The organism is Agrobacterium fabrum str. C58 (assembly GCF_000092025.1).
Classification (GTDB): Bacteria; Pseudomonadota; Alphaproteobacteria; order Rhizobiales; family Rhizobiaceae; genus Agrobacterium; species Agrobacterium fabrum.
The window spans coordinates 2,690,660-2,748,330 of the sequence record NC_003062.2 but is presented as its reverse complement, the minus strand read 5'-3'; the positions used below and the strand labels follow the sequence as shown (position 1 = coordinate 2,748,330).

The window sequence follows — 57,671 nt, the reverse complement described above, 5'->3', positions numbered from 1 at the left end:
TCATAGATGCGGGCGATGGCCTTGTTGAAGGCGAGCTTGTCCAGATCTTCCTGAACAGCCTTCAGCGTCTTGTGGGCTGCCTTGGAGGCCGCCAGCCCTTCGCCTTCGGTCGCCGGCTTCGGTTTCACACCCTTCAACTGTTCGGCGGCTTCACCGATGATGCGCCAGACGCGCTGGACGAATCGGTTTGCACCTTCCACGCCGGCTTCGGACCAGATGACGTCGCGATCGGGTGGAGAATCCGAGAGGACGAAGAAGCGTGCGGTATCGGCGCCATAGGATGCGATGATATCGTCAGGGTCGACCACGTTCTTCTTCGACTTCGACATTTTTTCGATGGAGCCGATCTTAACCTCTTCGCCAGAAGAGAGCAGGAACGCCCGGCGCGTGCCGTCGTTTTCCTCGATCCTCAGTTCCGCAGGCGGCACCCATTCGCGCGTCAGGCCTTCACCGCGGCTATAGGTCTCGTGGACCACCATGCCCTGGGTAAACAGGCCCTTGAAGGGTTCCTTGACGCCGACATGACCTGTCTCGCGCATCGCGCGGGTGAAGAAACGCGAATAGAGCAGGTGCAGGATGGCATGCTCGATGCCGCCGATATACTGGTCAACCGGCAGCCAGTGATTGGCAACTTGCGGGTCAGTCGGCTCGTCTTCCCACGGCGCTGTGAAGCGGGTGTAATACCAGCTGGAATCGACGAAGGTGTCCATCGTGTCTGTTTCGCGACGCGCGTCATGGCCGCATTGCGGGCAGGAAACATGACGCCAGGTAGAATGGCGATCCAGCGGGTTGCCGGGCACATCGAAAGTCACGTCGTCGGGCAGCTTGACGGGCAGGTCCTTTTTCGGAACCGGCACCACGCCGCAGACTTCGCAATGAATGACCGGGATCGGGCAACCCCAGTAACGCTGGCGGGAAATGCCCCAGTCGCGCAGGCGGAAATTGACCTTGCGCTCGGCCTGCGGTGCATTGCCGAGAGACTGCGCCGACAGCTTCTGCACGACGGCTTCGAAGGCGTCCGTCGTCTTCATGCCGTTCAGGAAGCTGGAATTGATCATCACGCCATCATCGGTGAAGGCGGTGTCTTCAACGGTGAAGCTTGCTGCGTCGGGACCTTCGGGTGCGACGACGGCGACGACCGGCAGGCCGTATTTGCGGGCGAAGTCCAGATCACGCTGGTCACCCGAAGGGCAGCCGAAGATTGCGCCGGTGCCGTAATCCATCAATACGAAATTGGCGACATAGACGGGCAGTTCCCAGCTGGGATCCAGCGGGTGCACGACCTTGACGCCGGTATCGATGCCCTTCTTTTCGGCGGTTTCCAGCGCTGCCAATGAGGTGCCATGGCGGCGGCATTCGTCGCAGAATTCGGCAATGGCAGGGTTGGTCGCCGACAGTTCCTTTGCAAGCGGATGGTCGGCGGCGATTGCCAGGAAGGACGCACCGAACAGCGTGTCGGGACGCGTTGTATAGACGGTAATGTCGGAGAAACCTTGCGGCGCCGTGTCAGCGACGGTCTGCCAGCGCAGCGACAGGCCTTCGGAACGGCCGATCCAGTTCTTCTGCATCAGGCGCACTTTTTCAGGCCACTGATCCAGTTCGTCCAGTTCGTCCAGCAGGTCCTGGCTAAAATCGGTGATGCGGAAGAACCATTGCGTCAGTTCGCGCTGTTCGACCAGTGCGCCGGAGCGCCAGCCGCGGCCGTCGATCACCTGCTCATTGGCCAGAACCGTGTGGTCGACCGGGTCCCAGTTGACCTTGGACTGCTTGCGGTAAACCAGACCCTTTTCCATGAAGTCGACGAACAGCGCCTGCTGACGATGGTAATATTCCACATCGCAGGTGGCGAATTCGCGGGTCCAGTCCAGCGACAGGCCCATGGATTTCAGCTGGCCGCGCATGGTGGCGATGTTCTGGTAGGTCCAGTCCTTGGGATGGACCTTGTTCTGCATAGCCGCATTTTCAGCGGGCATGCCAAAGGCGTCCCAGCCCATCGGGTGCAGGACGTTGAAACCACGGGCGCGTTTGTAACGGGCGACGACGTCACCCATGGCGTAGTTGCGGACATGGCCCATATGGATGCGTCCCGAGGGATAGGGAAACATCTCTAGAACGTAATATTTCTCGCGCGGATCGCTGTTATCGGTGACGAAAACCTTGTCTTCGTTCCATTTCTGCTGCCAGCGCGGCTCGGCGTCGCGAGGATTGTAACGTTCGATGGCCATTATCTAAAATTCCGGGTATCGAGGGGAAAAATTTGCGCTGACCTTCACCATGAAACGACCGGGGCGTCAAGTTTGGCGGGGCATTCGGGCGTTCAATCTTGGCCAGCGTGCCTCAAATGGTGCTAAAGGCGCTTGGCATCAAGGCAATCGGCGTCTAGTTAGCGGTTTGAACGGTTTAAAAAAGGTCTTGTGATGGAAATCGAAGCACGTCTTGAGGATGTCAGGCAACGCATTGCGGATGTCGCGGAAAAATCCGGTCGCAAGGCGGCGGATGTTGCCTTGGTTGCGGTCTCCAAGACCTTCGATGCAGAAGCGATCCAGCCCGTCATCGATGCCGGCCAGCGCGTGTTTGGCGAAAACCGCGTGCAGGAAGCGCAGGGCAAGTGGCCTGCGCTCAAAGAAAAGACATCCGATATCGAACTGCATCTGATCGGACCGCTGCAATCCAACAAGGCGGCGGATGCCGTCGCGCTGTTTGACGTCGTCGAGAGTATCGACCGGGAAAAAATAGCTCGCGCGCTTTCCGAAGAATGCGCCAGACAGGGCCGCAGCCTGCGGTTTTATGTGCAGGTCAACACCGGCCTTGAGCCGCAGAAGGCCGGCATCGATCCGCGTGAAACCGTCGCCTTCGTGGCTTTCTGCCGGGACGAATTGAAACTGCCGGTCGAGGGATTGATGTGCATTCCGCCGGCGGAGGAAAATCCGGGGCCGCATTTTGCGCTTCTGGCGAAGCTTGCCGGGCAATGCGGTCTTGAGAAGCTTTCCATGGGCATGTCCGGCGATTTTGAGACGGCCGTCGAATTCGGCGCCACCAGCGTGCGGGTCGGCTCGGCGATTTTCGGCAGCCGGTAGAAGCCTGAAAACAAAAAACCCGGCACGGCGGCCGGGTTTCAAATGTCGGAAAGACTTCGATCAGTATTGATCGTCCTCGTCTTCGTCCTTCGGTGCGGACTTCAGCGAAGAAAGTTTCTTGAAGACGGCGTCGGCGTCGATCTGCTGTTCTTCCTCGCGCTGGTAGTTGTTGTAGTCCAGACCTTCCGTCGCCGTTGCCGGCTGCAGCGTGTTACCGAGTTCTTCGGCGGTCGGGAGCGGGCGGCCACGCGACGCGCGTTCGACTTCGAGGTCAAGATCGATCTGGCTGCAGAGGCCGAGCGTTACCGGGTCCATCGGCGTCAGGTTGGCCGAATTCCAGTGGGTGCGGTCGCGAATCTGCTCGATGGTGGATTTGGTGGTGCCGACGAGGCGCGAAATCTGCGCGTCCTTCAGTTCCGGATGGTTGCGCACCAGCCAGAGAATGGCGTTTGGACGGTCCTGGCGCTTGGAAACCGGCGTATAACGCGGCCCACGGCGTTTGGATTCCGGCACGCGTACCTTCGGCTCGGAAAGCTTGAGCTTGTGGCTGGGATTGCCTTCAGCGCGGGCGATCTCGTCGCGGGAAAGCTGTCCGGTCGCGATCGGATCGAGACCCTTGATGCCCTGCGCGGCTTCGCCGTCGGCAATCGCCTTGACTTCGAGCGGATGCAATTTGCAGAACGTGGCTATCTGGTCGAACGACAGCGCGGTGTTGTCGACCAGCCATACAGCAGTTGCCTTTGGCATGAGCAATTGTTGAGCCATAGATACAGTCCTTCTGTCCGTCCGCGCCGGGGTCGCGGGCGTGGTATTAACCACTGATTTCCGGGATATTGGCGCTCTATAACCGGATTGCATCATAATTGCAATTCTTTGCGAAACAAATGCCTTTGTCTAATTGCCGTCAGTCATTGACCTGCTATGAATTCACCACATGCCTGAGGTGGGAGTCTCAAGGCGCGCAACAAGACATACTTGGTTCAGGAGGAGTTCATGTCTGCCAAAATCTACCCGGTGCTCAAATCGGCGAAAGCCCGCACGCTCATCGACAATGAGCGTTACCAGAAATGGTATCAGGAGAGCGTCGAGGATCCGGAAAAATTCTGGGACAAGCACGGCCGGCGGATCGACTGGTTCAAGCCCTATACCAAGGTCAAGAACACCTCATTCAAGGGGCGTGTGCCGATCAAATGGTTCGAAGACGGCCTGACGAACGTCTCCTATAACTGTATCGACCGGCATTTGAAGACGCATGGCGAGCGCACGGCGATCATCTGGGAAGGCGACAATCCCTATATCGACAAGAAGATCACCTATAACCAGCTCTATGATTATGTCTGCCGTCTGGCCAATGTGCTGAAGAAGCACGGCGTTAAGAAGGGTGACCGCGTCACCATCTACATGCCGATGATTCCCGAGGCGGCCTATGCCATGCTTGCCTGCGCCCGCATCGGTGCCGTGCATTCCGTCGTCTTTGGCGGCTTCTCGCCCGAAGCGCTGGCCGGTCGTATCGTTGACTGCGAATCGACCTTCGTCATCACCTGCGATGAAGGCGTTCGCGGCGGCAAGCCGATCCCGCTCAAGGAAAATACCGACAAGGCGATCGATATCGCCGCCAAGCAATATGTCATCGTCAACAAGGTTCTGGTCGTGCGCCGCACCGGCGGCAAGACCGGCTGGGCGCCGGGCCGCGACATCTGGTATCATCAGGAAATTGCGACCGTGAAGCCGGATTGCCCGCCGGTGAAGATGCGGGCGGAAGATCCGCTGTTCATCCTCTACACTTCAGGCTCCACCGGCAAGCCCAAGGGTGTGTTGCACACCACGGGCGGCTATCTCGTCTATACGTCGATGACGCATGAATATGTGTTCGATTACAAGGATGGTGAAGTCTTCTGGTGTACGGCCGATGTTGGCTGGGTTACCGGCCATTCCTACATCGTCTACGGGCCACTCGCCAATTGTGCGACAACGCTGATGTTCGAGGGTGTTCCCAACTTCCCGGATCAGGGGCGTTTCTGGGAGGTCATCGACAAGCACAAGGTCAATATCTTCTATACCGCGCCGACGGCGCTCCGATCGCTGATGGGGGCGGGCGACCAGTTCGTTCAGCGCTCGTCGCGCGAAAGCCTGCGGCTTCTCGGAACGGTGGGTGAGCCGATCAATCCGGAAGCGTGGGAGTGGTATTACCATGTGGTCGGCGAGGACAAGAGCCCGATCGTAGACACCTGGTGGCAGACGGAAACGGGCGGCATTCTCATCTCGCCGTTGCCGGGTGCGACCGATCTGAAGCCAGGGTCGGCAACAAGGCCGTTCTTCGGCGTGCAGCCGCAGCTTGTCGATGCCGAGGGCAATGTGCTGGAAGGGCCGGCGGACGGCAATCTCTGCATCATCGACAGCTGGCCGGGCCAGTCGCGGTCCGTTTATGGGGATCACCAGCGATTCGTCGACACCTACTTCTCGACCTACAAGGGCAAGTACTTCACCGGTGACGGCTGCCGGCGCGACGAGGACGGTTATTACTGGATCACAGGTCGCGTCGATGACGTGCTCAACGTCTCCGGCCACCGCCTAGGCACGGCCGAGGTAGAATCGGCACTGGTCTCGCATCATCAGGTTTCGGAAGCGGCGGTGGTCGGTTATCCGCACCCCATCAAGGGGCAGGGCATTTATTGTTATGTCACGCTGATGGCGGGGCAGAGTGGCGATTATGCGCTGCGCGAGGAGCTGGTAAAGCATGTGCGCAACGAGATCGGACCGGTTGCGACGCCCGACAAGATCCAGTTTGCGCCCGGCCTGCCGAAGACCCGCTCAGGCAAGATCATGCGGCGCATTCTGCGCAAAATCGCCGAGGACGATTTCGGTGCGCTTGGGGATACGTCGACGCTTGCCGATCCGGCGGTGGTGGAAGATCTCATCGCCAACCGCCAGAACCGCACGGCGTCCTGATCTTCTGGAAAGGCTGCTTCGGCAGCCTTTTCTTTCCGCAAACGAAAACACCCGGAAGCAAACTTCCGGGTGTTTTTTATTCAATACAGATAGGCTTACTGGCCGCGGATTTTCTTCAGGTCGGCCAGAACGGCGTCAACGACATCAGCGCCGATTTCAGCCTTGTGCTTTTCGTAAACGACCATCGACTTTTCGCGGATACGGGTCTGCTCTTCCGGAGACAGCGTGTTGACCTCGAGGCCGGCAGCCTTGATCTTTTCCAGCGACTTCTGGTTCAGTTCGCGGATGACCTTGCGCTCTTCATCGCGACCGACGACTGCGCATTCACGCAGGGCCGTCTGTTCTTCGGGCGTGTAGCTGTCGAAGATCGGCTTGGAGAAGAGGAAGAGGAACGGCGTGTAGGCGTGGTTCGTCTCGGTGACGTATTTCTGCACCTCGTAGAACTTGGAAGTGTCGATCGTCACATAGGGGTTTTCCTGCGCGTCGATCGCATTGGTTTCAAGCGCTGAGAACACTTCACCAAAAGCCATCGGCGTTGCATTGGCGCCGAGGTTCTGGAAGGTGTCGAGGAAGATGTTGTTCTGCATCACGCGGACCTTGAGGCCCGAGAAATCTTCCCACTTGTTCACGGCGTGCTTGGAGTTGGAAAGGTTGCGGAAGCCGTTCTCCCAGTAGGCCAGGTTCACGAGGCCCTGTTCTTCCAGCTTCTTGTTCATCATGTCGCCAAAGGCGCCGTCCATCACGGCATCGGCTTCTTTGTCATTGGCAAAGAGGAACGGCAGGTCGAAGACGCCGAGCGACGGAATGAGACCGACGAGCGGCGAGGACGATGTGACGACGGCTTCCTGAACGCCGGAGCGCAGGGCCTGCGTCGCCTGAAGGTCGCCGCCGAGAGCGCCACCCCAGAATGCTGTCAGCTTCAGCTTGCCGCCCGACTTGTCGTCGAGGCAGGCCTGCATGGCCTTGATGCCGTTGCCGACAGGATGGTCCTGGTTGATGCCGTTCGAAACACGGATGTTGCGGCTGTTGAATTCGGCCATTGCCGGGGCAGCGGCGCCAACGGCGAAGGCGATTGCCGTGGTGGTCAGAAGAAGCTTTCTCATAATATCCTCCCTTGGATTGTGTTCGAGAAATTAACGAAGGTACTGCAACGGAACCATGACGATGTCGGGGAAAATCACCAGCAGCGCCAGAACGATGGTTTCGGCAACGAGGAACGGCCAGACGCCGATCGTGACCTTGCCGAGCGGGATGCGTCCGACGCCCGAGACGACGTTCAGCACGACGCCAACCGGAGGCGTAATCAGGCCGATGGCGTTGTTGATGATGAAGAGGACGCCGAAATAGACCGGGTCGATGCCTGCCTGCTTGACGATGGGCATCAGAACGGGCGTCAGGATCAGGATGGTGGGGGTCAGGTCGAGGGCGGTTCCGACGATGAAGACCAGCACCATCATCGCAACCATCAGAAGCATCGGACGATCGATCAGCGGTTCGATATAACCAGCGACTTCGTTTGGAATGTTCGCGGCCGTGATGAGCCATGCGGAGACAAGTGCTGCGCAGACGAGAAACATGATGATCGAGGTGCTTTTGGCAGCGCGTAGAAGAACGTGGAACAGATCCGCCGGCTTCAGTTCGCGGTAGATCACCATGCCGACGAAAAGAGCGTAGCCGGCAGCGACAACGGCGGCTTCCGTCGGCGTCATGATGCCGGCCTTGATGCCGCCCAGAATGATGACCGGCATGCCAAGCGCCCAGCCGGCGCGGACCGTTGCAACCAGACGTTCTTTGCCCGAAGTCTTGGGCAGAGGCTTGATGTTATCCTTACGGACCACGATCAGCCAGGCGATGATCAGCGAAATGCCCATCAGAATACCGGGTACGATACCGGCAAGGAAAAGCTGGGTGATCGAGACGTTGGCGGCGACGCCGAAGACGATGAAGGCCATGGAGGGCGGAATGACCGGGGCAATGATGCCGCCCGCAGCAATCAGGCCGCCGGAGCGCGGAATGTTGTAACCGGCTTTCGCCATCATCGGGATGAGGATTGCGGCAAGGGCTGCGGTGTCGGCAGCGGCCGAACCGGAGATGCTGGCCATGATGATGGCCGCGACGATCGCCACGATGCCGAGGCCGCCACGGATATGGCCGACGAGCGCAATCGCAAAATCGATGATACGGCGGGAAAGACCACCGGAGTTCATCAGTTCACCGGCCAGAATGAAGAAGGGGATGGCGAGCAGCGTGAAGGTATCCGCGCCCGAAATCATGTTCTGGGCGATGATCGCCGTGTTGAACATGCCCATGTACCACATTAGCACGACGCCGCAGAACATCAGCGAGAAAGCGACGGGAACGCCAATCGCCATGGCTCCGAGAAGAGAGCCGACAAAAACGAAAAGTGTCATGGTATCAGCGCTCCGAAAGCTGTTCGATCGTGAGGTTCTCGCCGGCGAACTGGGCGATTTCGTCCTCTGTCACGCCGCCCGTCACATACCGATAAAGGCGTTCAAGGGCGATGATGAACATCAGGCAGCCGGTGAACATGCCGATGCCGTAGACCCAGATCATCGACAGCTTGGTGACAGGGGCGTGCATGCTGGCATTGATGGCGGACTGTTTCCAAGTTCCCCAGAAGAAGATGGCGGAACAGCCCAGAATGATGATGTTCGACACGATCATGCAGACGATGCGGGCGCGGCGCGACAGGAACATCACGAGCGTTTCGATGCCCATGTGGCTGTTTTCGCGGAAGGTCAGAACGGCGCCGAGGAAGGTCAGCCACACGAAGAAATAACGCGACAGCTCTTCCGAGACGTTGATGCCGGAATTCATCGTGTAACGCATGACGACGTTGACGAAGACCATGATCGACATGCCGGCGAGCAGCAGGACGAGAATGATTTCGAGAATCCGGTAAAAGAGATTGATGGTCTTTTGCATTTTCCCCTCCCGAAGAAATATCTGGAGCATTTTCAGCGAAGGATCGCCTTCAATACTCCACCTATTGGTTTTCGCAATTCTGGGTGCAAAACCGAAATGCGGTTTTGCGGGATTGCCTAGAGCAGTCCGCGTTTCGCCAGGTTGCGCATCAGGGCCACGGTGCCGAATGTCCATTCCGGGCATTCGTCAGTCGTCGTTACCCAGTTGATCAGCTTGCCGAGCTTGGGTGTCGAGATTTCGACGCGGTCGCCCTTGGAGTGGGTGAAGCCGAGACCCGGGCCATGGCGGTCCTTGACCGGCGCGAACATCGTGCCAAGGAAGAAGACGGCGCCATCTGGATATTGATGGTTGCGGTTCAAGAGCTGGGACGCAAGGTTTTCCGGCGTGCGGCTGATTGCCTGCATCGCGCTGACGCCCGTCATGGTGAAACCGTCTTCGCCCTCGACCAGAAGCGAGATCTGCGACTTCTTCACGTCTTCAATGGTGAAATTGCCGTCGAACAGGCGGATGAAAGGACCGATCGCGCAGGATGCGTTGTTGTCCTTCGCCTTGCTGAGCAGAAGGGCGGAGCGGCCTTCGAAATCGCGCAGGTTGACGTCGTTGCCGAGCGTCGCGCCAACGATGCGGCCATCGGAAGCGATGGCAAGCACCACTTCCGGCTCCGGGTTGTTCCACTGCGATTTCGGGTGAACGCCGATCAGCGCGCCGCAGCCGACGGAGGCCATAGCCTGCGCCTTGGAGAAGATTTCCGCATCCGGGCCGATACCAACTTCCAGATATTGCGACCAGAGGCCCATTTCCTGGAGTAGTTTCTTCACTTCAGCGGCTTTTTCCGAACCGGCCTCAAGTCCCTTCAGATTGTCGCCGAGAACCGGAGCGAGCCGTCCACGGATTTCCTGCGCGCGCAGCGGATCACCCTTGGCCTGCTCCTCGATCACTCGTTCCAGCATGCTGTCGGCAAAGGTGACGCCGGCGGCCTTGACGGCTTGAATGTCGTTGGGGGCAAGAAGCTCGCCAGCGGAACCGTCCAGAAACGCGTCAAGCGCGCCGAGCGCGACGAAGGTGCTGGTGACGGCAAGCTGCTCCACCAGATCCGTCTTTTCCAGAAGTTCGGACATGGTGGGGGAAAGCGAGGTGAGGTCATAAAGCACGCCGCCCTTGAGCAGCACGGGGCAGGGCCCGCCTTCGCTTTTCGACCAGACGCGGCCGACGAGCAGCGCGTTTTCGAAATCGTCAGGCAGAATTGCGGTAGCGTCGATGGACCTTGTGCCGGTCATATAGTCCTCCCCTTCAGCATCCCACAGGCCGCCTCCTGCGGTCTTATTGTCTGGATGTCTGACAACCTAATCTCATTCTTCTTAGTATGACTTTTGCGGCGAGTCTAGCGGTGCATCAGACAAAAATTCGCCTTATTCGCCATCGCCATCCAACAAATGCGGCAAAGCTGTCCTATAGCTTCAATACCAACGGCGTCCAAAGATCAGAAGATGTCGAGATCAATGTTCAGCCGTCGGGCAGCGCCTAAAATGTGCTGACGCATGGCATCTCGCGCCAGCGCAACATTTCGCGATGCAATGGCGTCCCGCAGCACGACATGCTCGTTTATGGTAATTTCCAGGATTTCGCCGTAAACGGCCCGCGAAAAAGCGGTATTGATGGCCGAACTAATGCGTTGGGCAATGAAGCCAAGAAAAATCAGGAAATATTCATTACCGGTGGCTTGCGCCATGGTGCGATGGAAATCGAGATCAGCTTCGACCCCGTCCTTGGACCATTCGATAGCATTGCGCATGCCGTAAATGGCCTTGTCGAACTTTTCCAGATGTTCGGGTTTGTGATGTAATGCCGCAAGGCCTGCGGCATCGATCTCCAGCGACATCCGAAGTTGCATCAGGTCTCGGAAGTTTTCGGGATCGTTCAGGGTGGATTGCTCGATCCGGATCGACAATCGTTGCCGCGGATCGGTTACAAAAGCGCCTACCCCTTGCCGGGTTTCAACGAAACCTTCGTTGCGCAGTTGCGCGATCGCCTCGCGAATGACCGAACGGCTGACGCCGAAGGTTTTTGCAAGCACATGTTCCGTCGGCAGCCTGTCACCCGGCCCGAGCTGCGAATCATTGATCTCGCGAGCGATCTCCGCGGCGATACGGCCGGGCAGATGATCGTTGCGATGTATCTGATTGAACTCCAGCGTCATGATTGCTCCCGTTCCACAGAAACGATTGGTTCGTTTTCCCGCGGCAGCGACTTCCTCCTTCGCCGCCAGCGGGTTTTCAAAGGCGGCGTGTTCAAACCGCCTTTGTTATTTCTCGATTAGCTATCCGGTTGCAGGGTTATCTGGCAACCGGGATTCATTCGCAAATCGGGATCGAAGGCATTTTTCAAACCCGTGATCATCCGACGCTGCACATCCGATAGCCGGCTTTCGAAATCGGAGCGTTTCAGGCGGCCAATGCCGTGTTCGGCACTGATGCTGCCGACGTAACGGTCGAGGACTTCGTTCACGAGTGTCTTGGACTTGTAGATAAAGGCCTCACGCTCCTCCAGTGTTGCACCGTTGGGCGGCAGCACGTTGAGGTGGACATTGCCGTCTCCGACGTGACCGTAGGAAACCGCAAGGCATTCGGGGAGTTTTTCCGCCAGTTCGGCTTCCGCCTCGGCCACGAAAGCCGCGAGTTTGGAGAGCGGCACCGAGATATCGGTGCGCATATGGCTGCCGCGCAGCGCCTGGCCTTCGTTCATGCCCTCGCGGAACAGCCAGAGCGACTGCGCCTGCGCGCGGGAGGAAGCGATGACGCCGTCCAGCACCAGGCCATCTTCCATCACGCCCTCGAGGAAACGCCCCATAAGGTCGGCCGTATCCACCAGCCCTGAGCCGGAAATCTCCATCAGCACATAGGCGGGATAATCGCCGGCGATCGGCATCTTCAGATCGGGAATAGCCTCGATCGCCAGCGTGAAGGCGACGGGCGGCATGAATTCGAATGCGGACATGAGGTCGCAGCATTCGCGGCGGGCGCGGCGGTAAAGCTTGATGGCGTCATCAAGCGAATTGAGGCCGAGCAGCGCCGTCTCGACATGTTCGGGATTGGGGTAAAGTTTGACGGCAACCGCGGTGATGATGCCGAGGGTTCCTTCCGCACCGATGAAAAGCTGCTTCAGGTCGATGCCGCGATTGTCTTTGCGCAGGGTCGACAGGCCATTCCAGATGGTGCCATCCGGCAGGACCACTTCAAGACCCAAAACCAGTTCGCGGGTCATGCCATAACGCAGGACATTGATGCCGCCGGCATTGGTGGAGACGTTGCCGCCAATGCGGCAGCTGCCCTGCGCGCCGAGCGACAGCGGGAAAAACATGCCCTTGTCCTGAACTGCATCCTTGAATTCCGAGAGGATGCAGCCGGCTTCGACTACGGCCGAAAAATCATCGCTGTCTATGGTGCGGATCGCGTTCATACGCTCAAGGCTTAGCACCACCTGATGTTTGGGCGCATCGGGAATGCCGCCGAGCACCAGCCCGGTATTTCCGCCCTGGGGAATGATGGCGAGGCCGAGTTCGGCGCAGGCGATCACCGTATCGGACACTTCCTTGGTTGAGCGGGGGCGGATGACGGCCACGGCCGAGCTGGTGACGTCGCCGTGCCAGTCGCGGCAATAACGCAGCATGTCTTCCTGAGAGGTCAACAGTAGAGCCTCACCCAGCCTGTTCTTCAACGAGAACCGCAATTCCCCGATATCGTGTTCGCTCAATTCCACCCTCTCCGTCCAATCCGCCCTAAAATATCCACGCAAGAGTCTTTCGCCCTTGCTTTTACCGGTTTGTGAAAAATACTATTTTCAATCGGATCATATAAGGTTATCAGACAACCTTACAAGCTAATTTATCGGTCACGAGGCCGATGGTGATTTTCGGTCCCGGGAGAATGGCCGGGACATAGAGGAGGAAGACATGCATATCGCAATCATCGGCGCCGCAGGCATGGTTGGCCGCAAGCTGACGCAGCGTCTCGTCAAGGACGGATCGCTCGGCGGCAAGCCGGTCGAGAAGTTCACGCTCATCGACGTGTTCCAGCCTGAAGCTCCCGCCGGTTTTTCCGGTGCAGTCGACGCGCGGGCGGCCGATCTCTCGGCGCCGGGCGAAGCCGAAAAGCTGGTCGAAGCCCGTCCCGATGTCATCTTCCATCTTGCGGCCATCGTCTCCGGTGAGGCCGAGCTTGATTTCGACAAGGGCTACCGCATCAATCTCGATGGCACCCGTTATCTCTTCGACGCCATCCGCATTGCCAATGGCAAGGATGGCTACAAGCCGCGCGTGGTCTTCACCTCGTCGATTGCCGTTTTTGGCGCGCCGCTTCCCTATCCGATCCCGGATGAATTCCACACCACGCCGCTGACAAGCTATGGCACACAGAAGGCAATCTGCGAGCTACTGCTGTCCGACTACAGCCGCCGCGGTTTCTTTGACGGTATCGGCATTCGTCTGCCGACAATCTGCATTCGTCCCGGCAAGCCCAATGCTGCCGCCTCCGGCTTCTTCTCCAATATCCTGCGCGAGCCGCTGGTCGGCCAGGAAGCGGTTCTGCCGGTTCCGGAGAGCATTCGCCACTGGCATGCCTCGCCGCGTTCCGCCGTCGGTTTCCTTATCCATGGTGCGATGATCGACGTGGAAAAGGTCGGCCCGCGCCGCAACCTTTCCATGCCGGGCCTCAGCGCCACCGTTGGCGAACAGATCGAGGCGCTGCGCAAGGTTGCCGGTGAAAAGGCCGTTGCGCTCATCCGCCGTGAACCGAATGAGATGATCATGCGCATGTGCGAAGGCTGGGCACCCGGCTTCGAAGCAAAGCGCGCCCGCGAGCTCGGCTTTACGGCCGAGAGCTCGTTTGAAGAGATCATTCAGGTTCATATTGAGGACGAACTGGGAGGTTCACTGAAATGAGTGTCGGCGGGGAGGAGAAGAAGCGGTCTGTCGCCTTTATCGGCACGGGCCTGATGGGCGGGCCGATGGCCCGGCGTTTGCTGGGTACCGGCTTTTCGGTAAAGGTCTGGAACCGCAGCGTCGATAAGGCGCAGGCGCTCGTTGCCGATGGTGCCGTTCTGGCGGCCTCTCCGGCGGAGGCCGCAAGGGGTGCCGATATCGTCATCACCATGCTGAGCGATGGCAATGCCGTGGGCGAAGTGCTGTTCGAGGCGGGCGTGGCCGAAGCGCTGGCAAAAGGTGCCGTCGTGATCGACAGCAGTTCGATTGCGCCGCCTATTGCGCGCGAACACTCTTCCCGTCTACAGGCAATGGGTATTCATCACGTCGATGCACCGGTTTCCGGTGGTGTGCCCGGTGCAACGGCCGGCACGCTCGCCATCATGGCGGGCGGTGACGAGGCATTGATATCTGGACTTGTGGATGTCTTCGCGCCGATGGGCCGGCTCACCTATGTCGGCCCCTCGGGTGCGGGCCAGCTCTGCAAGCTCGCCAACCAGCAGATCGTCGCCATCACCATCGGCGCTGTTGCCGAAGCGATGATGCTGGTGGAGGCGGGCGGAGCGTCCCGCGAAGGGTTCCGCAATGCCATACGCGGCGGTTTTGCCGAAAGTCGGATTCTGGAACTGCATGGCGAACGCATGGTGAAGCGCAATTTCGTGCCGGGCGGTCCGTCCAAGTTCCAGCTCAAGGATCTGAACGGCGTGCTTGCAACGGCCAAGGATCTCGCTCTTACCCTGCCACTCACCCAGCAGGTGACGCGGGAATTCGATGATTTCGTCGGTGATGGCGGGGCGGATATCGATCATAGCGGCATCCTGCTTTACCTCGAAAAACTCAACAATCGTGAACAGGGCTGAGGCGATCTCATGAGCGACGACAAGATACCCATGCGCCGCCTGCGATCCCAGGACTGGTTCGATAACCCCGATCATCTCGACATGACGGCGCTCTATCTGGAGCGCTTCATGAATTACGGCGTGACGCCGGAAGAGCTGCGCTCCGGCAAGCCTGTCATCGGCATCGCGCAGAGCGGCAGTGACCTCACGCCCTGCAACCGGGTCCATGTGGAACTGGTCAAGCGGGTACGCGATGGCATCCGTGATGCGGGCGGCATACCGATCGAGTTTCCAACCCATCCGATGTTCGAAAACTGCAAGCGCCCAACGGCGGCGCTTGATCGCAATCTCGCTTATCTCAGCCTCGTGGAAGTGCTTTACGGCTACCCGCTCGATGGTGTCGTTCTGACAACCGGCTGCGACAAGACCACGCCTTCGGCGCTGATGGCGGCGAGCACGGTGGATATTCCCGCCATCGTGCTTTCCGGCGGGCCGATGCTCGACGGGTATCATGACGGCGATCTGGTCGGTTCCGGCACCGTCATCTGGCGCATGCGCCGCAAATATGGCGCGGGCGAAATCACTCGCGAGGAGTTTTTGCAGGCGGCGCTGGAATCGGCTCCGTCGGTCGGGCATTGCAACACCATGGGCACCGCATCCACCATGAATGCCATTGCTGAAGCGCTCGGCATGTCACTTACCGGCTGCGGCGCGATCCCGGCCGCTTACCGCGAGCGTGGCCAGATGGCCTATCGCACCGGTCGTCGTGCCGTCGAGCTTGTGATCGAGAATATCAAGCCCTCCGACATCATGACGCGCGAGGCGTTTTTGAACGCGATCCGGGTCAACTCGGCGATCGGCGGTTCCACCAATGCCCAGCCGCATCTTGCGGCGATGGCCAAACATGCGGGCGTCGAGCTTCGCGAAGAGGACTGGCAGGCTCACGGTTACGACATTCCGCTTCTCGCCAATGTCCAGCCTGCCGGCAAATGGCTGGGTGAGAAATACCACCGCGCCGGCGGCACGCCCGCCATCATGTGGGAGCTTCTGAAGGCAGGCAAGCTCGACGGAAGTTGTCCGACCGTGACCGGCAAAACCATGGCGGAAAATCTCGACGGGCGGGAATCGACCGACCGCGACGTGATCCTGCCCTATGACAAGCCGCTCAAGGAGCGCGCCGGTTTCCTCGTTCTCAAGGGCAATCTGTTCGATTTCGCCATCATGAAGACGAGCGTGATCTCGGCGGAGTTCCGCCAGCGTTACCTCAGCGAGCCGGGCCGCGAGGGGATATTCGAAGGCAAGTGCGTCGTATTCGATGGTTCGGAGGATTATCACGCCCGCATCAACGAGCCGTCGCTGGATATTGACGAGCGCACCATTCTTGTCATTCGTGGCGCGGGGCCGCTCGGCTGGCCGGGTTCGGCCGAGGTCGTCAACATGCAGCCACCGGATGCGCTTCTGAAAAAGGGCATTACCAGCCTGCCGACGATCGGCGACGGTCGGCAGTCGGGAACGGCGGACAGCCCGTCGATCCTCAATGCTTCCCCGGAAAGTGCGGCGGGTGGCGGGCTGGCATGGCTGCGCACTGGCGATGTGATCCGCATCGACTTCAACAAGGGTGAGTGCAATGCGCTGGTGCCGCAAGCGGAGCTTGATGCCCGCAAGGCCGACGGCATACCCGCCGTGCCCGCCGATGCAACGCCCTGGCAGCGTATCTATCGTCAATCGGTGACCCAGCTTTCGGACGGTGCGGTGCTGGAAGGGGCGGCGGATTTCCGTCGGATCGCCGAAAAAATGCCCCGGCACAATCACTGACCGAACATGACAAAATCCCCGGCCAGGACCGGGGATTTTTCTTTTGGAGGCGGTTTCGCATTTGATCACGACCTCCTAATGTAGCCTGAGATTCCGCATTAGATCCGCTTACCGGGGGCAGGGCATGACAGATATTTCGATGATCGAGGCGGCGCGTGAGCGCATCGGCAACCATGCGGTGCGAACACCGCTGCTCACCTCGCCTTTTCTGGACGAGATCGCCGGGCGAAAGCTGTTCGTTAAGGCGGAATGCCTGCAAAGGACGGGATCCTTCAAGTTTCGCGGCGGCTGGTCGGCGGTATCCGGCCTGCCGGCGGATGTGCGCGCCAAGGGTGTGATCGCTTTTTCCTCCGGCAACCATGCGCAGGGCGTGGCGCTCGCGGCCCGCCTGCATGGCATTCCCGCCGTCATCATCATGCCTTCGGATGCGCCGAAGATCAAAATCGACAATACCCGCGCCTATGGCGCCGAGGTGGTGCTTTACGACCGGGCGAATGAAGACCGTGACGCCATTGGCAACCGGTTGTCGAGCGAGCGCGGTTTGACCCTGATCAGGCCTTACGATGAACCGCTGGTGATTGCGGGGCAGGGGACCGCTGGGCTGGAAATCGCTGAGCAAGGCGCCGAACTCGGTATCGGTGCTGCCGAGGTTCTGGTGCCTTGCGGTGGCGGCGGCCTCACCTCCGGCATCTCTCTTGCACTCGATGCGAAAGCGCGAAATTATAAGGTCAGGACGGCAGAACCGGAGCGTTTCGATGACGTGGCGCGCTCCCTTGCGGCGGGCAAGATCGAGCGGAATGCGACGACATCGGGTTCGATCTGTGATGCAATCGTCACGCCGCAGCCTGGCAATATCACCTTTCCCATCATGGCAGGGCTTTGCGGGAAAGGTATCGCCGTCAGCGAGGAGGAAGCGCTGCGGGCCATGGTTCTCGCCTTCAACCGGCTGAAGGTCGTTATCGAGCCGGGTGGTGCTGTTGCGCTTGCCGCAGCGCTTTTTCATGGCAAGGAACTGGAAAGCGAAACCGTGATTGCGGTTGCCTCCGGCGGCAATGTCGATCCCGGGATCATGGCCGACGCTCTGTCACGCTTCGGTTGATATCAGGCCTCCAACCGTGCGGCGATCTCGCCGGCAATCGCCAGAGACGCGGTCAGGCCGGGACTTTCTATTCCGAACAGATTGACGAGGCCGGGAAAACCATGGGTTTCCGGCCCATCGATGCGAAAGTCCATGGCTGGTTCGTCCGGCCCGGAAATCTTCGGACGGATACCGGAATAGGCAGGGGCCAGCGTGTGTTCCGGCAGGCCCGGCCAATAACGCCTTATGGCGTCGCCGAAACCCTCCATGCGGCGGGGATCGACGGCATAGTCGATGGTATCAACCCATTCCACATCGGGCCCGAACCGGGCCTGACCGGCGAGATCCAAAGTCAGGTGCACACCAAGGCCGTGGGTGTGCGGTGCAGGATAGATTAACCGCGAAAAAGGCGATTTGCCTGTCAGCGAGAAATAGCTGCCCTTGGCGAAACGTGCCTGCGGGATCGCCACTGACGGCAGTCCCTCGATCATGGCTGCCACCATCGGCGCGACTAGCCCGGCGGAATTGACGAGCAGCCGGCATGTAAGGCTGACAGGTTCTTTTCCGCCGACATGAACCCGGAAACCGTCGCCGATCGCTTCCGCCCGTTCGAACGGTGCGTTGAGCGCAAGGGCTGCGCCATGGTCTTGTGCCTCACCAAGCAGCGCCAGCATATAGCCGTGGCTGTCGATGATGCCCGTCGAGGGTGAGAGCAGGGCTGAGCTGCAGGCAAGGGCAGGCTCGAGCGAAAGCGCGTGTCGTTGGTCGATCAGCTCCAGATCGTCGCAGCCATTGGCTTTGCCTTTTGCGCCGAGGGCAACGAGCAAGGGCGTTTCGTCATCGCTCGTGGCGACGATGAGTTTACCGCAATGGCGGTGCGCAACGCCGTGGCTCTCGCAAAAGTCATAAAGCCGCTGCCTGCCCTCGACACAGAGCCTCGCCTTGAGGCTTCCGGCTGGATAATAAAGCCCCGCATGGATGACTTCGCTATTGCGGGACGAAGTGGCCGAACCGAATTCCGTTTCGCTTTCCAGAATGATAACGGAAAGGCCGTGCATCGACAATTCGCGGGCCGTCGCAAGCCCGATCACGCCCGCTCCGATGATGATAGCGTCGATGTCAGTCATGTCTTCCTGTCCGCGGAAGGGCCGTTTGAACCAACTCCCTCCCGACGCGTTAATAGTCCGCGATGGGTAGATTGATGCTTGTTGGGAGGCAAGTGACGACCCCTATTTTTCCCAATTGGCACTTCTTATGGAATTTTATCTCTACTGAAACAGTGGGGAATAAAGCTATTCTCTACCCCAGATGAGCAATGCCCGTTTCAAGGGCCGAGCAGGAAGGGAGTGTACAATGTCTTATTCCAAGGCAGGAAAAGTAAAAGACTTTGTTTCGCAGCCCCAGTCGCCTCGCAACTGGAGAGATTCCGTTCATGCGGCTCTTGTCGGCGTGTGCATGGCCTTCGTTGCTGCTGTCATATTCGGTCTCGTTCCCTGATCCTCCCTAGTTTTCAGGCAAGTTGAGAATAAAGGCCGGTCGCTCCTCCGACCGGCCTTTTCATGTTTATCGCGCCTTCAGATAGTCCTCCGCCAGATCCACCCAGAAGGTGGTTCCGATCGGTAGAATCTCGTCGTTGAAATCGAATTTCGGATGGTGCAGTGGCGGATCGTTATCGGTGCGCGCGGTGCCGAGGAAGAAATAGCAGCCCGGCCGCTTTTCCAGCATATAGGCGAAGTCTTCCGCGCCCATTGATGGACGCTTCATTTCCAGAACCTTCTCCGGTCCGGCAAAACGACGGGCGAGATCGGCGACATAATCCGTCTCCGCCTTGTGATTGACGGTTGCGTTATAACCGCGCTCGTAATCGATGGTGACGCTCATGCCGTAGCTTGCTGCCTGGCCTTCGGCGATGGCCCGGATACGCTTTTCCAGCTCGTCGCGCACGCCCGGATCGAAGGAGCGGATGGTCAGCAACATCTCTGCCGTTTCGGGAATGACGTTGCTCGCCATGCCAGCATGGAATGCGCCAACGGTCACGACCGCCGACAGTTGCGGGTGGATATTGCGGGACACCACCGTCTGCAACGCCATGATGATGCTCGCGCCGGCAACGATGGGATCGGCCGCATCCTGCGGTTCGGCGCCGTGGCCGCCATAACCTCTGACAGTGATTTTGCATTCGTCGACGGCGGCAAGGATCGGCCCGTCGCGCAGCACGAATTGTCCGAAGGGCAGGCCGGGATCATTATGCAGGGCAAAGACTGCATCGCACGGGAAGCGCTCGAACAGGCCGTCTTCGATCATGATGCGGGCGCCGCCGAAATTTTCCTCGGCCGGCTGGAAAATCAGATGCAGGGTGCCATCGAAATTCCTGCGTTCGGCGATGATCTTCGCCGCTCCGAGCAGCATGGCCGTGTGGCCATCGTGACCGCAGGCGTGCATGACGCCCTGATGGGTGCTGGCATAGTCCGCCCCGGTTTCCTCGTGGATCGGCAGTGCGTCGATGTCGGCGCGAATGCCGAGCGCGCGGGTGCTGTCACCGTTTCGGAGCGTCGCGACGATGCCGGTCCCGGCAAGCCCGCGCGTCACCTCGTAGCCCATTTCCACCAGCTGTTCGGCAATGAAATCCGACGTCTTGAATTCCGAAAGACCGATCTCGGGGTGGCGGTGCAGATGGCGGCGGATCGCCACCACGTCTGGCATATGGTTGGCAAAGGAGGCGATGTTTGCGGTCTGTCTGGTCATTTTCGAAGTCCCCGGCTAGGCCGTTCTGTCTCGGTGTATTTCCCATCGGACATATCAGCATATAAATTTATTCTAAAGTGCTCGTCGCCATGGCGAAAGCCCTTGAAATTCGGCGCTTGCATCGCATCGCCACAGGTGGCATGGAACTATTGACGTCCTGGGGCATTAGCTCCTTTCGGATGTAGCGCAGGCTTTATCGGCCCCGCGTTGCCCTTCAGGTGTCAAAGGGGGACTATCGGACGTTGCGCCAACAATTTTCGCCGTGGGGGAAGGTGAGAAATCCGGTGGGAACGGCTTTGCCGGGCCGGAGGACAAAATTTTCCTGTCGTCGAAACCCCGTTGTTCGCACTAATGCCCGGCTTTGCAGGGAGATGCGACGGACTGCGCCGCCAAATGCCATGCCTGAGGATATTCACCGTTTGACGATCCGCTTCCTGCGGCGGCTCTGCCGGTTCACCGAAGGTTCAGGATAAGTCATAAATATAGCGTGGCCCGATTTCGTGCGCGTTCCCGCCGTGAACGAAATGCCGGTCAAGTCGAACAAGTTTCCATACAGTTCAGAATACGAGCCCGATGTCATTTCATATCACCCCGACCGCCGCCGCCCGTGATTCCGAGACGAAGCAGATCGATCACAACGATTCGATCCGTGCGTCCTATATGACGATCGAGGAACTGCATGATGCCGGTGCCGCGCTTTCCCGCGACGGTGCCGACAGTCTTCCCGGCTTCATGGAATTCGATTTCTTCGAGCGTCACCGCGAGAACGAAAAGGAAATCCTGCGGGTTTACCGCACGACGGCCGTCGACGCCGAAAATGGTGCAACGATCACGCCGGCGGCGGAATGGCTGCTCGACAACCACTACGTCATCGAAGAGGCGATTCAGGAAGTACGGCGCGATTTTCCGCGCAAATTCTATCGCCAGCTGCCGACGATGACAGTGGGCGGCGTGACCATTCCGCGCGTCATGGCGCTCGGCTGGCTGTATGTCGCGCATACCCACAGCACGGTTTCGCGTGAGAACATGACGGCGCTGGTGGATGGATACCAGACTTCGCAAACGCTGCAGATCGGCGAATTGTGGGCACTGCCCTCCATCATCCGCTTCGTCCTCATCGAAAATCTTCGCCGTATCTCCATCCGCGTCGAGCGCTCGCGCCGTATGCGCCAGAAGGCGAATGAGGTCGTCGACGAGATCATCCGGCTGAACGATGCCGAAGCGTCGGCCGCACTTCTGAAACAGGTCGATTCGCTGGTCGATGATCCGACCTTTGCGACGCAGTTCCTTTATCGTCTGCGTAACGGTTCGCAGACATCGGGCTTCGCTGTTGCCTGGCTCGAAGAGCGCCTGCATGCCGCCGGCACCGATGCCGAAAACGTCATGATGTCGGAACATAACCGCCTGGCGTCCGGCAATGTGACGATGGGCAACATCGTCAAGAGCCTGCGTGAAATCGACGATACCGAATGGTCGGTGTGGTTCGAGGAAGTCAGCCATATCGACAAGGTCCTGCGCGAGGAAACCGACTACGAGATTCTCGATTTCGGTTCGCGCAATACCTATCGTAACACGATCGAACTTCTGGCCCGCCGCTCACCCAGGACCGAAGTTGAGGTGGCGCGTGCCGCCGTCGAAATGGCGCGGTCCGATCTGCCGGCAGGCGCTGACGAGAACCATCGCGTCAATGTCGGTTCGGTGCTCGTCGGTCAGCGCCGCTTCGAGCTTGAAAAGGCGCTGGGGTATCGGCCGCTCGCATCGCAGCACATCGTCCGCTCGATGCGCAAGTTCAACTGGCTCGCCATCGCCGCGCCGGTGCTTCTCATCACGGCGGTCGCCATGCTCGCGGTCGGCTGGTTCCTCGCAAAGGCGGGCATGCCCTGGTATGTCGTCACTGCCTTCCTGCTGATGTTCGCATTGCCGGCATCCGAAGGCGCGACCGGCCTCTTCAACACGCTCGTCACCTTCTTCGTGAAGCCGTTCCGGCTCGTCGGATACGAATTCAAGAACGGCATCCCTGAGGACGCCCGCACATTGGTCGCCGTGCCCTGCATGCTGACCAGCCGCGACAGCGTCGACGAGATGATGCGCAATATCGAGGTGCATTATCTCGCTAATCCGCATGGAGAGATCTATTTTTCGCTCGTCAGCGACTGGCGCGATGCGCCATACGAGCAGTCCGATGAGGATCTCGAAATCCTCGACTATGCCAAGCGCGAGCTTGCGGCTCTGAACAGCCGTTATGCCTTTGACGGCAAGACACGTTTTTACCTGCTGCATCGCCGCCGTATCTATAATTCGGCCGAAGAGTGCTGGATGGGCTGGGAGCGCAAGCGCGGCAAGTTGCATGAGCTGAACATGCTGTTGCGCGGCGACAAGGATACGACCTTCCTCGGCGGGGCGAATATCGTGCCGGCCGATGTCAAATATGTCATGACCCTTGATGCCGATACGCGCCTGATGCGCGACGCGGTGACCAAGCTCGTCGGCAAAATGCACCACCCGATTAACCGCCCCAAGATCGACCCGGTTTCCGGTCGTGTCGTGGAAGGTTACGGCCTGTTGCAGCCGCGTGTTACACCTTCGCTGACAACAGGCAAGGACGCTTCCGTCTTCCAACGCGTCTTTTCGATCAATCGCGGTATCGATCCTTATGTCTTCACCGTTTCCGACGTCTACCAGGATTTGACCTCCGAAGGTACCTTCACGGGTAAGGGTCTTTATGACGTGGATGCCTTCGAAGCGGCGCTGAAGGGCCGGATCGAAGAAAACTCCATCCTCAGCCACGATCTGCTCGAAGGCTCCTTCGCGCGTTGCGCGCTGGTGACCGATGTGGAACTGGTCGAGGATTTCCCGACCCGCTACGAGGTGGAAGTCTCGCGCCAGCATCGCTGGGCGCGTGGTGACTGGCAGTTGCTCCCCTTCATCATTGACCGTGCCCGTGGCGTTACCGCCATCGGCCGCTGGAAGATGGTCGACAATCTGCGTCGCTCGCTGACGCCGATCGCCTGGTTCTTCGCCTCGATCCTCGGCTGGTATTTCATGGATCCGCTCGGCGCGCTGATCTGGCAGATCCTGCTGATCTTCTCGCTGTTTGTCGCACCCACGCTCTCGTTGCTCTCCGGCCTTGTGCCGCGCTCCACCGACATCGTACCGCAGGCGCATTTCCACACCATCTGGTCGGAAATCCGCGCCACCAATGCGCAGGTTGCGTTGCGTATCGTCTTCATTGCCGATGCCGCCTGCATGATGACGGATGCGATTGTGCGTTCGCTTTATCGCCTGCTCGTCAGCCACAAGCTGATGCTGGAATGGCGCACGGCCGCCAGCATGCAGTCCAGCGCACAGGGCAGCATCGTCGATTATTATCGCCAGATGTGGCATGCGCCTGTCGTGGCCATGCTCGGCCTGCTGTTTGCAGCGCTGCCGGGCGACAATGCCTTCCTGATTGGCATTCCCTTTACGCTGCTCTGGGTTCTGTCTCCGGCCGTTGCCTGGTATGTCAGCCAGTCGGCGGAAACCGAAGACCGGCTGTTCGTTTCCGAACACGTTTCCTTCGAACTGCGCAAGATCGCCCGCCGCACCTGGCGTTATTACGAGGCTTTCGTCACGCCGCAGGAAAACCACCTGCCGCCGGACAATTTCCAGGAAACGCCGGAGCCGATCGTTGCTTCGCGCACCTCGCCCACCAATATCGGCGTCTATCTGCTCTCCGTCATCTCGGCGCGCCAGTTCGGCTGGATCAGCTTTGCCGATACGCTGGAGCGGATCGAAAACACGATCCAGACCGTCGAAAAGATGGAGAAGCATCGTGGCCATCTCTACAACTGGTATCACACCGACACTTTGCAGACGCTTGGACCGCGTTATGTTTCGGCCGTGGACAGCGGCAACCTCGCCGGCCACCTGATTGCGGTTTCGTCCGCCTGCCGTGACTGGGCGGAAGCGCCGTCAGCCCATCTTCAGGGCAATCTGGATGGTATCGGTGATGTCGCCGGTATTCTGCGCGAAACGCTGAAAGCCCTGCCTGATAACCGCAAGACCCTGCGTCCGCTGCATCGCCGTCTCGAAGAGCGCATCATCGGCTTTTCCAATGCGCTGGCCTCCGTCAAGCGCGAGCATGAATTCGCCTCGATCCGCGTCATCAATCTTGCGGTGCTGGCACGCGATATCCAGAAGCTCGCAACCAATGTCGATCATGAGGTGAAGTCCGCGCAGAGCGCGGAAGTGACCCGCTGGGCGCAATTGCTGGTGGAATCCTGCGAGGCGCATATCTCCGACAGCGCCATCGACCTCACCAATATGGAACCGCTGCGCCAGCGTCTGGCATCGCTGCGTGACCGCAGCCGCAATCTCGCCTTCTCGATGGACTTCACGTTCCTTTACCGCAAGGATCGTCGTCTTCTGTCGATCGGCTATCGCGTCGAAAGCAAGGAGCTGGACGAGGCCTGCTATGACCTTCTGGCCTCCGAATGCCGCCTGACCAGTCTGTTTGCCATCGCCAAGGGCGATCTACCGACCGAGCACTGGTACCGTCTCGGCCGCCAGGTCGTGCCGATCGGTGCGCAGGGTGCCTTGGTCTCCTGGTCGGGCTCGATGTTCGAATATCTGATGCCGCCGCTGGTCATGCAGGAGCGTCAGGGCGGCATCCTCAATCAGACCAACAATTTGATCGTCAAGGAACAGATGAACCACGGCCGCCGTCTCGGCACGCCTTGGGGCATTTCCGAAGCGGCATTCAACGCCCGCGATCACAACATGAACTACCAGTACACCAACTTCGGCGTACCGACGCTTGGCCTCAAGCGCGGCCTCGGCCAGAATGCGGTGATCGCGCCTTACGCCTCGATCCTCGCCAGCCAGTATGACCCTGACGGTGCATTGGAAAACCTCGACAAGCTGCGCAAGCTTGGCGCGCTTGGCCAGTATGGTTTCCACGATGCGGTGGACTTCACGCCGACACGCGTGCCTGACGGCAAGGTCTGCGCGGTGGTTTACAACTATTATGCCCACCACCATGGCATGTCGATTGCGGCCGTCGCCAACGTTGCCTTTGATGGCGTGTTACGCGAACTCTTCCACTCAGATCCGGTGATCGAGGCGGCCGAGCTGCTGCTGCAGGAAAAGGCACCGCGCGAAGTGCCGGTCATGAGCGCCAAATACGAGCCGGAAACCCCCGGCAAGGAACAGGCCGACCTCTTGCGTGCGGAAGTGCGCTCCATTGCCGATCCGGCGGTGCGCGACCGCGAAGTGGTGTTCCTCTCGAACGGACATTATTCGACCATGCTCACCTCGACGGGTGCCGGTTATTCGAAGTGGAACGGACAGGCGATTTCCCGCTGGAAGGCGGATCCGACCGACGATCGGTGGGGTACCTTCATCTTCCTGCGCGACACCACCAATGGACAATGGTGGAGTGCGACGGCGGAGCCGCGTGTCATCGAGGGTGAAAAGACCAAGACGATCTTCACCGACGACAAGGCCGAGTTCCACAAGACTATCGGTGATCTGCAGAGCGTGGTCGAGTGTATCGTCGCCACCGAGCATGACGCCGAAGGCCGCCGTATCACCCTGCTGAACGTCGGTTCCGAGGATCGCTACATCGAAGTGACCTCCTATATGGAGCCGGTCATCGCGTCTGAGGATGATGACAACGCTCATCCCCTCTTCTCACGCATGTTCGTGCAGACGGAAATCGGCCGCCGCGGTGACGTCATCCGCGCCTGGCGCAACCGCCGCAGCCAGAACGAGCCCGGCACCGTCATCGCGCATCTGGCCGCCGACAATGCCGGCCCGTCGCGCCCGACTGAGTTCGAAACGGATCGCGCCAAGTTCATTGGTCGCGGACGCTCGTTGCGCGAAGCGGCGGCATTCGATGCCGGTGCGACGCTCTCCAGCTCCGACGGTTTCACGCTGGATCCGATCCTGTCGCTGCGGCGCACCGTGCGCGTGCCGGCGGGCAAGAAGGTGAGTGTAATCTTCTGGACGATCGCCGCGCCGAGCCGCGAGGAAGTCGACAAGGCGATCGACCGTTACCGTCATCCGGATGCTTTCGCCCATGAACTCGTGCATGCCTGGACGCGCACGCAGGTGCAGATGCGCCATGTGGGCGTCACCTCGCAGCAGGCAGCCGCTTTCCAGCATCTCGGTCGTTATCTGACCTATCCCGACATGCATCTGCGTGCGGATTCGGAAACGCTGAAAACGGGCCTCGCCTCGCAGCGCGCTTTGTGGCCGCTTGCTATTTCGGGCGATTTCCCGATCTTCAGCCTGCGCATCAATGACGACATGGACATGGATATCGCCCGTGAGGCGCTGAGCGCCCACGAATATCTGCGTTCGCGCGGCGTGATCTTCGATCTCGTCATCGTCAACGAACGGGCTGCATCTTATGCACAGGACATGCAGCATGCGCTCGATCATATTTCCGAGACGCAACGTCGCATCAATCCTGCCGATGGCGGTCGCCCACACGTCTTCTCCGTGCGGCGAGATTTGATGGATGAAGAGACATGGAGTGCGCTTCTCGCCGCTTCCCGCGTCGTCCTGCATGTGCGCAACGGCAAGATTGTCGATCAGATCAACCGCGCGGTCTCGCTGTTTGCGGCCAATCGCGGTCCTGACGGCTCCTCTGATGCTGCGCAGGCCCGTCTGCCCGTGCCGGCCTTCCCGGTTGCGGAACCGGTAGAGGATGCGGGCGATCTCGATTTCTGGAACGGTTTCGGCGGCTTCGCCAAGAACGGCCAGGAATATGTGGTGCGCCTGAATGGCGGGCAGTCTACGCCGCATCCATGGATCAACGTTATCTCGAATGAGAATTTCGGCTTCCATATTTCGGCCGAAGGTGCCGGTTTCAGCTGGAGCCGCAATTCACGCGACTACCAGTTGACACCCTGGACCAATGACCCGGTCATCAACCGGCCGGGCGAGGCCTTCTATGTCGCCGATGTGGAAACAGGAAAGCTCTATACGCCCTGTGCCGCGCTGTCGCGCGATCCCGAAGCCATGTTCGAAACCCGTCATGGTCTCGGTTATTCGATCCTGACCGGCGTGGCGGATACGCTCGAAGTCGAGCTGACGCAGACCGTTGACCGTGAAAAACCGGTCAAGTTCTCGCAGGTCATCGTCCGCAACAAGGGTTCGAAAAGTCGCCGTCTGAAGGTCTATGCCTATGTGGAGTGGGTGCTTGGCAATAACGGCCAGAAATCCGCGCCGTTCATCCTGAGCCGGCATGATGCTGGCAGCAACGCGATCTTCGCCTCGAACCCCTACAGCATCGACTATAGCGCCCGCACCTCGTTCCTGACTCTCGATAGCGAGGCAAGCGGCTTTACCACCAGCCGCCGGGAATTCATCGGCCGCTTCGGTTCGGCGCAGGCCCCGCAGGGCATCGTTGCCGGTGCGGCGCTGAGCGGCACCACCGAGGTCGATGGTGATCCCTGTGCCGCACTGATGCAGGAAATCCACCTGAAGCCGGGCGAAGAACGGCACATGACCTTCATTCTCGGCGATGCCGACAATGCGGAAGAGGCTGAGGCGCTGGTGAAAGATGTTCGCCAGGCGGACTTCCTGTCTGTTCTGGAAGAAAGCAAGAAATTCTGGACGGGCTTTACCGGCCAGTTGCAGGTCTCCACGCCCGATGCCGGCTTCAACCACATGGTCAATAACTGGCTGCCCTATCAGGCGCTGGCCTGCCGCATTCTGGCGCGCACCGCCTTTTACCAGTCGAGCGGCGCCTTCGGCTTCCGTGATCAGTTGCAGGACACGCTGGCTTTCCTGCTCTATCAGCCGGATCTCGCCCGCACGCAGATCCTGCGCGCGGCAGGCCGCCAGTTCCCGGAAGGCGATGTGCAGCACTGGTGGTTGCCACTGACGGGTGCCGGTGTCCGCACGACCATCTCCGATGACGTGGTCTGGCTCGCTTATGCGATCAACCAATATGTGTCGGCCACGGGCGATGCCGCCATCCTCGATGAAAGCATTCCTTTCCTCAAAGGGCCGGCATTGATGCCAGGTCAGCACGATGCTTTCTTCCAGCCGGAAACGAGTGAGAGATCTGCCACGCTTTACGAACATGCGGCGCTGGCGCTCGATCTTGCTATCCATCGCACCGGGGAGAACGGTCTGCCGCTGATTCTCGGCGGCGACTGGAACGACGGCATGAACCGTGTCGGCGTTGGCGGCAAGGGCACGAGCGTCTGGCTCGGCTGGTTCCTGGCCGGTGCGCTTCGTGATTTCATCGAGATCGCCGAGAAGCGCGGCGATACCGACCGGGTCGGGAAATGGGCCTCGCACCGGGAAAAGCTGCGCCATGTTCTCGAAACAGCCGGCTGGGATGGCAGCTATTACCGTCGCGGTTATTTCGATGACGGCACGCCGCTTGGTTCGGCCAGCAGCGAGGAATGCCAGATCGATTCGCTCGGCCAGAGCTGGAGCGTTCTCTCCGGCGAGGGCGAGGAAGGCCGGTCACGCCAGGCGATGGATGCCGTCATGGAGCATCTGGTCGATGAAAAGACCGGTATCATCCGGCTGTTCACACCGCCCTTCTCGCGTGCGTCGCACGATCCGGGTTACATCAAGGGATATCCGCCGGGTGTGCGGGAAAACGGCGGACAATATACCCATGCGGCGACCTGGGTGGTTCTTGCGCTTGCCAAGCAGGGCCGCGCGCAGGAGGCGTGGAACTGCTTCAAGCTGCTCAACCCGGTCAACCATGCGCTGGATGCGGCATCGTCGGAAACCTATCGGGTCGAACCCTATGTGGTGACCGCCGATGTTTACGGTGAAGGCGCCTATGCCGGCCGTGGCGGGTGGAGCTGGTACACTGGTTCTGCCGGTTGGCTCTATCGTGCCGCTGTCGAGGGTATTCTCGGCATCACCCGTACCGACGGCAAGCTTCATGTTTCGCCGTCGCTTCCGGAAGACTGGAGCGGTTTCTCGATCAGAATTACGCTCGACGGCAAGGCAAGAGACATCGCCGTCAGCCGGAAGGCTGGCACGGCGGACGTCTCCGTGTCCGTCGATGGTAAGGATCTGGCGGCCGGTGATGGGGTTATACCCTTCGACTGAGACGACATGTCTCTGTCCGCCTTTAGACACAGGCTCCTGCGGTGACGCAGGGGCCTGAATTTTTTGTGGGTGGCCTTTGCCTCTGTTTCGGCATTTTAACCGGACCCATAGGCTCGCTGCAGCCGCTTTCGAAGGCATTGGCTGAAAAGCAGCGGCAATAAGACCGGCGTCCACGAGAGGCATGATCAATGGTGCCGGATTGTCAGGTCACGATCGTCAATCACGTCGGGCAGAGACAGCGGTCGCAAGCATGCCAAGCCCTAAAGATGTTCCACGACAGGAAGCCGGCATGTATGGTCCTTTTTAGAAAACGACCGTAACACTGGAGTCCCCATGGGTCTCTCGATGACATCGGTGGGTCAGGGAGGAGGAGCTTTGCAGTTCAGCGCGTCTTTCACAGAAACCGCCCTGTTGGCGTCGCTCGCCATTCTTTCCCTGGCGTTGTCGTGCTGGTTGGCACGCTATCCTCGCAAAACGAGCGTTGGAATCATGCTCGGCGTGCTTCTCGGAATTTTTGTATTCAACGTCGCAGCAGGTTTTGTTGCCTTCCTGGGAAATGTTCTTCCCTTCGGGCAGATAGATTTTTGGCTATCAAACTTTTTGACCGGAATTTTCCGATAGGCAATTCCTGGCTCACCCGGTCCCCGGAAAGCGGGCAAAGAAAAAGGGCGGACAATGCTGCCCGCCCTTATCTTTGTTGCCTCGGCCAAGGCCTCAGGAGGCTATGGCCTTCGGTCGCGGCTGCTGACCTTCGTCTTCCGTCAGCAGGCCGCTGGTGCGCAGCAGCGAGGTGAAGCGGCCGCCGCGCTGGGTCAGCTCATCGAAAGTGCCCTTCTCGATGATCCGGCCCTGATCGAGGAACAGGACGAGATCGGCATCGCGGACCGTGGAAAGGCGGTGAGCGATGATGAAGGTCGTCCGGTTCTTTCGCAGCGCGTCCACGGCGGCCTTCACGCGGGCCTCGGTTTCCACGTCCAGTGCACTGGTCGCCTCGTCGAGAACCAGAATAGGCGCGTTCTTCAGGATCGCACGGGCAATGGCGATACGCTGGCGCTCGCCGCCGGAAAGGCGGTTACCGCGCTCGCCCACCTGCGTCAGGTAGCCGTTGATGCGGCTGTCGATGAAATCCGTTGCCGCTGCCGCTGCTGCTGCTTCCACCACTTCCGCATCGGTGGCCGTTTCTCGGCCGAGGCGGATGTTTTCGCGGATGGAGCGGTTCAGCAGGCCGGCATCCTGGAACACGGTCGCGATGGAGTTGCGTAGCGAGTTTTTCGTCACCGTCGAAATATCGGTGCCGTCGATCAGAATCTGGCCGGAATCAGGGTCGTAGACACGTTGCAGAAGGTTGATCAGCGTGGTCTTACCGGCACCGGTCGGTCCGACGATCGCAACGGTCTCGCCGGCCTTGGCCGTAAACGAGACGTCGTGAACGCCCTGCTTGGTGTTGGCGAAACCGAAATTGATGTTGCGGAACTCCACGGTGCCCGAGACATTCGAGAGCTCGCGGGCATCGCCGGGCTCTTCCCGTTCCTTGACGGCATCCTCCAGCACGAAGAAGTCCTCGAGCTTGGCGCGGGCTTCGAAAATCTGCGTCACGAATTGGCGCATCTGGTCCAGACGGCCGATCAGGAGATTGGCGAAACCGATGAAGGCGATGACATCTCCTACGCGCAATTCGCCGTTCTTGACGAGCACAGTGCCGATGACGAGGATAATCATCATCGAAACGGTGGAGGCCGTCCGGTTCAGCGCACTGGCGAAGGCCCACCAGTCGAGCACCGGATATTGCGCGCTCAGCAGCTTTTCGGTGAAGGATTTCAGCGCCTTCGTTTCAGCCTCGATGCGGTTGTAGCTGTGCAGCACCGACACGTTGCTGATGGAATCGCTGACATGGGCAAAAACGCTGTGATAATGCTCCTCGACTGAGGCCTGGCCGTCCTTGGTGCGGCCCATCACCCACTTGCCGATGAACCAGTAGACAATGCCGAGGCCGATCAGAACGAAGCTAAGACGGAGGTCCATGGCCATGGCGGTCGGGATGAGCAGCACCAGCGCCACGAAGGTGGCGAGATGCGTGCGCATGAATTCCAGCCACAGGCCGAACAGCGTTTCGCTGGCGCGCAGCAGCGTGTGCAGCGCATTGGACGTGCCGCGCAGATGATGCCAGGAGAGCGGCATCGAAATGATGCGCCCGAAAGCTTCCGTCAGCAGCGTTGCGCGCCGACCATGGGCCAGACGGTCTGCCTCGCGGGCGACCGCGACATAAGCGACGGTATTAAAGACGCCGAAACCCGCCCACAGAATAAGAATGGGCGTAACATTGGTGCCGGAGGAAATGGCGTCAATGATACGGCCGAACAGCACGGGTTCGGCGATGGTGATCGCTGCAAGAATGACGTTGGCGATGACGACAACGGCCACACGCCATTTATGAACGGTCAGATAGCGCAGAGCGCGTGTGTAAACCTGAAACAAGGTCAAATTTTCAATCCAGTCCGAGCGTCTTTTCAAGCGGTTGATTGTTCGGCCTCAACGCAATGCCACTTTAGCAAGGTTGCATGAGACGGCGAAATTTGTGTAATTATCGCTCTTTCTGTCTGAATGGCGGCTTAACAAATTGGCCCCCCGTGCGACCGAAAACTGAACCCGATGTTTCCCGGGTGCCTGCCATCACAAGATTTCGCATCTTCGTTTCAGGGATTGCTAACGACGATATGTTCAATCTGAACCGACCGGCGCCCGAGTAACATGACGTCATCGCGGGACCTTGTCCTCGTGTCATCCCTTCAAGCCAAGCCCGGACCCCGTGTCTTTATGCATGATATTCTTCAATTCATCTCTGCGTGTTCTCAGGCAGGAAGCGCCGACCGCGTTCGCTCCGAATTTGCCAAGCTCATTCGCGAATATGGCTTCGAGTATTTTCTCGTCAGCAGACGCATGACCGGGGAACTTGCCTCTGCCGGCCAGATTCTCGCAGAGCATCTTCCTGACGGCTGGCTGGAGGTATACAGGGCCAAGAAATACAATCTCGTTGATCCCGTCCGCAAGGTGATCGGCATGGTGCACAAGCCGTTTCAGTGGAAAGAAGCGCTTGAGGGCCTGCCGCGTGCGATGCATCGCAAAAGGGCAAGCGTGTTTTTTCACGATGCCGGGCGATACGGCCTGCAGGGCGGTTATGCCTTTCCCGTGCATGGTCGCGCGGGATTTATCGGTGCGGTCTTCATTGGTGGCCCAGATCGGCAATTGCCCTCCCTGCACGTCGAACTCCTCGATGCGGCCACCCGCGCCGTCTTCTGGCGGCTGCTCGATCTTTCCGGGCAGGCCCATGGCTTCAGCAACGCCCCTGACGTTTCCGCCCTCGAACTCACGCGACGCGAAATGGAGGTGCTGGCGCTGATGGCGGATGGCATGACCTCCACCGAAATCGGACGCCAGCTATCGATCTCCAACCACACGGTCGACTGGTACATTAACGGAATCCAGCGACGTTTCAGCGCCAAGAACCGGCAGCACACCGTAGCGCTTGCTTTTCGCCACGGCCTGTTGAGCTAGCGCAAACAGGACAGTTCTCGCCGGAATTGCCCTTTCCAAGACTTGGTTTTGCTGCTTTATTCCGCAGTGCAGCAGAATTCTGTTTTGGCGTGTGGGGAGACCGTCTTGAAGATATCGAAAATACTTGTTGCCAACCGATCCGAAATTGCGATCCGCGTTTTCCGGGCAGCGAACGAGCTTGGGATCAAAACCGTTGCGATTTGGGCGGAAGAGGACAAGCTGTCTTTGCACCGCTTCAAGGCGGATGAATCCTATCAGGTCGGCAGGGGTCCGCATCTCGCCAAGGATATGGGACCGATCGAGAGTTATCTTTCGATCGAGGAGGTTATCCGCGTGGCCAAGCTCTCCGGAGCGGATGCGATCCATCCCGGTTATGGTCTTCTGTCCGAAAGCCCTGAGTTCGTGGAGGCCTGCAACAAGGCCGGCATCACCTTCATCGGGCCGACACCGGACACGATGCGCCAGCTCGGCAACAAGGTCGCCGCCCGCAATCTGGCGATTTCGGTTGATGTCCCCGTTGTTCCCGCCACCAATCCTCTGCCTGACGATATCGCGGAAGTGGAGCGTATGGCCGAGGAAATCGGTTATCCCGTCATGCTCAAGGCCTCCTGGGGCGGCGGTGGCCGCGGCATGCGCGCCATTCGCAAAAAGGAAGATCTCGCCCGTGAGGTGACGGAAGCCAAGCGCGAGGCGAAGGCCGCCTTCGGCAAGGACGAGGTTTATCTGGAAAAGCTCGTCGAGCGCGCCCGCCATGTCGAGAGCCAGATTCTCGGCGATACGCATGGCAATGTCGTGCATCTGTTCGAGCGGGATTGTTCGATCCAGAGACGCAATCAAAAGGTCGTCGAGCGCGCGCCAGCACCGTATCTGTCCGAAGCGCAGCGCCAGGAACTGGCCGCCTATTCCCTGAAGATCGCAGCCGCGACCAACTACATCGGCGCCGGCACTGTCGAATATCTGATGGATGCCGATACCGGCAAATTCTACTTCATCGAGGTCAATCCGCGTATCCAGGTGGAGCATACCGTTACCGAAGTCGTGACCGGCATCGATATCGTCAAGGCGCAGATCCATATTCTCGAAGGAGCGGCCATCGGCACGGCGGAATCCGGCGTGCCCAAGCAGGAAGATATCCGCCTCAACGGCCATGCGCTGCAGTGCCGCATCACGACGGAAGACCCGGAACACAATTTCATTCCGGACTATGGCCGTATTACCGCCTATCGCTCGGCTTCCGGTTTCGGCATCCGTCTGGATGGGGGCACGTCCTATACCGGCGCCGTCATCACCCGTTATTACGATCCGCTGCTCGTCAAGGTCACGGCCTGGGCGCCGGAGCCGGATGAAGCGATCAGCCGCATGGATCGCGCGTTGCGCGAATTTCGTATCCGCGGCGTTGCGACCAACCTGACCTTCCTCGAAGCCATCATCGGTCACGACAGTTTCCGCAACAACACCTATACGACGCGCTTCATCGATTCGACGCCGGAGTTGTTCGCGCAGGTCAAGCGTCAGGACCGCGCCACCAAGCTTCTGACCTATCTGGCCGATGTGACCGTCAATGGTCACCCAGAAACCAAGGGTCGTGCGAAGCCTGCGGACAAGGCGGCAAAGCCCATCGTGCCCTATATCGATGCGCCGACGCCTGACGGCACCAAGCAATTGCTGGACAAGCTTGGCCCTAAGGGCTTTGCGGACTGGATGCGCAACGAAAAGCGCGTGCTGGTCACGGATACGACCATGCGCGACGGACACCAGTCGCTGCTGGCCACCCGCGTCCGTACCCATGATATCGCCCGCGTTGCCAGCGTTTATTCCAAGGCGCTTCCGCAGCTTCTGTCGCTGGAATGCTGGGGCGGTGCGACCTTCGACGTCTCAATGCGCTTCCTGACCGAAGACCCGTGGGAGCGCCTGTCACTCATTCGCGAAGGTGCGCCGAACCTGCTGTTGCAGATGCTTCTGCGTGGTGCCAACGGCGTCGGTTACAAGAACTATCCCGATAATGTCGTGAAGTATTTCGTCCGTCAGGCGGCAAGGGGCGGCGTCGATCTTTTTCGCGTCTTCGACTGCCTGAACTGGGTGGAGAATATGCGGGTGTCGATGGATGCGATTGCCGAGGAGAACAAGCTCTGCGAGGCAACCATCTGCTACACCGGCGATCTCTTGAATTCGGCACGTCCGAAATATGATCTCAAATATTATACCAACCTCGCGGTCGAGCTGGAAAAGGCCGGCGCCCATATCATCGCCGTCAAGGATATGGCGGGCCTGCTGAAACCGGCCGCCGCCAAGGTTCTGTTCAAGGCGTTGCGCGAGGCGACCGGTCTGCCGATCCACTTCCACACCCATGATACGTCGGGCATTTCCGCCGCGACCGTTCTTGCGGCCGTGGATGCCGGCGTCGACGCCGTCGATGCCGCGATGGATGCCTTCTCCGGCAATACGTCGCAGCCCTGCCTCGGCTCGATCGTGGAGGCGCTCTCCGGATCGGAACGCGATACGGGTCTCGATACCGAATGGATTCGCCGCATTTCCTTCTATTGGGAAGCCGTGCGCAATCAATATGCGGCGTTCGAGAGTGACCTCAAAGGGCCTGCCTCGGAAGTCTATCTGCATGAAATGCCGGGTGGCCAGTTCACCAACCTCAAGGAACAGGCACGTTCGCTGGGTCTCGAAAGCCGCTGGCACGAGGTGGCGCAGGCCTATGCCGATGCCAACAGGATGTTCGGCGATATCGTCAAGGTGACGCCGTCCTCCAAGGTAGTCGGCGACATGGCGCTGATGATGGTGAGCCAGGACCTGACGGTGGCCGATGTCGAAAACCCTGACCGTGAAGTGTCCTTCCCGGACTCGGTGGTATCGATGCTGAAGGGCGATCTCGGTCAATCGCCGGGCGGCTGGCCGGAAGCGCTGCAGAAGAAGGCGCTGAAGGGTGAAAAGCCTTACACGGTTCGTCCGGGTTCGCTTCTGGAAGATGCCGATCTCGATGCCGAACGGAAGGTGATCGAGACCAAGCTGGAGCGCAAGGTCGATGACTTCGAGTTTGCCTCCTATCTGATGTATCCGAAGGTGTTCACCGATTTCGCGCTGACCGCCGAGACATACGGCCCGGTCTCCGTGCTGCCCACCCATGCCTATTTCTATGGCATGGAGGATGGCGAAGAGCTGTTTGCGGATATCGAGCGCGGCAAGACGCTTGTCATCGTCAATCAGGCTTCGTCCGGCATTGACGATAAGGGCATGGTGACGGTGTTCTTCGAGATCAACGGCCAGCCGCGCCGCATCAAGGTGCCGGATCGCGCCCATGGCGCTTCCGGCTCTGCGGTGCGCCGCAAGGCAGAACCCGGCAATGCGTCCCATATCGGCGCGCCGATGCCTGGTGTCATCAGCCGCGTCTTCATCAACCAGGGTCAGGAGGTCAAGGCCGGCGACGTGCTGCTCTCGATCGAGGCCATGAAGATGGAAACGGCGCTGCATGCCGAACGCGACGGCAAGATCGCTGAAGTTCTGGTGAAGCCCGGTGACCAGATCGACGCCAAGGATTTGTTGATCTCTTACGCCGAATAACGGCGTAGCTCATCAGCAATAGAGTTACAGATGCCCGCCTTCCCGGCGGGCGTTTTTTATTGCGCTCCGGCGGAAACTTGATTATGCATGTTTGTGCACGTTTATTCTTGTTTACGCATGAGTCCCGATGAGTGATCATTTTGTCAGTGAGCGGCAGGCGCTCATCCTAGCGCAGTTGCGGCAAAGTGGCCGTGTGCTGGCGCAGGATCTGGCCCAGAATTTCGGCGTTTCCGAAGACACGGTGCGCCGCGACCTGCGCGAGATGGCAGCGCGGGGGGAATGCCTTCGCGTTTATGGCGGAGCGCTGCTTTCCGACAGCACGACAGTACCGCTCAAAACCCGGATTACCGAGGATGCTGACCGCAAGGCCACGCTGGCGCGTGCCGTCGTTCCGCTCATTGAACCGGGCATGGTGGTTTTCATCGATGCCGGATCGACCAATCTTGCCATTGCACGAGCGATACCGGCCGGGCTCAATCTGACCGTGGTGACGAATACGCCCGCCATAGCCGCCGATCTGACGGGGCGTGCCGATATCGATCTGGTGCTGATTGGCGGCAAGGTCGATCCTGCCGTGGGTGCGGCGATCGATGCGATGGCGCTTCGGCAGCTTGAACTGATGCGGCCCGATCTGTGCGTGCTCGGTGTTTGCGGCGTTGCGGCCGAGACGGGCCTTTCGGCGGATGTTTTCGAGGATGCGGTGTTCAAGCGGCTTGCCTGCAGTGCCAGCCAGCGGGTCATCGCCGCCATCACCACGGAAAAGCTCGGCCATAAGGCTGCTTTCCACGTCCATGATTTTTCCCCACCGCTTTGCCTCGTGCTGGAACGGGATGCCGACCGTGCATTGGTCGAGTCGCTTTCGGCACAAGGCGTAGACGTTTATTGCGGCGAAGATGACGCTGCCCCGTTTTCTCATGGTCAAGTCTGAAGGATATTGCCGATGAATGGCCCCACGACATTTTCACCGACAGGCACTCGCTCATCCTATCTGACGCGGCACAGGCTTGGCGTTTCGCTGCTGTTTTTGATGAACGGCTTCATGATGGGGTCATGGGCACCGAAGATTCCGGAATTTGCCGCACGCCTGTCCCTCAGCGAAAGTGCGCTCGGCCTGATCATTCTGGTTTTCGGTATCGGTTCGCTGGTTTTCATGCCGATTGCCGGGTCGCAGATCGCCCGTTTCGGCTCGCGCACGGTGAGCCTTGTCACCGCCGCGATCTTCCTGCCGACGCTGCTTTTCATCTCTTGGGCCGGCACCGTCTGGGCAGGGGTGATTGCGGTTTTCCTGTTCGGCGGGCTGACGGGGGCGATGGATGTCGCGATGAACGCCAATGCCGTGGCGGTGGAGCGCGATATGCGTCGGGCGATCATGTCGTCCTGTCATGCCTTCTGGAGCCTCGGCGGCCTCATCGGGGCCGGTCTCGGCGGTTATCTCATCACCGCTATCGGCGTACAGGGTCACGCGATTGCACTCACCATCATCGCGCTCGTGCTTCTGGTCATTGCGTGGCCGCGGGTTCTGGCGGATCGCCCGCACCCCGAGGAGGAGCGCCCGAAAGGTGGCCTGCCACTGACGCCGCTGCCGTGGATCATCGGCCTGATGGCGCTGTTCTCGATGATCCCGGAAGGTGCTATCCTCGACTGGGGTGCGCTTTATCTGCGCAATGAACTCGGCGCTTCCGTATCGCAGTCCGGTTTTGCCTTCGCAGCCTTTTCCATGACCATGGCGGCGATGCGGTTTGCCGGCGATCTGGTGCGTGACAAGTTCGGCGCGGTCAACACTCTGCGGTTCTGCTCGGCCATGTCGATCATCGGCCTCATCATTGCCGGTGTTGCGGGCAATTCCACCATCGCCATCATCGGTTTCGCGATTGCCGGCATCGGCATTTCCAACATGGTGCCCATCGCCTTTTCGGCCGCAGGCAATATGCCGGGGCTGGCACCGGGAATCGGCCTTTCGGTCGTTACCACCATGGGTTACTCCGGTATCTTGGTGGCACCGTCCGCCATCGGCTTCATTGCCGAACATACCGGCCTTGCCAGTGTCTTCATGGCGCTGCCTCTGCTGCATGTGGTGGTTTTGCTGCTTTCGCGGCTCGCTCGCCATGCGGATGGTGCTGGCAAGGAATAGGCGTCTCGAATTTTGCCATGATTGCGGTAAAGTAGAAGCTCCAGCGCGTTGGGTGTTGACAAGCAAGCCCCCTTGTTTCACCTCAATTGCAAGACCTTGCCGCAAGCTCCAGAGACCGCCATGAATTCACCTGCCGATTACGACCCGAAGCCCCGCCGCGCATCCGTCGCTGTCGACGTAGGCGGCGTTATCGTGGGAGGCGGTGCACCCGTCGTGGTGCAGTCGATGACCAATACCGATACGGCTGACATCGACGCCACCGTCCGCCAAGTGGCGGCACTTTTCCAGGCCGGTTCGGAAATGGTGCGCATTACCGTCGACCGAGACGAAAGTGCTGCCGCCGTGCCGAAAATCCGCGAGCGGCTGCTACGACTTGGCATGGATGTGCCGCTGATCGGTGATTTTCACTATATCGGCCATAAGCTTCTGGCCGATCATCCGGCCTGTGCGGAAGCGCTGGCCAAATACCGCATCAATCCCGGCAATGTCGGTTTCAAGGACAAGAAGGACAAGCAGTTCGGCGAGATCGTCGAAATGGCGATCCGTTATGACAAGCCCGTCCGCATCGGCGTCAACTGGGGGTCGCTCGATCAGGAACTGCTGACGACGCTGATGGACAGAAACAAGGAGCAGGGTTTTCCGCTCTCCGCCCGTCAGGTTACGCGGGAAGCCATCGTTCAGTCGGCACTGATTTCCGCCGAGCTTGCCGAAGAGATCGGCCTGCCGCGCAACCGCATCATCCTGTCGGCCAAGGTCAGTCAGGTGCAGGACCTGATCGCCGTTTATTCGATGCTGTCGGAACGATCCAATCACGCCCTGCATTTGGGCTTGACCGAGGCGGGCATGGGTTCGAAGGGCATCGTCGCTTCGTCAGCTGCCATGGGTTACGTGCTGCAGCATGGCATTGGCGATACGATCCGCGTTTCGCTGACGCCTGAGCCGAATGGCGACCGCACCCGTGAGGTGCAGGTGGCGCAGGAACTGCTGCAGGTCATGGGCTTTCGGCAGTTCATCCCGGTCGTTGCGGCATGTCCCGGCTGCGGGCGCACCACGTCCACGGTATTTCAGGAACTGGCGCAGAACATCCAGAACGACATCCGCAAGAACATGCCGATCTGGCGTGAAAAATATCCAGGGGTCGAGGCGCTCAACGTCGCCGTCATGGGCTGCATCGTCAACGGCCCCGGTGAAAGCAAACATGCCGATATCGGCATTTCACTGCCCGGAACCGGCGAAAGCCCGGCTGCACCTGTTTTCATCGATGGCGAAAAGGCTCTCACGCTACGTGGTCCCAATATCGCCGCCGATTTTGAAGCGCTTGTGATCGATTACATCGAAAAGCGTTTTGGCCAGAAAGATGCGGCGGAGTAATGCGTAAGTTGCAACGGCCTGAATTTCACTGTCATACCTCCTGAACCTCTCGGAGCATCCAGAAAAATGATCAAAAAAATCGCGATCGTCGCCCTTTGCGGCACCTATCTTTCCGCCTGCACCACCACTGATCCCTATACGGGCGAGCAGAAGATGTCGAACACGGCCGGCGGTGCCGGCATCGGCGCTGTCGTTGGTGCTCTCGGTGGTTTGGCTGTCGGCGGCTCGCCGGTTGGTCGCCGCAACGCCGCGCTGATCGGTGCGGGCATCGGTGCTCTCGCTGGCGGCGCCATCGGCAACTACATGGACGGGCAGGAAGCCGAGCTTCGCGCCCAGCTTCAGGGAACCGGCGTTTCGGTGACCCGCCGCGGTGACAGCATCGTCCTCAACATGCCATCCAACATCACCTTTGCCACGGATCAGGACCAGGTCATTCCGCCGTTCTACCAGACACTCGATTCTGTCGCCATCGTACTGAACAAGTTCAACCGTACGCTGATCGACATCAACGGCCACACCGATTCCACCGGCAGCCTGCAGCATAACCAGGCGCTCTCCGAGCGTCGTGCTGCCTCTGTCGCCAATTATCTCGGTGCACGCGGCGTCGACCAGCGCCGTATTTCGACGCTCGGCTTCGGCCCGTCTCAGCCGATTGCTTCGAATGCCACGTCGGATGGTCGTGCGCAGAACCGCCGCGTCGAAGTGCTGATTTCGCCGCTCAAGGGCTGATTGGATGATGAAAAGCTGAGAGGTCAGCTTTTCCGTTCGGCGATGAATCTTGCGGCCGCGATGAGAATCGCGGCCTTTTCGCCGTAGGGGGCGAGGAGTTCGCTGGCTTCCGCCACCTGCTCCTGAAGCTTTTCGCGTGCCCATGCTTCGCCGCGTAAGGCCACCAGCGTGCCCTTGCCGCGTGCGGCATCCTTGCCGGTCGCCTTGCCCATGGTGGCGGCATCGGCGGTCAGATCCAGAAGATCGTCGGCAAGCTGGAAGGAAAGGCCAATCTTTTCGCCGAAGAGGCGCAGTCGCTGCCTTTCGGCTTGATTGCTGCCGGCAATGATCGCGCCGGCCTCACAGGCGAAACGCAGCAAGGCACCGGTTTTCATAGCCTGCAATGTAATAATGCCATCCTCGTCGGGCGCTTTCTTTTCGGCAGCGAGATCAAGGGCCTGCCCGCCAGCCATGCCACCAATACCGGCGGCACGCGCGAGCGAGATAACGAGGGCGGCCTTGCGCTCGGCCGCCAGCGGATTGTCATCCGAGGCGATTATGTCGAAAGCAAGCGTCAGCAGGCTGTCACCGGCGAGGATGGCGGTTGCCTCGTCGAATTTGCGGTGCACGGTCGGCTGGCCACGGCGCAGGTCGTCGTCGTCCATGGCTGGCAGATCGTCATGGACAAGCGAATAACAATGGAGGCATTCGAGTGCTGCGCCGACGTGGAGGCCGGCTTCGGCATCTCCGCCCAGAAGGGCGACACTCTCGATGACAAGAAAAGGCCGCAGGCGTTTGCCGCCGTTCAGCACGCCATGGCGCATGGCCTCTAGCAGGTTTTGCGGGCGTGTGATCTCGTCCGCGCGCGCCTCGCCGGAAAGCAGGTGGCCAAGCAGCGCTTCGGTTTTCGCCGCGTTTTCGCGCAGCCGCGTTTCGAAATTCGTCATCTGAGCGTCCATGCGCGCTCTTTGGCATGCCGGACGAATGCAGGCAAACCTTTTCGTGATTCCGAAGGCGCAACAGCGTGACCGGACTCGCCTTGAAGACGGCAATGGACTATGAAAGGCTTCAATTGGCGCGGGCGCGGGGACGGATATTGAGCAGTACGCCTGAAAGCGACGCAGAATACGCCGTGCTGGCGGAAGACCGGAGCAGTCCGAAGGTGGATTTTCGCACGTTGGCAAAGCGCATCATCATGACCTTGCTGGCTTTGCTGATCCTGCCCTATTTGCTGATCCCGGTTTATGCGTTGCCGTTCATCCGACCTGTTTCAACGCTGATGCTTGCCGATCTCGTGACCCTTCAGGGTTATGACAGGCGCTGGGTGCCGCTCGAGGATATTTCGCCGCGCCTCGTGCAATCCGTGATGATGTCCGAGGATGGGCAATTCTGTTTCCACGGCGGCGTGGACTGGAACCAGATGCAGTCCGTGGTCAGCAATGCACTGGATGGGGCCTCCACCCGCGGTGCCAGCACCATTCCGATGCAGACGGCCAAGAACCTGTTTTTATGGAACGGTCGCTCATTCCTGCGGAAAGGGCTGGAACTGCCGCTGGCAATCGCGGCTGATTTCGTCTGGTCGAAAAAGCGGATGATGGAGATTTATCTCAACGTCGCCGAATGGGGCCCGGGCATTTACGGCATCGAGGCGGCCGCCCAGCATCATTTCAAGATACCGGCCGCCAAGCTTAGCTCCCGTCAGGCGGCGTTGCTGGCTGTCTCCCTGCCCAATCCGATTGATCGCGTGGCGAGCAAACCCGGGCGCGGCCTGCAGCGGCTGGCCGGCCTTATCGAGCGTCGGGCCCGCGCCTCGGGCGGCTATGTCGGCTGCGTGCTTGACTGATCCTGCGTGCTTGACTGATCCCGACCCTCTGCCTCAGCCCTTCCTGAAAATATAATCCGTTTCCTGACGCAGCGTTTCGCCCGGCCGCAGGATGGCGTGCGGAAAATCCGGGTGATTGACGGCATCGGGCCAAATCTGCGTTTCAAGGCAGAAACCGGCGAAGGGGCCATAATGGCGGCCATCGAGGCCCGGAACGGGAACGTCGAGCTTGAAGGCTGAATAGAACTGCACACCGGGCTCTGTCGTGTGGACTTCAAGGGCGATATCGGAGGCAGGTGAATAGGCGCGGGCGACCTTGCGCTTGGCGCGACGCTCGGGCGAAAGGCAGAAATTGTGGTCGTAGAGAACCTGTTCGCCATTCTCCTTGCGCCGCATCGGCGTCGGGTGGCGCAGGTCGAAGACGGTGCCTTCGACGGAGCGGATTTCGCCGGTCGGTATCTGCTGTTCGTTGGTCGGCAGGTAAAAGTCAGCGGCGATGCTGATCTCATGGCCAAGTGCGGTATCCGCGCCGTCGAGGTTGAAATAGGAGTGCTGGCACACATTGGCGATGGTCGGCTGGTCGGTCACCGTTTCATAAACAACCGAAAGCACGCCGCCATCGCGGATCGTATAGGTAGCAGTGACCGTGCAATTGCCGGGATAACCGGCGCGTCCATCGGGGTCGATAATCTGCAGGACGGCGTGGCTTTCGCCATGCTCCATCAGCATCCAGTTGCGCTTGCCCATGCCGTCGCTGCCGCCGTGCAGATGGGTCACGCCCTTTTCGTTCAGTTCTAGCTGGTATTCATGGCCGTCGATCGCGAACCTGCCGTTGCCGATACGGTTGGCATTGCGGCCGGGCGTGGCGCCGAAATAGGAGGAGTATTTGTAATCCTCGAATTTGTCGAAGCCAAGCACCAACGGGGCCTGGTGGCCGTCAAGCCGCAGATCCTGGATAACAGCGCCCCAGGTGATGACTTTCGCCGTCAAACCGTCTTTCGAGATGGTGACGCGTTCGACCTTTTCGCCGGTCGCCGTGAAACCAAAATCTTCTCGTGCCGCACCGTCGCTCATCTCGTCATTCTCCCTGGTATCGCAAATTGCCGGGCGGACGTTGCGTCATTTTCCGGCAATTCGCAATCCCGCAGTTTACGCCGCCAGTTTCCCGATGGCTTGGGGGTCATAAGGCGTCGTCTGGTATATCTCGTTGATCCAGTTTCCGAAAAACAGATGGGCGTGGCTGCGCCAGCGGTTCAGCGGGGCAAGCTCCGGATCATTGTGGGGAAAATAATCATGCGGCAGCTTGATGGGGACACCGGAGTTCACATCACGGAAATATTCATCCGCAAGCGAAGTGGAATCATATTCAACGTGGTTAAACATATAGAGCCGATTTCCGGCTTTCTCATGCGCCAGGCACACGCCCATCTCGTCGGACTCCATCAGGATTTCCAGCTCGGGGTGTTTTTCGATATCGGCGCGGCGCACTTCCGTCCAACGCGACACCGGAACCTGAAAATCGTCTGAAAAACCGTTAAGGTAAATCGATGAGGGGCTAAGGTTGCGGTGGCGATAAACCCCGAAAGCCTTTTCCTTCAACTCGTATTTCGGCACCCCGTGGAAATGGTAGATGGCGGCCATTGCGCCCCAGCAGACATTCAGAGTCGAATGGACGTTGGTCTGCGTCCATTCGAAAATCTGCTGCATCTCGTTCCAGTAAGTCACATCTTCATAATCTAGCAGTTCGATCGGTGCGCCGGTGATGATGAAGCCGTCGAACTTGCGGTGACGGACCTCTTCCCAGGTCTGGTAGAAGGAGAGGAGATGTTCTTCCGGCGTATTCTTGGCGCGGTGACCGCCGATGCGGATGAGCGACAATTCCACCTGCAGCGGCGAGGCGCCAACAAGACGCGCCATCTGGATTTCCGTCTTGATCTTGTTCGGCATGAGGTTCAGAAGCCCGATCTGGAGCGGGCGAATATCCTGCCGGATGGCCGCCGTTTCGGTCATGACCCGCACACCCTCATGAACGAGGGTCTCAAAGGCGGGAAGGGTATCGGGAATCTTGATCGGCATGTCGAACTCTCTTTTCCGGATCACGTAAAGAACGTTGCGAAAACAAAAAAACCGGCAGCGAAATCGCGGCCGGTCCCAGGAAATTGCCCTTTTCCTCGACCCTTTAGCGACTTCTTTAAAGTGGCTGCAAGCCGGTCGGCAAATCACCACTGAGGCGTTTCATAATCCCGAAGCCGGCGAAAATCAATATAGGCTGATTTCATCGGGGTTTCGGCTTTCCATTTTCGGCCGAGGTGCGGTAAGGCAGGGCATGAACAAAGAGCGCTTCACCATTCTGCTTGGCGGCGATGTCGCGGTGTCCGATCGTCTGAAACGGGCGGTCGTCAATAGCCGTGTGATTGCGGCCGATGGCGGCATGCGCCACGCCACGCCGCTCGGTCTCACGCCCGAACTGTGGGTCGGGGATTTCGATTCCGCCAACCAAGAGCTCCTCGATGCCTGGCCGGATGTGACGCGGCAACCCTATCCGGCCGCAAAGGCCGTGACGGATGGTGAGATCGCGGTGTCCGAAGCACTTTTGCGCGGCGCGCATTCGTTGCTGCTGGTTGGCGCGCTTGGTGGCGCGCGAAGCGACCATGCGCTTCAGCACCTTCTTTATGCCGTGGCGCTTGCGGAGCGTGGTTTCGAGGTGACGCTGACCTCCGGTGAAGAAGAGGCGAGGCCCCTGCTTGCCGGTTCGCTCGCCATTGATCTGCCGGCTGGATCGTTGTTCTCGGTTGCCGGGTTTACCGCCCTTGAGGGGCTCGATATCGGTAATGTGCGTTATCCGCTCAATGATTTCGCGCTTGCTTTCGGGTCCTCCCGCACTATTTCCAATGTCGCGAATGGCGGCCCTGTGCATTTCTCGCTGAAAAGCGGCAAGGCCATCGTGCTCGCCCGCCCCTATGACCTGACCGGAGCCTGACGCCTTGGCACCCCCAATTCTGAAACTCGACGATATCAAGCTGACCTTCGGCGTGACCCCGCTGCTCGACGGTGCCAACCTCCAGGTAGAGCCCGGTGACCGCATCTGCCTTGTGGGGCGCAATGGCTCGGGCAAATCCACGCTGATGAAGATTGCCGCCGGCCTGGTCGAGGCGCAGTCGGGCGAGGTTTTCCGGCATCCCGCCGCCACCATTCGTTATCTGGAACAGGCGCCGGATTTTGCCGGTTACGCCACCGTTCAGGCTTATGCGGAAGCGGGGCTCGGGCCGGGCGACGATCCCTATCGCGTGACCTATCTTCTTGAGCATCTGGGTCTTACCGGGCAGGAAAATCCGGAAAGCCTTTCAGGCGGCGAAGCGCGCCGTGTAGCGCTTGCCCGCGTCATGGCGCCGGAACCTGATATTCTGATGCTGGATGAGCCGACCAACCATCTGGACCTGCCCACCATCGAATGGCTGGAAGGTGAGTTGCAACAGACGCGCAGTGCGCTGGTGCTGATCTCGCACGACCGGCGTTTTCTCGAAAAGGTCTCGACCTCCACGGTGTGGCTCGATCGCGGCCAGTCGCGCCGTCTCAATCGCGGCTTTGCCCATTTCGAGGAATGGCGCGACAAGGTGCTGGAAGAGGAAGAACTGGAACAGCACAAGCTCGGCAAGGCCATCGAGCGTGAAGAACACTGGATGCGCTATGGCGTGACCGCAAGGCGCAAGCGCAACATGCGCCGCGTCGGCGAGCTTCAGGCCATGCGTGCGGACTATCGCGGCCACAAGGGGCCGCAGGGTTCCGTGCAGGCGACCGTCACGGAAGGGCGGGAATCCGGCAAGCTGGTGATCGAGGCGGATGCCATCAGCAAGGCTTATGGCGAGCGGGTGATCGTGGCGCCGTTCTCGCTCAGGGTTCATCGTGGAGATTGCATCGGCCTCGTCGGGCCGAACGGTGCGGGCAAGACGACGCTTCTGAAGATGCTGACGGGCGAGCTTGAGCCCGATAGCGGCACGGTGAAGCTCGGCACCAATCTGGAGATCGCCACGCTCGACCAGAAGCGCGAGGATCTCAATCCCAACGAAACGCTCGCGCATTATCTGACCGACGGGCGTGGTGACAATCTCCTCGTCAATGGCGAAGTGAAGCATGTCACTGGCTATATGAAGGACTTCCTGTTCCAGCCGGAGCAGGCGCGCACGCCCATCCGCAATCTCTCCGGCGGGGAGCGCGCCCGTCTTATCCTGGCGCGCATTCTGGCCCGGCCGACCAATCTTCTGATCCTCGACGAACCGACAAACGATCTCGATATTGAAACGCTCGATCTGTTGCAGGAGATCGTTGCCGGTTTTTCCGGCACGGTCATTCTCGTCAGCCACGACCGTGATTTTCTCGACCGCACCGTCACCTCCACCATCGCACCCGCCAATCCCGATCAACCGGATGGGCGCTGGATCGAATATGCGGGCGGCTATTCGGACATGATGGCACAGCGCAAGGGTGCGGCGGACGAAAAACGCAAGGCCGAAAGGCAGGAAAAGGCCAAGGCCGTATCCTCAGCCTCGCCGTCGCAGGAGCCAGCGAAGGCCAAGGGCAAACTTTCCTTCAAGCAGAAATTCGCTCTCGAAAACCTCCCGAAGGAAATGGAAAAGACCCAGGAAGAGATCGCAAAACGCGAACAGCGCATGGCTGACCCGCAACTCTTTGCCAAGGATCAGGCGACCTTCAACAAGCTGGCGCAGGAAATGGAAAAGCTGCGCGAAAAGTTGGAAACCATGGAAGAGGAATGGCTGGAACTGGAGATGCTGCGCGAGGAACTTGAGAGCTGAAGCCAGGCACTCTCCGTTCGAGCAGTCCTTCGTCGGCCTTTGACAGGCAAGCGGAATTACCGTTCTATGACCCCGCTCGTTTGGAGGAGATCTGAAAATGCGCATGATTTTTGTCAATCTGCCGGTCAAGAATATCGAGGTGTCGAAAAGCTTCTTCACGGCCCTCGGTTTCAGTTTCAATCCGGAATATTCCGACGACCGCACGCTCTGCATGATCGTGGAGGAGAACATTTTCGTGATGCTTCTTCAGGAGGACCGGTTTCGGGATTTCATTAATGGCGATATCGCCGATGCCAAACAGAGCACCGAGGTTCTGACCTGCCTTTCCGCTGGAAGCCGGGAGGAGATCGACGAGATGATCGCAACCGCGCTTGCCTCCGGCGGTAGCAGCTGGAAACCGGTTCAGGACCATGGCTTTATGTATGCCGGCAGCTTTCAGGATCCCGACGGTCACGTCTGGGAGCTGGTGCATATGACGGGACAGGGTTGATCTCGCCCATCTTGCCAATCACCGACGACGGGACTAAACCATCATCTTGATCTAACGGGGTGTCTTCTGTGCTTTTGTGCAGAAGGCTGAGAGGCTTGCCAACCCGAAGAACCTGATCCGGTTCATACCGGCGGAGGGATTAGACGGCTTAAAGGCAAGCGGCTACTCCTTCTCGTCTTTTGAGGAGATACCCGTGCGCCGTCGTCTTTTCCTGAATTCCGTCATTGCCGCCTCGCTGTTTCTGCCCGGTTTAGCCGCGGCGCAGGACAAGCCGGAACTGACCGTCTACACCTATGAAAGCTTCGTTTCCGAATGGGGCCCCGGCCCCAAGGTGAAGGAAGCCTTCGAGAAGGTTTGCGTCTGCACGGTCAATTTTGTCGGTGTCGCGGATGGCGTGGCGCTGCTCAATCGTCTGAAACTTGAGGGCAGCGGTTCCAAGGCGGACGTCGTGGTCGGGCTCGACACCAATCTTGTCGCGGAAGCCAAACAGACCGGCCTTTTTGACGCCAGTGGCATCGATGCATCGGCGGCCAAGGTGCCGGGCGGTTACAAGGACGATGTTTTCGTACCCTATGATTATGGGCATTTCGCTGTGATCTATGACACGCAGGCGGTGAAAAACCCGCCGGCGAGCCTTAAAGAACTGGTGGAAGGCGACTCCGCGCAGAAGATCGCCATTCAGGACCCGCGTACCTCCACACCTGGGCTTGGCCTGCTTTTGTGGGTAAAGTCAGTTTATGGCGACAAGGCGCCGGAGGCTTGGGCAAAGCTCAGGAAGCGCATTCTCACCGTCACGCCCGGCTGGTCGGAATCCTATGGCCTGTTCACCAAGGGAGAGGTGCCGATGGTGCTCTCCTACACCACCTCGCCGGCCTATCACATGGTCGCCGAAAAGTCGGACCGTTATCAGGCTGCGGCCTTTTCGGAAGGGCATTACATCCAGATCGAAGTGTCCGGCCTTCTCAAAAACGCACCGCACAAGGAGCTGGCAAAGCAGTTTCTCGCTTTCACACTGACATCAGGTTTTCAGGATGCCATTCCCGAAAACAACTGGATGATGCCGGTTGCGGCAACGTCGGCGCCCTTGCCCGAGGCATTTTCCAAACTCGTCGTGCCGCAGAAGACCTTTCTGATGGATCCCGAAGAGGTGGCGAAGAACCGCAAAGCCTGGATCGACGAATGGCTTTCGGCCATGAGCATGAACTGAGGAAGAGGCACGCCCGCGCATGATGCTGCGTCGCGATTATCGGCGGTCGATCATTTTGGGGACGGCGGCTTTTGCCGCCGTTTTCCTGTTCATGGCGCTCGCGGTTTTCGCGCTATTGTCCTTTGATGTCGGCGCATCCGCCGCCGGTGTCATGGATGCCTACACACTGCGCATCCTGCGCTTCACGCTGTACCAGGCGACGTTGTCCACCCTTTTGTCCATTGCTCTTGGCCTGCCCGTCGCTCTGGCGCTCGCCCGGCGGAAAGAGTTTCCCGGAAGGATCTGGATCATCCGGCTGATGGCGGTGCCGATGGGGCTACCGGTGATCGTCGGTGCCTTTGGCATCATCACCATCTGGGGTAGGCAGGGTGTGCTGAACAGTGCCCTTGTTTTTGCCGGGGCGGACGAGCCTTTCAGCATATACGGACTTTCCGGCATTCTCATCGCTCACGTCTTCTTCAATCTGCCGCTTAGTGTTCGGCTGATGCTGGCGGGCTTGGAGCGTATTCCGGGGGAATATTGGCGCATGGCGGCAAGTCTCGGCATGGGGCCGGTTTCGGTTTTCCGTTTCATCGAATGGCCGGCGGTCTCGCGGCTCATTCCCGGCATTGCCGGGCTAGTTTTCATGCTGTGCGCCACCAGTTTCACGCTCGTGCTTCTTCTCGGCGGCGGGCCGGCGGCGACAACGCTGGAGGTGGCGATCTATCAGGCGCTGCGGTTCGATTTCGATCCGCAGCGGGCGATTGCGCTTTCGGTTCTGCAGATCGTCCTCACCGCAGTCCTGCTCGGACTCCTTGCCTTTTTGCCATCGCCGGAAGCGGAAATCTCCTCGCTCGGTCGCAACATCCGCCGTTTCGACGGCAGAACTACAGGCGCGCGGCTGTGGGACGGTGCGGCAATCGTTTTTGCCGTTTTCCTGGTCGGGCTGCCGCTTGTCGCCATAGCTGTTTCGGGGCTGCAGGCCGATCTGTCGCGTCTGCTCATCGCGCCGATCTTCCTGCGTGCCGCGACGACCAGTCTTTTAATCGCCATGCTGTCGGCAATTCTCGTCGTCCTCTGCTGCATGGCGATCATCGGCGCACGCCAGGCCATCGGCTCCAGACGCCAACTGGCGTGGCCTTTCGGCCTGCTTTCCGCCCTGCTTGGGGCGGGGTCGTCGCTGGTGCTGCTTGTTCCGCCCGTCGTGCTGGGAAGCGGATGGTTCCTGCTGTTGCGGGTGTTTGGTGATGTCAGTTTTTATGCACCCGTTCTCGTGGCGCTCATCAATATGCTGATGGCTCTGCCGCTTGCCATGCGGGTGATGGAGCCGGCCTTCACCAGCCATTTCCTGCGCACTGGCCGCCTTTCCGCCAGTCTCGGGCTTCAGGGCTATTCGCGGCTGCGGTTTGCCGATCTGCCGGTTCTCTGGCGGCCCATGCTGATGGCGCTTTCTTTTGCCATGGCGCTATCGCTCGGCGATCTGGGGGCAGTTGCACTGTTCGGATCGAAAAATTTCGTGACCTTGCCCTGGCTGGTCTACAGCAATATGGGCAGCTATCGCACCAACGATGCGGCCGGTTATGCCTTCCTCCTCGGTGTCGTTTGCCTGCTGCTTGCAGCAGGCGGTACTTCACGGCAATCCCCATCAGCAAGGGCTGGCATATGACAGGCGATGATTTTGCCGTTGCGCTGGATAAGATCAGGCTACGGCTCGGAACGCAGAACTTCGATCTCGATTGCACCTTTCCGCAAGGTCAGGTGACTGCGGTTGTGGGTGCCTCCGGTTCGGGAAAATCGACGCTCCTCAATCTCGTTGCCGGTTTCGAGGTGCCAGATTTTGGCCGTGTGGTTATCCACGGACAGGACATGGCGGCATCGGACCCTTCGGAAAGGCCGGTTTCATCGATCTTTCAGGACAATAATCTTTTCGCCCATCTCGATATTTTCACCAATGTCGCTCTCGGAGTCAGTCCCGGCCTGAAATTGCGGGCGGAAGACCGGCAGAGGATCGAGGTGGCGCTGGCGCGCGTCGGTCTTGCGGGTTTCGACAAGCGCCTGCCGGGCACGCTTTCCGGCGGCGAAAGACAAAGGGCGGCGCTGGCGCGTGCGCTGGTGCGGCAAAAACCGGTCATGCTGCTCGATGAGCCCTTCGCCGCGCTTGATCCGGGACTGCGGGCGGGCATGACGGCTCTGCTTCTCGACTTGCACGCCGAAACAAAAAATACGGTGATTATTGTCACGCATCACCCCGACGACATAAAAAAGCTGGCGCAACGGGTGGTTTTTCTTGATCGCGGCCGCGTTGTCTATGCAGGCTCGACCGCAGATTTCTTCGCCACACAAAATGTGAAGGCGGTAGACAGTTTTCTGAATGGCTGATCGCCTTATTTTCGACGCGTGCCGCTGGCAATCGCTTTAGATAACTTCAATGGCGCTAATTTGCACTTGCCAGTTTCAAGTTGTTGCCCGAGAAAAGATGGGAATTATTGCGTTCTTCAGGAATATTCCGGACTTGATGGATCGTTTTTACCGTTTTGGCATTCATCGCCCGTTGGGGCGAATCTGTTATTCTGGTCTGCAATTAACGGATGATCAGGAACGTTAAGGGGCAGGCATAGAGAATGAAAAATAGCATGACTGCACAGCGGAGGCTTTTCTCCGGTTCAGGCCTTCGCCGTTCCGGGCGGCTTGCTGCGGCGTGGTCCACGCTGACGGCGTCTGCCGTGCTGCTGTCATCGTGCCAGTCCCTGTTCAGCCCGGCCTACCAGTCCACATTGCGTCCCTCTGACAATCCGCAGACCGTGGAGCAGGTGCAGAAGAATGATCCGCGTGCCCAGATGGGTGCACGCGAACATCCGCGCATCGTGGCAAGTTATGGCGGCGAATATCGCGATGCCAAGACGGAACGGCTGGTCGCCCGCATTGCCGGCGCGCTGACGGCCGTCTCGGAAAATCCGCAGCAATCCTATCGGATTACCATTCTCAATTCGCCCGCCATCAATGCTTTCGCCTTGCCCGGTGGATATCTTTACGTGACGCGCGGGCTTCTGGCGCTCGCCAATGACGCCTCGGAAGTGGCGGCCGTGCTGTCGCACGAAATGGGCCATGTGACCGCAAACCACGGCATCGAACGCCAGCGCCGCGAAGAGGCGGAGGTGATTGCCAGCCGCGTGGTTGCAGAAGTTCTGTCGAGCGACCTTGCCGGCAAACAGGCACTGGCCCGCGGCAAGCTGCGGCTTGCGGCCTTCTCCCGTCAGCAGGAATTGCAGGCGGACGTCATCGGCGTCCGCATGCTGGGCGAGGCCGGTTATGACCCTTATGCATCGCCGCGTTTTCTGGATTCCATGGCGGCCTATGCCCGGTTCTCTTCGGCCGATCCCGAAAACGACCAGAGCCTCGACTTCCTTTCCAGCCACCCCAACACGCCGCAGCGCATCGAGCTGGCGCGCCGTCATGCCCGCGCCTTCGGACAGGAAGGGCAGGTCGGGGACCGGGGCCGCGACTGGTTTCTGGATGGCATAGACGGCCTGCTTTACGGGGACAGCCCACAAGAGGGTTATGTCCGCGGCCAGACATTCCTGCATGGAACGCTGGGTATCCGTTTCGACGTGCCGGAAGGGTTCGTCATCGACAACAAGGTAGAGGCCGTTCTGGCGACTGGCCCGGGCGACATGGCCATCCGTTTCGATGGCGTGGCCGATCCGAAACAGACGAGCCTTGCCAATTACCTGACCAGCGGCTGGGTTGCCGGCCTGTTGCCGGAAACCGTCAAGGAAACGCAGATCAACGGTCTGGAGGCTGCGACAGCCCGCGCCAGCGCCGATAAATGGGATTTCGACGTGACCGTCATTCGTGTCGGTCAGCAGATTTTCCGGTTTTTGACGGCGGTTCCGAAGGGCAATACGCAGCTCGATTCCATAGCCAATGTGCTGCGCACCAGCTTCCGCAAGATGACGCCGCAGGAGATTGCCTCGCTGAAGCCGCTTAGAGTACGCGTGGTGACTGTGAAGCCCGGTGAAACTGTGGCGACAATGGCGGCGCGGATGATGGGAACGGAGCGGAAGCTCGACATGTTCCGCATGATTAACGCAATGAGCGCCACGGCCACGCTTCAGCCCGGCCAGCGGGTCAAGATCATTTCGGAATAGAGCCAAAGAAAAACCCCGGATCGCTCCGGGGTTTTTTGTTGTCTGGCATCTGTTAGAATTATTGCCACTCGCGCACGTCGACGAAATGACCGGCAATTGCCGCAGCCGCAGCCATGGCTGGCGAGACGAGGTGGGTTCGGCTCTTATAGCCCTGACGGCCCTCGAAGTTGCGGTTCGAGGTGGAGGCACAGCGTTCGCCGGGCTTCAGGCGGTCGTCATTCATGGCAAGGCACATAGAGCAGCCCGGTTCGCGCCATTCGAAACCGGCGTCGAGGAAAATCTTGTCCAGACCTTCTTTTTCCGCCTGTTCCTTGACGAGTCCGGAGCCGGGCACGATCATGGCCGAGACGGTGGAAGCCACCTTGCGGCCATCGACGATCTTGGCCGCCGCCCGCAGATCCTCGATGCGGCCATTGGTGCAGGAGCCGATGAAGACACGGTCGATGGCGATATCGGTGATGCGCGTGCCGGGTTTCAGGCCCATATAGTCAAGCGCGCGCCATTTGGAAGTGCGCTTGTTTTCTTCCTCGATATCATCGGGATTGGGAACGATGCCTTCAACGGAGGTCACATCCTCCGGAGATGAACCCCAGGAGACAATTGGCGGCAGATTGGCTGCATCGAGGATGACAACCTTGTCGTAATGGGCGCCCTCATCGGATTTCAGCGTCTTCCAATATGCGATGGCCTGTTCCAGCGTCTCACCCTTCGGCGCACGCGGTTTGTCCTTGATGTAATCGAAAGTCGTTTCATCGGGTGCGATCAGACCGGCGCGGGCGCCGCCCTCGATGGTCATGTTGCAGACCGTCATGCGCCCTTCCATGGAGAGCGAGCGGATCGCCTCGCCAGCAAATTCGATCACATGGCCGGTGCCGCCGGCCGTGCCGATCTCGCCGATAATGGCAAGGATGATGTCCTTGGCGGTCACGCTTTCCGGAAGCTTGCCATCGACACGCACCAGCATGTTCTTGGCCTTTTTCTGGATCAGCGTCTGGGTGGCCAGAACATGCTCCACTTCCGACGTGCCGATACCGTGCGCCAGAGCGCCGAAAGCGCCGTGGGTGGAGGTGTGGCTATCGCCGCAGACGATCGTCATGCCGGGCAGGGTGAAGCCCTGCTCGGGGCCGACGATGTGGACGATGCCCTGGCGCTTGTCGCGCTCGGAATAATATTCGACACCGAACTCCTTGGCGTTCTGCGCAAGCGCTTCCACCTGAATGCGGCTTTCCTCGTTCTTGATGCCTTCCAGCCGGTCGGCTGTGGTCGGAACGTTATGGTCGACCACGGCGAGCGTGCGGGTCGGCGAATGCACGGGTCTACCGGCAATGCGCAAACCTTCGAAGGCCTGTGGGCTCGTCACCTCATGCACGAGATGACGGTCGATGTAGAGAAGACAGGTTCCGTCCGGGTCACGATTGACGACGTGGTCGTCCCAGATCTTGTCATATAAAGTGCGGGGTGCGCTCATGGCTCTATGCCTTGTCATGGAAAAGGGTAATCAGGGTTCAGAAAGGCGGTGGACAGCGGGTGCTGTCAGGCGAGCCTAAGTCGGCTGTTGAGCGCCCCGGAAATGCGCGCAAAGAACCGTGCCGGCAGACGCTTGTGGTCCTGCAGCACGTAAACATTCTGAGCGAGACATCCGAATTTAGATCCCATGGCAACTTTCATAGCAGATCGATGGTTTTACGGCAATATGAATGCTTGGGAGACGCGCCGAAGGATGGAATAGTTTCGTTCATATGCGCTGCACCACGGTTGGATCGCCTGCGCTGCAACGCTTTGCGATCGATATGGTGCGACGCAACTTGCCTATTTTGCGGCGCACATATAGATGGGTTCCCTTATCATTTGCATTCGACGAGAAATCGAAGGGAGGAAAGCACATGGTATCCGAAAAGGCCCTCATATCGAAGATCACCTGGCGGCTGATGCCGTTTCTTGGCCTTCTCTACCTCATCGCTTATATTGACCGCCAGAATGTCAGCTATGCCAAGCTGCAGATGGTCGATGCGCTGAGCCTGAGCGAATATGCCTACGGTCTTGGCGCTTCGCTGTTTTTCATCGGTTATTTCCTCTTCGAAGTGCCGAGCAACCTGTTCCTCAACCGTTTCGGCGCCAGCAAATGGTTTGCCCGCATTCTGGTTTCCTGGGGCGCCGTCACCATCGCGCTTGCCTATACGCAGAACGCCACGATGTTTTACATCCTGCGTTTCCTGCTCGGGCTTTGCGAGGCGGGCTTCTTCCCCGGCGTGCTGTTCCTCATGACGCTCTGGTTCCCGCGTGATTATCGCGGTCGCATGATCGGCCTCTTCATGATTTTCAGCGCGCTTGCCAACGCAGTCGGTGCGCCGCTCGGCGGCATGCTGCTCGATCTCGATGGTTTCCTCGGTTATGCCGGATGGGAATGGGTTTTCCTGGCGACCGGCATACCTGCCGTCATCGCCGGCATCGTAACCTTCTTTTATCTGGATGACACGCCTGATAAGGCGAAGTTCCTCACCCAGGATGAGAAGGACTGGCTGAAGAACCGGCTGGCCGAAGAAAACAAGGGCATGGAAGAACATGCGGAAGACGGTTTCAAGGCCCTGGTCAACCCGCGCGTTCTGTTCATGGCGCTGTGCTACGTCGGATTTCCGCTGGCTGCTTATGGGCTTAGCTACTGGCTTCCGACGATCGTGAAGAGTTTTGGTGTTTCCAACACCACCAACGGCTTCATCAATATCATCCCCTGGATTATCGTCGCCATTGCCCTGTTCGTCGTGCCTTCCGCGGCCGACAAGGCGAAGAACAAGACGCCCTATATTGTTGGTCCGGCTTTCGTTGGCGCTTTCTGCCTGCTGATGTCGGCATTGCTCAGCGATCCGGTGTTGCAGTTCGCCTTCCTTTGTGTCGCTGCCGCAGGTATCTTCGCCGGCCAGCCGGTGTTCTGGAGCCTGCCCGGCCGTTTCCTCAAGGGAGCGGGTGCGGCTGCGGGTATCGCCGCGATCAATTCCGTCGGCAATCTCGGTGGCTTCGTGGCGCAGAATGTCGTGCCCTGGATCAAGGATCAAACCGGCAGCACGATCGCGCCGATGTTCTTCCTTGCGTTCTGCCTTGCGCTTGCAGGGGTGCTCGTCATCATCGCAACGCGTAAAATGGGCAATCAGGTCAAGGCTGCCTGACTTTGGAAGATTGAGACAGCTGACGCGATTACTCACAGTTGCACATATAAAAATTGTGGCCCGGAGGTTTCCGGGCCACAATCATTTTAAGCGATAGAATATGAAATTCTCTTCAGAGACTTATGCGGTGAACCAGTCGCTACCGGTCAGATGGACGTTGGAGAGAACGATTTTCTCGCCTTTGTGCTCGCCAGTGACGTTGTAGGTGAGAACGGTGTCGTTGTCTTCGAACCTCACTGCCCAACTATCGATGGTCGTATTTACCAGCTTGAGCTTGTCCACGGCGGCGTTGAAACCATCGATCGTGTCAGTGACAATGCTCTTGGCCATATCACCGAGATTGAATACAAAGGTATCGGCGCCACCGCTTGCGATGATGTGATCGATTCCCTTGCCGCCGGTCACCAGCGACGAAGCCAAGTTCACACCGCTCAGGTCGATGGTGTCGTTACCTGCACCCGCGTCGATCTTGACGGAGGTGAAGCTTCCGTCTGTGACGCCGGCACCGCCGTTAACGACATTGGTTCCGGCAGCGATACCGCCGGCACCAGCTTCGTTAAATGCAGTGCCAGCCTTCACGACAATCGTATCGTTACCGGCACCCGTATCGATGTTGAAGGCATTTACCCAGTTCTTGTCGTTGGAAACGACCGAAACGGTGACGGTGTCATTGCCTGCACCCGTTGAGATGTTGCCACGCTTGGCATTGGAAACGTCTACGTTGGACGAACCGGTGCCGCCGAGATGAACGTCGACCTGAACGAAATCCTTGAAGATAAGGTTTTCAGAGGTGTCTGACTGGGCAAGGGCGTTCTTTACCGAGTTCCATGCCGAAGACACGTCGAACTTAAAGGCGTTTGCGGACGCGTCGTAGCCAACATCAACCGTACCGCCAGCACCCGTGCCGGGAACCGACACGGAACCGACGTTGACACTGCCGGTTTCCATCGAGGAGCCATTCTTAACCTGGGCGGTCGATTCCGTGAGGAGCTTATAAGCTTCCTGATCAATGAGGCTTGTAAGCGAGGAAACCGAAGCGGCGCCGCCATTACCAAACGTTACTTTTAACGCCATTTTAAACTCCTATAAATTTTTGAGAAATCGATGAATTGAAATTAAGTTTCTGTTAATTGTTGCGGGTAACATTTAATACATAAAAAACCATAATACAATATAAGAAAATCGTATTTTCAAAAAAATCGCGTATTTGGTGTGTTGAAAATTTTTCTAT

General features: G+C 59.2%; 39 protein-coding genes and 2 riboswitches (1 of these 41 cut by a window edge). Of the genes, 23 read left to right on the top strand and 16 right to left on the bottom strand.

Annotated features, from left to right (window positions below; genetic code table 11):
* Positions 1 to 2,225, bottom strand: the 5' portion of a protein-coding gene (gene leuS, locus ATU_RS13375; protein ID WP_010972538.1) for a leucine--tRNA ligase. Its footprint begins 406 nt before the window's first position; the window shows 2,225 of its 2,631 coding nt (coding positions 1–2,225); it begins with the start codon at positions 2,223 to 2,225; the stop codon falls past the left edge of the window.
* A 192-nt stretch (positions 2,226 to 2,417) separates the two neighbouring features.
* Between leuS and ATU_RS13370 the strand changes: the two genes are divergently transcribed.
* A complete protein-coding gene (locus ATU_RS13370) occupies positions 2,418 to 3,077 on the top strand; it encodes a YggS family pyridoxal phosphate-dependent enzyme (protein WP_035258020.1) in 660 nt (219 codons plus the stop codon).
* 60 nt (positions 3,078 to 3,137) lie between these two features.
* Here the strand turns inward: ATU_RS13370 and ATU_RS13365 are convergent, their stop codons facing one another.
* Entirely contained in the window at positions 3,138 to 3,842 is a 705-nt protein-coding gene (locus ATU_RS13365; RefSeq protein ID WP_035258017.1) for a DUF1013 domain-containing protein, read from the bottom strand.
* Between the two features lie 228 nt (positions 3,843 to 4,070).
* Between ATU_RS13365 and acs the strand changes: the two genes are divergently transcribed.
* Positions 4,071 to 6,026, top strand: a complete 1,956-nt coding sequence (acs, locus tag ATU_RS13360; RefSeq protein ID WP_010972535.1) for an acetate--CoA ligase — start codon at positions 4,071 to 4,073, stop codon at positions 6,024 to 6,026.
* Positions 6,027 to 6,121: 95 nt separating this feature from the next.
* On the opposite strand, the gene ATU_RS13355 is transcribed toward acs, so the two are convergent.
* From ATU_RS13355 to ATU_RS13330, 6 genes are all read right to left on the bottom strand, one after another.
* Positions 6,122 to 7,129, bottom strand: coding sequence for a TRAP transporter substrate-binding protein (locus tag ATU_RS13355; protein WP_006310926.1), 1,008 nt, complete (start codon positions 7,127 to 7,129; stop codon positions 6,122 to 6,124).
* Positions 7,130 to 7,159: 30 nt separating this feature from the next.
* Positions 7,160 to 8,437: a TRAP transporter large permease gene (locus ATU_RS13350; protein ID WP_003516526.1), complete on the bottom strand. Its 1,278-nt coding sequence runs from the start codon at positions 8,435 to 8,437 to the stop codon at positions 7,160 to 7,162.
* A 4-nt stretch (positions 8,438 to 8,441) separates the two neighbouring features.
* Positions 8,442 to 8,972: a TRAP transporter small permease gene (locus ATU_RS13345; protein ID WP_010972534.1), complete on the bottom strand. Its 531-nt coding sequence runs from the start codon at positions 8,970 to 8,972 to the stop codon at positions 8,442 to 8,444.
* 116 nt (positions 8,973 to 9,088) lie between these two features.
* On the bottom strand, positions 9,089 to 10,249 hold the full coding sequence (locus ATU_RS13340) for a fumarylacetoacetate hydrolase family protein (protein WP_010972533.1): 1,161 nt from the start codon (positions 10,247 to 10,249) through the stop codon (positions 9,089 to 9,091).
* Between the two features lie 203 nt (positions 10,250 to 10,452).
* Positions 10,453 to 11,169 (bottom strand): FadR/GntR family transcriptional regulator, encoded by a 717-nt coding sequence (locus ATU_RS13335; RefSeq protein ID WP_010972532.1) that lies wholly within the window; start codon positions 11,167 to 11,169, stop codon positions 10,453 to 10,455.
* Between the two features lie 116 nt (positions 11,170 to 11,285).
* Positions 11,286 to 12,728 (bottom strand): FAD-binding oxidoreductase, encoded by a 1,443-nt coding sequence (locus ATU_RS13330; protein WP_010972531.1) that lies wholly within the window; start codon positions 12,726 to 12,728, stop codon positions 11,286 to 11,288.
* A 193-nt stretch (positions 12,729 to 12,921) separates the two neighbouring features.
* Here ATU_RS13330 and denD point away from each other — a divergent pair, with 193 nt between their 5' ends.
* The 4 genes from denD (at position 12,922) to ATU_RS13310 (ending at position 17,700) form a co-directional block, all read left to right on the top strand.
* Positions 12,922 to 13,908 (top strand): D-erythronate dehydrogenase, encoded by a 987-nt coding sequence (gene denD / locus ATU_RS13325; RefSeq protein WP_006310918.1) that lies wholly within the window; start codon positions 12,922 to 12,924, stop codon positions 13,906 to 13,908.
* Complete coding sequence (locus ATU_RS13320; protein WP_010972530.1) at positions 13,905 to 14,807, top strand: NAD(P)-dependent oxidoreductase; 903 nt, start codon at positions 13,905 to 13,907, stop codon at positions 14,805 to 14,807. The genes denD and ATU_RS13320 overlap by 4 nt, the downstream gene beginning before the upstream one ends.
* Positions 14,808 to 14,816: 9 nt before the next feature.
* Complete coding sequence (locus ATU_RS13315; RefSeq protein WP_010972529.1) at positions 14,817 to 16,601, top strand: IlvD/Edd family dehydratase; 1,785 nt, start codon at positions 14,817 to 14,819, stop codon at positions 16,599 to 16,601.
* Positions 16,602 to 16,725: 124 nt separating this feature from the next.
* The gene (locus tag ATU_RS13310) at positions 16,726 to 17,700 is read left to right on the top strand and encodes a threonine ammonia-lyase (protein ID WP_010972528.1); all 975 of its coding nucleotides are present in this window, start codon (positions 16,726 to 16,728) and stop codon (positions 17,698 to 17,700) included.
* Between the two features lie 2 nt (positions 17,701 to 17,702).
* On the opposite strand, the gene ATU_RS13305 is transcribed toward ATU_RS13310, so the two are convergent.
* Together ATU_RS13305 and ATU_RS13300 are read right to left on the bottom strand one after the other, a co-directional pair.
* Complete coding sequence (locus ATU_RS13305) at positions 17,703 to 18,806, bottom strand: NAD(P)/FAD-dependent oxidoreductase (RefSeq protein ID WP_010972527.1); 1,104 nt, start codon at positions 18,804 to 18,806, stop codon at positions 17,703 to 17,705.
* A 436-nt stretch (positions 18,807 to 19,242) separates the two neighbouring features.
* Positions 19,243 to 20,424, bottom strand: coding sequence for a M20 aminoacylase family protein (locus ATU_RS13300; RefSeq protein WP_006310912.1), 1,182 nt, complete (start codon positions 20,422 to 20,424; stop codon positions 19,243 to 19,245).
* A gap of 573 nt (positions 20,425 to 20,997) precedes the next feature.
* Between ATU_RS13300 and ATU_RS13295 the strand changes: the two genes are divergently transcribed.
* Together ATU_RS13295 and ATU_RS13290 are read left to right on the top strand one after the other, a co-directional pair.
* Complete coding sequence (locus ATU_RS13295; protein WP_010972524.1) at positions 20,998 to 29,493, top strand: GH36-type glycosyl hydrolase domain-containing protein; 8,496 nt, start codon at positions 20,998 to 21,000, stop codon at positions 29,491 to 29,493.
* A 333-nt stretch (positions 29,494 to 29,826) separates the two neighbouring features.
* On the top strand, positions 29,827 to 30,114 hold the full coding sequence (locus tag ATU_RS13290; protein ID WP_010972523.1) for a hypothetical protein: 288 nt from the start codon (positions 29,827 to 29,829) through the stop codon (positions 30,112 to 30,114).
* A 93-nt stretch (positions 30,115 to 30,207) separates the two neighbouring features.
* Here the strand turns inward: ATU_RS13290 and ATU_RS13285 are convergent, their stop codons facing one another.
* Positions 30,208 to 31,974: a glucan ABC transporter ATP-binding protein/ permease gene (locus ATU_RS13285; RefSeq protein WP_010972522.1), complete on the bottom strand. Its 1,767-nt coding sequence runs from the start codon at positions 31,972 to 31,974 to the stop codon at positions 30,208 to 30,210.
* Between the two features lie 333 nt (positions 31,975 to 32,307).
* Between ATU_RS13285 and ATU_RS13280 the strand changes: the two genes are divergently transcribed.
* The 6 genes from ATU_RS13280 to ATU_RS13255 all read left to right on the top strand — a co-directional run bounded on the left by ATU_RS13280 (position 32,308) and on the right by ATU_RS13255 (position 40,843).
* Entirely contained in the window at positions 32,308 to 33,045 is a 738-nt protein-coding gene (locus ATU_RS13280) for a helix-turn-helix transcriptional regulator (protein WP_010972521.1), read from the top strand.
* Positions 33,046 to 33,150: 105 nt separating this feature from the next.
* A complete protein-coding gene (gene pyc / locus ATU_RS13275) occupies positions 33,151 to 36,612 on the top strand; it encodes a pyruvate carboxylase (protein ID WP_010972520.1) in 3,462 nt (1,153 codons plus the stop codon).
* A gap of 127 nt (positions 36,613 to 36,739) precedes the next feature.
* The gene (locus ATU_RS13270) at positions 36,740 to 37,540 is read left to right on the top strand and encodes a DeoR/GlpR family DNA-binding transcription regulator (protein WP_006310903.1); all 801 of its coding nucleotides are present in this window, start codon (positions 36,740 to 36,742) and stop codon (positions 37,538 to 37,540) included.
* Between the two features lie 12 nt (positions 37,541 to 37,552).
* Positions 37,553 to 38,743: an MFS transporter gene (locus tag ATU_RS13265; RefSeq protein WP_006310902.1), complete on the top strand. Its 1,191-nt coding sequence runs from the start codon at positions 37,553 to 37,555 to the stop codon at positions 38,741 to 38,743.
* 120 nt (positions 38,744 to 38,863) lie between these two features.
* Complete coding sequence (gene ispG / locus ATU_RS13260; protein ID WP_010972519.1) at positions 38,864 to 40,114, top strand: flavodoxin-dependent (E)-4-hydroxy-3-methylbut-2-enyl-diphosphate synthase; 1,251 nt, start codon at positions 38,864 to 38,866, stop codon at positions 40,112 to 40,114.
* A 66-nt stretch (positions 40,115 to 40,180) separates the two neighbouring features.
* Positions 40,181 to 40,843 (top strand): YiaD family glycine zipper/OmpA-like lipoprotein, encoded by a 663-nt coding sequence (locus tag ATU_RS13255; RefSeq protein WP_006310900.1) that lies wholly within the window; start codon positions 40,181 to 40,183, stop codon positions 40,841 to 40,843.
* Positions 40,844 to 40,866: 23 nt separating this feature from the next.
* Here the strand turns inward: ATU_RS13255 and ATU_RS13250 are convergent, their stop codons facing one another.
* Entirely contained in the window at positions 40,867 to 41,781 is a 915-nt protein-coding gene (locus ATU_RS13250) for a polyprenyl synthetase family protein (RefSeq protein ID WP_010972518.1), read from the bottom strand.
* 236 nt (positions 41,782 to 42,017) lie between these two features.
* Here ATU_RS13250 and mtgA point away from each other — a divergent pair, with 236 nt between their 5' ends.
* Positions 42,018 to 42,665, top strand: coding sequence for a monofunctional biosynthetic peptidoglycan transglycosylase (mtgA, locus tag ATU_RS13245; RefSeq protein WP_370363052.1), 648 nt, complete (start codon positions 42,018 to 42,020; stop codon positions 42,663 to 42,665).
* Between the two features lie 33 nt (positions 42,666 to 42,698).
* On the opposite strand, the gene ATU_RS13240 is transcribed toward mtgA, so the two are convergent.
* Both ATU_RS13240 and metA read right to left on the bottom strand, forming a co-directional pair.
* Positions 42,699 to 43,718, bottom strand: coding sequence for an aldose epimerase family protein (locus ATU_RS13240; RefSeq protein WP_006310896.1), 1,020 nt, complete (start codon positions 43,716 to 43,718; stop codon positions 42,699 to 42,701).
* A 75-nt stretch (positions 43,719 to 43,793) separates the two neighbouring features.
* Positions 43,794 to 44,720 (bottom strand): homoserine O-acetyltransferase MetA, encoded by a 927-nt coding sequence (gene metA / locus ATU_RS13235; RefSeq protein WP_010972516.1) that lies wholly within the window; start codon positions 44,718 to 44,720, stop codon positions 43,794 to 43,796.
* Positions 44,721 to 44,803: 83 nt separating this feature from the next.
* Positions 44,804 to 44,880: riboswitch (SAM riboswitch) on the bottom strand.
* A gap of 90 nt (positions 44,881 to 44,970) precedes the next feature.
* Here metA and ATU_RS13230 point away from each other — a divergent pair.
* The 7 genes from ATU_RS13230 to ATU_RS13200 all read left to right on the top strand — a co-directional run bounded on the left by ATU_RS13230 (position 44,971) and on the right by ATU_RS13200 (position 53,279).
* Positions 44,971 to 45,624 carry a thiamine diphosphokinase gene (locus tag ATU_RS13230; RefSeq protein WP_010972515.1) on the top strand — a complete coding sequence of 218 codons (654 nt, stop codon included), beginning with the start codon at positions 44,971 to 44,973 and terminating at the stop codon, positions 45,622 to 45,624.
* Between the two features lie 4 nt (positions 45,625 to 45,628).
* Positions 45,629 to 47,455: an ABC-F family ATP-binding cassette domain-containing protein gene (locus ATU_RS13225; protein ID WP_010972514.1), complete on the top strand. Its 1,827-nt coding sequence runs from the start codon at positions 45,629 to 45,631 to the stop codon at positions 47,453 to 47,455.
* Between the two features lie 97 nt (positions 47,456 to 47,552).
* Positions 47,553 to 47,945, top strand: a complete 393-nt coding sequence (locus tag ATU_RS13220) for a VOC family protein (RefSeq protein ID WP_010972513.1) — start codon at positions 47,553 to 47,555, stop codon at positions 47,943 to 47,945.
* A gap of 45 nt (positions 47,946 to 47,990) precedes the next feature.
* A riboswitch (TPP riboswitch) is annotated at positions 47,991 to 48,101 on the top strand.
* Between the two features lie 37 nt (positions 48,102 to 48,138).
* Complete coding sequence (gene thiB, locus ATU_RS13215; RefSeq protein ID WP_010972512.1) at positions 48,139 to 49,152, top strand: thiamine ABC transporter substrate binding subunit; 1,014 nt, start codon at positions 48,139 to 48,141, stop codon at positions 49,150 to 49,152.
* A 19-nt stretch (positions 49,153 to 49,171) separates the two neighbouring features.
* The gene (gene thiP / locus ATU_RS13210) at positions 49,172 to 50,797 is read left to right on the top strand and encodes a thiamine/thiamine pyrophosphate ABC transporter permease ThiP (RefSeq protein ID WP_010972511.1); all 1,626 of its coding nucleotides are present in this window, start codon (positions 49,172 to 49,174) and stop codon (positions 50,795 to 50,797) included.
* On the top strand, positions 50,794 to 51,510 hold the full coding sequence (locus ATU_RS13205) for a thiamine ABC transporter ATP-binding protein (RefSeq protein WP_010972510.1): 717 nt from the start codon (positions 50,794 to 50,796) through the stop codon (positions 51,508 to 51,510). Before thiP ends, ATU_RS13205 begins: the two co-directional genes overlap by 4 nt.
* Before the next feature lie 254 nt (positions 51,511 to 51,764).
* Positions 51,765 to 53,279 carry a M48 family metalloprotease gene (locus ATU_RS13200; RefSeq protein ID WP_035258005.1) on the top strand — a complete coding sequence of 505 codons (1,515 nt, stop codon included), beginning with the start codon at positions 51,765 to 51,767 and terminating at the stop codon, positions 53,277 to 53,279.
* A gap of 58 nt (positions 53,280 to 53,337) precedes the next feature.
* On the opposite strand, the gene leuC is transcribed toward ATU_RS13200, so the two are convergent.
* The gene (gene leuC, locus ATU_RS13195) at positions 53,338 to 54,747 is read right to left on the bottom strand and encodes a 3-isopropylmalate dehydratase large subunit (protein ID WP_010972507.1); all 1,410 of its coding nucleotides are present in this window, start codon (positions 54,745 to 54,747) and stop codon (positions 53,338 to 53,340) included.
* A gap of 415 nt (positions 54,748 to 55,162) precedes the next feature.
* Between leuC and ATU_RS13190 the strand changes: the two genes are divergently transcribed.
* Positions 55,163 to 56,440 (top strand): MFS transporter, encoded by a 1,278-nt coding sequence (locus ATU_RS13190; RefSeq protein WP_010972506.1) that lies wholly within the window; start codon positions 55,163 to 55,165, stop codon positions 56,438 to 56,440.
* Positions 56,441 to 56,560: 120 nt separating this feature from the next.
* Here the strand turns inward: ATU_RS13190 and ATU_RS13185 are convergent, their stop codons facing one another.
* Entirely contained in the window at positions 56,561 to 57,514 is a 954-nt protein-coding gene (locus ATU_RS13185) for a M10 family metallopeptidase C-terminal domain-containing protein (protein WP_010972505.1), read from the bottom strand.
* Positions 57,515 to 57,671 lie beyond the last annotated feature (157 nt).

Excerpts from the sequence above, each read along its gene's own strand:
- ATU_RS13370 (WP_035258020.1), top strand. The coding sequence starts at position 2,418 with ATGGAAATCGAAGCACGTCTTGAGGATGTCAGGCAACGCATTGCGGAT.
- ATU_RS13365 (WP_035258017.1), bottom strand. The coding sequence starts at position 3,842 with ATGGCTCAACAATTGCTCATGCCAAAGGCAACTGCTGTATGGCTGGTC.
- acs (WP_010972535.1), top strand. The coding sequence starts at position 4,071 with ATGTCTGCCAAAATCTACCCGGTGCTCAAATCGGCGAAAGCCCGCACG.
- ATU_RS13355 (WP_006310926.1), bottom strand. The coding sequence starts at position 7,129 with ATGAGAAAGCTTCTTCTGACCACCACGGCAATCGCCTTCGCCGTTGGC.
- ATU_RS13350 (WP_003516526.1), bottom strand. The coding sequence starts at position 8,437 with ATGACACTTTTCGTTTTTGTCGGCTCTCTTCTCGGAGCCATGGCGATT.
- ATU_RS13345 (WP_010972534.1), bottom strand. The coding sequence starts at position 8,972 with ATGCAAAAGACCATCAATCTCTTTTACCGGATTCTCGAAATCATTCTC.
- ATU_RS13340 (WP_010972533.1), bottom strand. The coding sequence starts at position 10,249 with ATGACCGGCACAAGGTCCATCGACGCTACCGCAATTCTGCCTGACGAT.
- ATU_RS13335 (WP_010972532.1), bottom strand. The coding sequence starts at position 11,169 with ATGACGCTGGAGTTCAATCAGATACATCGCAACGATCATCTGCCCGGC.
- denD (WP_006310918.1), top strand. The coding sequence starts at position 12,922 with ATGCATATCGCAATCATCGGCGCCGCAGGCATGGTTGGCCGCAAGCTG.
- ATU_RS13320 (WP_010972530.1), top strand. The coding sequence starts at position 13,905 with ATGAGTGTCGGCGGGGAGGAGAAGAAGCGGTCTGTCGCCTTTATCGGC.
- ATU_RS13315 (WP_010972529.1), top strand. The coding sequence starts at position 14,817 with ATGAGCGACGACAAGATACCCATGCGCCGCCTGCGATCCCAGGACTGG.
- ATU_RS13310 (WP_010972528.1), top strand. The coding sequence starts at position 16,726 with ATGACAGATATTTCGATGATCGAGGCGGCGCGTGAGCGCATCGGCAAC.
- ATU_RS13305 (WP_010972527.1), bottom strand. The coding sequence starts at position 18,806 with ATGACTGACATCGACGCTATCATCATCGGAGCGGGCGTGATCGGGCTT.
- ATU_RS13300 (WP_006310912.1), bottom strand. The coding sequence starts at position 20,424 with ATGACCAGACAGACCGCAAACATCGCCTCCTTTGCCAACCATATGCCA.
- ATU_RS13295 (WP_010972524.1), top strand. The coding sequence starts at position 20,998 with ATGTCATTTCATATCACCCCGACCGCCGCCGCCCGTGATTCCGAGACG.
- ATU_RS13290 (WP_010972523.1), top strand. The coding sequence starts at position 29,827 with ATGGGTCTCTCGATGACATCGGTGGGTCAGGGAGGAGGAGCTTTGCAG.
- ATU_RS13280 (WP_010972521.1), top strand. The coding sequence starts at position 32,308 with ATGCATGATATTCTTCAATTCATCTCTGCGTGTTCTCAGGCAGGAAGC.
- ATU_RS13270 (WP_006310903.1), top strand. The coding sequence starts at position 36,740 with ATGAGTGATCATTTTGTCAGTGAGCGGCAGGCGCTCATCCTAGCGCAG.
- ATU_RS13265 (WP_006310902.1), top strand. The coding sequence starts at position 37,553 with ATGAATGGCCCCACGACATTTTCACCGACAGGCACTCGCTCATCCTAT.
- ispG (WP_010972519.1), top strand. The coding sequence starts at position 38,864 with ATGAATTCACCTGCCGATTACGACCCGAAGCCCCGCCGCGCATCCGTC.
- ATU_RS13255 (WP_006310900.1), top strand. The coding sequence starts at position 40,181 with ATGATCAAAAAAATCGCGATCGTCGCCCTTTGCGGCACCTATCTTTCC.
- ATU_RS13250 (WP_010972518.1), bottom strand. The coding sequence starts at position 41,781 with ATGGACGCTCAGATGACGAATTTCGAAACGCGGCTGCGCGAAAACGCG.
- mtgA (WP_370363052.1), top strand. The coding sequence starts at position 42,018 with ATGACCTTGCTGGCTTTGCTGATCCTGCCCTATTTGCTGATCCCGGTT.
- ATU_RS13240 (WP_006310896.1), bottom strand. The coding sequence starts at position 43,718 with ATGAGCGACGGTGCGGCACGAGAAGATTTTGGTTTCACGGCGACCGGC.
- metA (WP_010972516.1), bottom strand. The coding sequence starts at position 44,720 with ATGCCGATCAAGATTCCCGATACCCTTCCCGCCTTTGAGACCCTCGTT.
- ATU_RS13230 (WP_010972515.1), top strand. The coding sequence starts at position 44,971 with ATGAACAAAGAGCGCTTCACCATTCTGCTTGGCGGCGATGTCGCGGTG.
- ATU_RS13220 (WP_010972513.1), top strand. The coding sequence starts at position 47,553 with ATGCGCATGATTTTTGTCAATCTGCCGGTCAAGAATATCGAGGTGTCG.
- thiP (WP_010972511.1), top strand. The coding sequence starts at position 49,172 with ATGATGCTGCGTCGCGATTATCGGCGGTCGATCATTTTGGGGACGGCG.
- ATU_RS13205 (WP_010972510.1), top strand. The coding sequence starts at position 50,794 with ATGACAGGCGATGATTTTGCCGTTGCGCTGGATAAGATCAGGCTACGG.
- ATU_RS13200 (WP_035258005.1), top strand. The coding sequence starts at position 51,765 with ATGACTGCACAGCGGAGGCTTTTCTCCGGTTCAGGCCTTCGCCGTTCC.
- leuC (WP_010972507.1), bottom strand. The coding sequence starts at position 54,747 with ATGAGCGCACCCCGCACTTTATATGACAAGATCTGGGACGACCACGTC.
- ATU_RS13190 (WP_010972506.1), top strand. The coding sequence starts at position 55,163 with ATGGTATCCGAAAAGGCCCTCATATCGAAGATCACCTGGCGGCTGATG.
- ATU_RS13185 (WP_010972505.1), bottom strand. The coding sequence starts at position 57,514 with ATGGCGTTAAAAGTAACGTTTGGTAATGGCGGCGCCGCTTCGGTTTCC.